Here is a 54,162-nt window from a genome sequence, read left to right as displayed (position 1 = left end):
CTGGTCGGGCGACAGCGAGGTCATCTTGTTGTAGGCGCCGCGCAGCTTGAACGAGAAGACGGGCTGGAGATCCTCGCGCTTGAGCAGCACCGGCCGCCCCAGCCGCTTGGTGAGGCGCGGCATCGGATGGAGCGGGCTCTCGATCGCCACGTCGTAGACGCGGGCGGAGAGGATTTTCTTCACGTAATCGGTCACGGTGCTGGCATCCGGCCGCTGACACGGGCGAGAGAGGATCTCCGGCCCTTCCGATCGCGCGACCGGGTCTGACGACGGAGGCCTCGGACGCTCGATGACGGGATCGGAGCCGGTTTAGACCGTCGCGCCGCAGGATGCGAGGGATGCGGGGTCGCCGGGTGGCTAAAGGCGGATGCCGGGATCGACCAGGGCCGGATCGAGGGCGGCGTCGAAGACCACGCCGATGCCTTCGGCGAAGCGGCGCACCACCCGTCCGGCAGTGGAGCCAAGGGTGACGCTCTCGCCGACCTCGATCGGCCGGGCGAGCGCCACGGCGGCGCCCGAGGCCGAGACGTTGACGAGGCGGCCCGGAACGGCACGGCCGTCGCCGAGGGTGACGAGCACGTCCCGGCGCCGCGGCGCGATCCGCCGATGGCGGCGGTCCCCCTCCAGCGGATGATCCTGCTCCCGGGCGAGCGCCCACATCGTCCGCGCGATCGCGGCGGCCCGCTCCCGCGGCACCGACAGGCGCACGCCGAACGTGTTGGGGCCGTTCGTCACGATCCGGGTCTCGACCGTGCCGACGAAGCGAATGCTGCAGGTCAGCGCAATGCCGATCTCCGGCACGATCGCGGAGCGGAAGCCGATGCCCTGCGCGGTGATGTCCGCGGTGACGGCATAGAAGTCCGAATGCTGCCTGCCCCAGCACAGGGCGGGGAGAATGACCGCGTGTCGGTCTGTGGGGAGGCTGTCGGTCATGGGCCCGTTCGTCGTCGTCCGGCGGAGCCTGGGGCTCGACCCTTGAACGGAAGACGGACCGGATGCGGGCAATTTTCCGAGAAATTTCCGCGTCATGAGAAGCAGGCCGCATATCGCGTCGTTCGCGCGGCGACCTCGCGAGACTCCGCGAAGCACCCGGGTTCAGAGGGTGCAGGACGCAGCCATGACGGTCGTTCTCACAATGTTGCGGCGAAGTTCCGAAGAAACTTCTCTTCCTGCGACGTCCTTCGTCTCGCCCGGCGGAGCGCGCGATGTGGTTCGGCTCCTTTCGGCTCGCTTCGTCTTTACTGCGCGAGGGCGCATCGGCTCGCAGGCTTGCGTCCACTGCATGGAATGCCTGCCTGACACGAATGGCATTGCGGCACCGGCCTAGATCGGCTCAGGGCTCAGAATCGAAGTCGATATCTTCACCGAAGACGCGCCGGAACACCCTCCGGCCGTCGAACCCGGATCCGGAGGCATGCAATCCACGACGGGCGTCGACCGCACGCCCCGGCGGTGCATCGCGGGTGGCTTCCGGGTTTCGCTACGCGGCTTCGAAATGACGATGCCGAGATTCGGACCCGGTGCGACGGCACCGTGAACCCGAGTTCGGAGCCTCGGAGATCGGCTCCCGAGACTTGTCAGTCCTCGGTCGCGGCGGGCATGGTCCGCGGATGAGCGACATGCCGTCCGAGACCCACCGCCTCGCGCGCCTCGAAATCCGCATCACCGAGCAGGAAGCGGTGATCGAGGATCTGAACGCGGCCATCACGGAGCAGTGGACCGTGATCGACCGGCTCAAGCGACAGCTGGCTCGGCTTCAGGAGCAGGTCGAGGACTCCGCCTTCCGCACTGCGAGCGGCGCCCCGGAACCGCCGCCTCCGCATTATTGAGGGCCGTTCAGCCGGCTATCCCGGACGAACACCCGTCCGCTACAATGCGGCCAGCGAGCCGAGGGGAATCTCGACCATGAAGCGATCGGTGCGGCGGGCCATCGTCGGCCTATGCCTCGTGTCGGCGCCGGGCACGGCGCTCGGGCTGGAGCGGGCGCCGTTGCCGTCCGAGGCGCCGATGGAGGCTTGTCCCGAGCAGGGCGCGGGCTTCGCGCGCATCCCCGGCACCTCGTCCTGCCTGCGCGTGTCGGGGCGGGTGTCGGCCGGGATCGATGCGGGCAGCCATGGCGGCGCGGTGCCGGTGCGCGGGCGGTTCTCGGTCGATACGCGCTCCGCCACCGATCTCGGGCCGGTGCGCTCGTTCCTGAGGCTCGACGCCAGCCATCGCTAGGGCATCGGCCGGAAAGGTGGAAACCGGCTTTCGGAACAGCCGACGCGACACAAGAAGCGGTACCCGGCGCGGCCTCAATCGTCGCGGTAGACCCGCTCGCGGCGCTCGTGGCGCTCCTGCGCTTCGAGCGACAGGGTGGCGATCGGGCGGGCGTCGAGGCGCTTGAGGGAGATCGGCTCGCCGGTCTCCTCGCAGAAGCCGTAGGAGCCGTCTTCCAGGCGGGCCAGGGCGGAGTCGATCTTGCTGGTCAGCTTGCGCTGGCGGTCTCGGGCCCGGAGTTCGATGGCGCGGTCGGTTTCCGAGGAGGCGCGATCGGCGAGATCCGGATGGTTCTCGTTCTCGCTCTGAAGCGCCGTGAGGGTGTCCTGCGCCTCGCGCAGGATCTCGCTCTTCCAACTGAGCAGCTTGCGCCGGAAATATTCCCGCTGCCGCTCGTTCATGAAGGGCTCGTCGTCGGAGGGCCGATAGCCGTCCTCGATCGTGACCTTCGCCATTCTTACGCCCTCGCGCTCCCTGCCGGTCAGCGGCGATCTCGGGCAGGGCTATAATCGAGCACGGCAGGCTCCACAACGCGCGGATGCCGCTGGGCACGCCGGGATGTGAATTGCCCGCGGCGATGCGGCAAACACGTCACGGTTCGGAAGCGTGCGGGGCGCGCGAGCGCAGACCATTCAGGGTTGCCGCGATGTCGTCGGCCAGCGGCCGGGCGAGGCCGTGGCGGTAGTGGGTGCGGTCGAAGAATAGGGTGGGGTCGTGCAGGGCCGGCCGGTCCTGCCGCCCGTCGACGACCGCGCTCCGGGGGTGGCGCGCGAGCGCCGCGCGCATCGCGTCGCGGCAGGCGGTCTCGGCCCGCGCCCTCGGCGTGCCCACCCGGGCCGCGCCGGCAGCGTAGACCGGGGGAAACACCATCACGACCGGGGTCTCGGGCGGCAGGGCGGCCATCACGGCGCCGAGCCGTTCGGCCGCGGGAAATCCGGGACCGGCCTTGCCGCGATCGGCCGCATCGGGGGCCGGGGTCTCGCGGGCGACGCGGAAGCGCTCGCCGTCGAGGTCGCCGAGGCGGATGTAGTCGGGCTCGTAATCCCAGAAGCCGTCGGCCCGCGCGGTCTTGCGCCGCGCGCCGAGAAGCCAGCCGATCCGCCCGAAGACCTCCTGGGCGACCGGCCAGCGCAGCAGGCCGCGCAGGTAGGACAGGGTGTCCGGCCCGTAGAGCCAGAACGGGAACGGCTTGTCGTTGGGCAGCGCCGGGTCGTCGGTGCACCAGAGGTCGTCGATCGACAGGACCAGAGCGTCGGGTCGCGGATGATGGCGCAGGAACCAGCCGATCAGGGCGAGTTGCTCGCCCGGCCCGGTCGCCGGCACCGACAACTGCACGAAGGGGATGCCGGTCGCCGCGCTGAGGCGGGCGGGCTCGATCAACTGGATGTGCGAGTTGCCGATGACGGCTCCCGAGAAGGCGGGATCGCGGCCCCGCAGGGCGGCGGCCGTGCGCGGGCCCTGCTGGCGCACGGCGCCCGCCGAGAGCAGGGTGGAGCGCCCGCTGTCGTAGGGATCGACGATGAAGGCGAGCGCCAGGTATCCGAGGAAAAGGCCTGCAGCGACGGCGAGGAACAGCCGCGCGAAACCCGCCCAGTCCCCTTCCGTGCCGCTGCCGGAGATGCGCGCCATCATGATCAGAACTGGAAGTAGATGAATTCGTAGTTCGCATCGTCCCCGATCTTGAGCAGGACGATCACGAACAGGACGGCGAAGGCCGCGGCGAGCCAACGGTTCGGCGGCAGGCGGTGGATCGCGGCCCAGGCGCTCGGACCGACGATCGCGACCGCGGCGGCGAACAGGATCGTGCGCCACTTAAAGCCGGAGCCGGGCTCCGCGAGGCCGAGCAGCCCCTTGTAGATCGCGAGCGCCGCCTCGAACGAGGTCGCGCGGAACAGCACCCAGGTCAGGACCACGAAGAGCGCGGTCAGCGTCCAGCCGAGGAACGTCGGCATCCGCGCGCCGGCCCGGCGCCACAGCACGCCCGCGCCGAGGCCGAGCCCGTGGGCGGCGCCCCAGGCGACGAAGGTCAGCCCCGCCCCGTGCCACAGGCCGCCGAGGGTCATGGTTGCGAACAGGGCGCCGACCTGCATCGCCACACCCCGCCGGTTCCCGCCGAACGGGATGTAGAGATAGTCGCGCAGGAAGCGTGACAGCGTCATGTGCCATCGCCGCCAGAAGTCGCGCAGCGAGGTGGCGCGGTAGGGCACGTCGAAGTTCTGCGGCAGCACGATGCCGAACAGCAGCGCGATGCCGAGCGCCATGTCGGTGTAGCCGGAGAAGTCGAAGTAGATCTGGAACGTGAAACCGAGCGTCGCCTGCCACGCCTCGGCCGTCGTCACCGCATGGCCCGCGGCGGCTGCCTGGAACACCGGGTTGACGGTGGCCGCCAGCGGATCGCCCAAGAAGACTTTCTTGGACAGGCCGACGACGAGCAGCATCAGTCCGCGCCCGATCCGCTCGGCGGCGTCGGGCCTCCGATAGGGACGCTCGTCGAACTGATGGACGATCTCGCTCCAGCGCACGAGCGGGCCGGCGAGAACCTGCGGGAAGAAGGCGATGTAGAGGGCGTACTTCGTGGGCCCCAGGGCCGGGGCGCGGCCCGCCCGCAGGTCGGTCAGGTACATGATGTGGTGGAAGGTGAAGAACGAGATGCCGAGCGGCAGCACGAGGTCGACGTGCGGCAGGCCCATGCCCGGGATCAGGTTGGCGAGGTCGGCGAGGAAGCCGAGATACTTGAAGGCCGCCAGCACCGCGAGGTTGCCGGCGAGCGCGGCCGGAAACAGCCAGCCGTCGGCCCGGCGCGGCAGGGCTCGTGCGATCCACCCGTTGACCCCGATCGAGGCGACGAGCAGCGGCAGGAAGCGCCAGTCCCACCAGCCGTAGAACACGAGGGAGAGGCCCACGAGCAGCGGCAGGCGGGCGTCCGGCCGAAAGCGCTCGGCCGCCGCGTGCAGCACGAGCGCGGCGGGCAGGAAGGCCAGCAGGAAGACGAAGGAGTTGAACAGCATCGCGGGCGGGCGGACGACCTTCCAGGCGTTGGGGGCGCCTGCGCTCACCCCGGGGCGCCTTGTCGGGGATCGGGGCGGGGGCGTCAACGCCGGGAAAAGGCGTGCGGGAGGCGGACGGGATCGTAACGGTGCCGTTCACGTTGATCGCCGTAACCCTTGCTTGAGGGCCGGCCGTCCCGGTCCGAACGGAAAGGAGATCGTACGATGATGCACGCGAAGGCGTTTACCTTGACTGCGGTTGTCGCCGGCAGCCTCGGCTTCATGGGCAGCGCCCAGGCCGCTCCCCTCAGCCCCGCTCCCCTCGCCACCGGAACCGACGGCGCACTGATCGAGCGCACCGCAGGCTATTGCGGCCCCGGCTTCCATCCCAATTGGAGGGGCGTCTGCGTGATGAACCAGATCGGTCCCGACGGCTCCTACAGGAGGCGGGGCGGTCCCTACGGCTACGGTGGGGGCTACGGCCGCCCGAGGCCCTACGGCTACTATCGTCCGCGCCCCGACTATTACTGAGCCGTTCCGCGGCGACCGGCGTCAGGCGGTCCGCGCCGCATCGAGCTTGGCGAGTTCCACCGCCGCCCGCAGTTCGATCTCGGCGACGAGCCCGTCGAGGCGCGGGTCGCCGCTCTCCGGCATGCGCTCGGCGAGGCGCCCGGCGATGGCGCGCAGGTCCGCATGGGCCACCCGCCCGCCGATCAGGGCGGCCTTCAGGCGGTCGAGACCGTCGAGAAGGTCGTGCCCGCGCTGCACCGAGCGGCGGCGGCGCTCCTGCGGCGTGTCCGCCCCCTCCTGCCCCTGCAGGGTGAGGATCGCGTCGAGGCCGGCGAGCATGCCGGTCTGCGCGGTCCCTGCCGTGCTCGCGCGCTGCGGTTCCGTCCCCTCCGGCGCGAAGGCGCCCGGAGCGGCGGCCCGGCGCGGGCCCGAGGCGGCCCCCGCGGCGGCGGCGGCAAAGCGTGTGTCGACGCGCATGATCCGGCCCGTTCGAAGAGAGCCGCGAGAATCGGCACGCAGGGTTAAGCGCGGGTAAACGCCCCGGCAGATCCTGCCGCCCCGGCAGGAAACGGCCCGGCGGGCGGCGCGGGCGGACGCGCACCAGCTCTCGATAAATCCAATATCGTCAGAGGCTTGCACGAAACGCCCGGCTGGCACGGCCCTGGCAGGTGGACCCGGCATGATGCCGAACCCGGTCCCGAGACACCCGATGCCGCTCCCGCAGCGCCTTCGCCCGTTCCGCCTGAAGGCGGTCCTCGCCAGCCTCATGGCCGCAATCTTCATGGCCGCGATGCCGGGTCCCGCCGCCGCCCTGTCGCGGGTCAAGGACCTCGCCTCGATCGAGGGCGTGCGCTCGAACCAGCTCGTCGGCTACGGCATCGTGGTCGGCCTCAACGGCACCGGCGACACCCTCAACAACATCCCGTTCACCAAGCAGTCGCTCCAGGCGATGCTGGAGCGGCTCGGGGTCAACACGCGGGGTGCCACGATGCGCACCCAGAACCTCGCCGCCGTGATGGTGACGGCCAACCTCCCGCCCTTCGCCACGCAGGGCACCCATATCGACGTGACGGTGTCCTCGCTCGGCGACGCCAAGTCGCTCCAGGGCGGCACGCTGCTGGTGACGCCGCTGCTCGGCGCCGACGGCGAGGTCTACGCCCTGGCCCAGGGCTCCGTCGCCATCGCGGGCTTCGCCGCGGAGGGGGAGGCCGCCAAGATCACCCGCGGCGTGCCGACCAACGGGCGCATCTCCAACGGCGCGCTGATCGAGCGCGAGATGGCGTTCAAGCTCAACGAGGCGCGCTCGCTCCGCCTGTCGCTGCGCAACCCCGATTTCACCACCTCGAAGCGCATCGCGGCGGCGATCAACGACTTCATGGGCGCCGACACCGCGGAGCCCATCGACCCGGCCACCATCACGCTCCAGATCCCGTCGAAGTACCGGGGCAACATGATCCGCCTCATCACCGAGGTGGAGCAGTTGAAGGTCGAGCCCGACCAGACCGCCCGCGTCGTCGTGGACGAGCGCTCCGGCATCATCGTGATGGGCCGCGACGTGCGCGTCTCCACGGTGGCGATCGCGCAGGGCAACCTCACGGTGACGATCACCGAGCAGCCGATGGTGAGCCAGCCGGGCCCGCTCTCGAACGGCCAGACCGCGATCGTGCCGCGCACCGGCGTCAAGGTCGACACGCAGGACGGCAACAAGCTCGCTCTCGTGAAGGAGGGCGTGACGCTCCGCGAACTGGTCGACGGCCTCAACGCGCTGGGTGTCGGCCCGCGCGACCTGATTTCGATCCTGCAAGCGATCAAGACGGCCGGCGCGCTCCAGGCCGACATCGAGCTGATGTGATTTTCGAGGATAGGGGACCGAAGCCATGCTGCCTCTCGCGACCTTCGCGGCCTCCGCCGCCGCCGGCGTCGGCAAGAACCTGCTGCAATCGCTGTCGAAGACCGACACGAACACGATGGACACCGCCCAGGCGGCGACCCAAGCCTCGGCCAAGGCGCGCAAGACGGCGAACGAGTTCGAGAAGATGTTCCTAGAGGACAGCCTGGAGCGGATGACCCAGAGCGAGGGCACCGAGGGGCCGCTGGGCGAGAACGGCAACGGCGGCGGCGTCTGGCGCTCGATGCTGACCAAGGAATACGCCAACGCCATCGTGAAGAGCGGCGGCGTCGGCATCAGCAACCAAGTCTATTCCGAGATGATGCGGATGCAGGAGGCCGGCCGTGGCGGTCGCTGACACCCAGCCTGGTCCCCCTTTGCGCCTCACCGACCGCGCCGGGTCGCTGACCTTCCTGAAGGGTCTGCTCGCCGTGATGCGCGATCTCGAAGCGGCGCTCGTCCGCGAGAGCGAGGGCGTGCGGGCCGGCCGCATCGCCGAGGCGATGACGGGAGCTCCCGCCAAGGCGCAATTCGCCGCCGCCTACACGACCGGGCTGGAGGCGGCGAAGGCCAACGCGATCGCGCTCGCCCGTTTCGCGCCCGAGGAGCTCGAAACGCTGAAGCTGGCCCAGAAGCGCTTCGCCGCCGTGGTGGAGACCAACCAGCAGGTGCTCGCCACCGCCCGCGCCGTCTCGGAAGGCCTGATCAAGGCCCTGGCCGAGGAGGTGGGCAGGACGCGCACGCCCACCGTCTACGGCCGCCCGTCGCACAGCCCGTCTCCCTATGGACGGGGCGGGGCGAACAGCGGGCCGCTGGTCTTCTCGCGCAGCCTGTGACGGGGCGCCGGCGTTGCCTCGCCGGGTGCGACAAACAAGCCGGGACCGCGATCGCTCACGCTTGCTCTCACACAGAGCGCGCAAGCGAAATCTGATCTTTTCGCGGAGCGCGGCAACACTCAAGCTCGCGGAACTTTCGCGGGCGCCGCCGTTTCCCCCGGAACACAATCATCGGAGGTAACGGCCATGTCGAACGACGTGCTGATTCCGCTGCTGGCCGTCGTCACGATCGTGGCGGTCGCAGCCTTCGCCATCTGGCAGCGGGGCCGGGTGGCGCAAGCGAAGAAAGACCCGCAGCGGTCGAGCTTCACCCAGGCCCACGGCGAGGCACCGCGCCCGAACCGGCCCGGCACCGATCACTGACGGCGCGTCGATCCGCGCTCAGGCGAGACGCGTCGGCTCGACCCACCAGTCCGGCCGTGCCGACCGTATCGCGCCGGCGGCCGCCCCGGCGGCCGCCGCATCCGAAAACAACGCGAACACCGTCGCGCCCGAGCCCGACATCCGGGCGAGGCGGCAGCCATCCTGCGCCCGCAACAGCGCCAGTGCCTCCCCGATGACCGGTGCCACGGTGAGGGCCGGCGGTTCGAGATCGTTGCGGGCCGGGATGATCGCGGCGAGCACGCCGTCGGCGTCCAGCCCGGCCGCGATGACCGGATGCTCGGCGCCGTCGAGCGTCTGCCCGACCGCGAGGCCGAGCGCCTTGAACACCGGCGCGGTCGAGACCGGCACGCCGGGATTGACCAGCACAGCCGGCACGCCTTCGAACCCGAGGGCCGGACCGACCGCCTCGCCCGCGCCGCGCATCATCCGGCCGCGCGGATCGAGGCAGACCGGCACGTCGGCCCCCGTGGCCCGCGCCGCCGCGACGACGGCCGGGTGATCGGGGGACAGCGCGTTCAGTTCGGCGAGCAGGCGGAGTGCGGCCGCGGCATCCGACGAACCGCCGCCGATCCCGGCCGCGACCGGTAATTCCTTGTGGAGATGGAAGGCGCCGAGCCTCAAGCCCGGCACGCCCGCGGCGAGATGGCGGGCGGCGCGCAGCACGAGGTTGTCGTCGAGGGGCCCCGCCGGGCCGGCCGTCGGGCCTGCGACGGCGAGCGTGAGGTCGGGACCGGGATCGAGCGTCAGCCCGTCGGCGACCTCGGCGAAAGCCACGAGGCTCTCCAGCACGTGGTAGCCGTCCTCGGGGCGGCGCCCGAGCACGTGCAGGGTCAGGTTGATCTTGGCCGGAGCGCGGGTGGTGAGACGGGACACGGGCTCTCGGGCAGACGGGACGGGATGGCGCCTGCCATAGGAGGGCGGAGCGCCGCGGGCAAGCCGCCCGAAAATGGCGCCGGTGCGGACGCTCGCCCGCACCGACGCCGATCGATCACCAGCGGTGATGCCAGCCGCCGCGCCAGCCACCGTGGCCGCCGCGCCATCCGACATGGCGATAGCCCCACGGGCGACCCCAGCCGCCGACGTGACGGTAACCCCAGGGACGGTTCCAGCCGGCATGACGATAGCCCCAGGGGCGGCGCCAGCCGTAGCCGTAGACGACGGGACGGGCGTAGTAGACCGGGCGATAGGCGTAGGGCCGCCAGTTCGGCTTGCACCAGCCCGACCAGCCACGGTGGAATCCGGGGCCGCATCCGTCACGGGCCTCGGCCGTCCCCGCCGTCCCGGCGATGGTCCCGAGGGTCAGCAGCGTTGCAGCAACGAGCTTCAATCGCATGGTTGTCCTCCTTCGGTCTTGAGTGACGCCGGGGAACGACCGCGACATCGCCATCGTTGCCGCATTACGAAAGTTTAATATTCCTTTGGAGACAGTAAGTTAGACCCATGTCTGGCCAAGACGACTTGTTTCCGGATTGTCTCTGTGCCGAACGCTTCCCGTCAAAAGCCCGTGAGGGAGCGAGGACCCATTGCCCGCCCCTATCCTGAGGTGCCGCACAGCGACCTCGAAGGATGGCCCCGGTCGCGTCGCGTGTTCCCTCGAGCCCTCCCTTGAGGCCCGCTGGCATGGGCATCTCAGGATAAGGGGGATGGGTAGAAGGTGCCGAGCCTGAGGCTCGAGCGCATTACGGCCTGATCTCGATCGGGGTGCCGGTATCGACGCGAGCATAGATCTCCCGCATCTCGGCGTTGGTCACGCCGACGCAGCCCTGCGTCCAGTCCATCATCCGGTGCAGCCGGCCGGCCCACGAAAATCCGTTCATCAGACCGTGGATCATGATGTCGCCGCCCGGCGACTCGCCGCGCGCCTGCGCCGCCGACGCGTCGGCGGGGGAGGGGTAGGAGACCTTGAGCGAGAGATGGGCGACGCTTCTGGGGTTGCGATACGCAATCGCGTAGGTGCCCTCCGGGGTGCGCCCGTCGCCCTCGCGGGTCTTGTGCCCGGTCGGCGTGAAGCCCAGCGAGATCGGATAGGTGGCGAGCACGGTCTCGCCCCGCAGCAGCGTCAGGCGGCGGGCCGCCTTCTCCACGAGGATGCGGTCGGCCCGCTCCGGCTCGGGCACCAGAAGCGGCTCGGTGCGGCCGATCTGGAGGGCGTCGGCGGCCACGACGCCGCTCGCGCCGAGCCCGGCGAGGGCGAACACGGCAAGGAGGCGGCGGCGGGCCACGGCGTCACCCGACCTTGGCCAGCGCCTGCTCGATGTCGGCGATCAGGTCCTCGGGATCTTCGAGGCCGATCGAGAGGCGCACCGTCTCCGGCCCGACGCAGGCCGCCGCGCGCTCCTCGGGGCGCAGCTGCCGGTGGGTGGTGGTGGCCGGGTGGATCGCGAGCGTCTTGATCTCGCCGATGTTGACGAGGTGTGAGACGAGTTCGAGGGCGGCGATGAATCTCAGCGCCGCCGGCTCGCCGCCCTTCAGGGCGAAGGTGAAGATCGAGCCCGGCCCCTGCGGGCAGTAGCGGTGGGCGAGCGCCTCGCCCGATTGGCCGGGAAGCGCCGGGTAGCTCACCCAATCCACCGCCGGATGGTCCTTGAGGAAGGCCGCGATCTGCTTGGCATTCGCGCAGTGGCGGGCCATGCGCAACGGCAGGGTCTCGATGCCGGTCAGCGTCAGGAACGCGTTCATCGGCGAGAGGCCGGGCCCGAGGTCGCGCAGGCCGAACAGGCGGCAGGCGACCGCGAAGGAGATCTCCGGGAAGCGCTGGCTGACGATCAAGTCATCGTAATCGGGCCAGGGATCGTTGATGAGGTTGTAGCGCGAGCCCTTGGACGCCCAATCGAAGGTGCCGGCGTCGCAGATCATGCCGCCGATCACCTGCCCCGAGCCGCCGAGGAACTTCGAGGTCGAGTGGACGACGATGTCGGCGCCGTACTCGATCGGGCGGATGAGGGCCGGGGAGGCCAGGGTGTTGTCGATGACGAGCGGCAGGCCGTGCTTCTTCGCGACCGCGGCGATGCCCTCGATGTCCATCACCGTGGCGCAGGGATTGACGATCGACTCGCAGATGATCGCCTTGGTGTCCGGCGTGATCGCGGCCTCGAACGCCTTCGGCGTCAGGTCGGCGGCGAAGTGGGGCGTGAGGTCGTAGCGGCCCTCCAGCCGGCGCATCAGGCCGAGCGAGCCGCCGAACAGGCGCGGCGAGGCGACGTAGGCGTCGCCCGACTGCATCAGCGTCATCATCACGAGGAGCACGGCCGACTGGCCGGACGAGACCGCCACCGCGGCCTTGGCGCCCTCCAGGGCGGCGATCCGCCGCTCCAGCGCGGCGACCGTGGGATTCGAGCCGCGCGAGTAGGAGAAGCCGGTCTTGCGCATGGCGAAGATGTCGGCGGCTTGCTCCGTCGAATCGAACACGAAGCCGTTGGTGAAGTAGATCGGCTGCGCCCGCGCGCCCGTGGCGGGATCGGGGGCGGCCCCGGCATGGACCGCCTGCGTGGCGAGGCGGTAGGGCTTGGGCTCCGGGCTCATGGTTCGACCTGACAATCGCGCTGTGGCCGGTCTTCTGCCGCGAAACGCGGTTCGGTGAAACCCCGCGTGGTGCGCAGACAGGGCTGCGGCGACGGCCGGCGCCGCATCCACGCGCCCTTCGATTCACCGCACCGTCATTCCGGGGCGCCGCAGGCGAACCCGGAATCCACGACTGGCCGCGACGGTTCGACTCCAGCCGGGCACCGCGCATCACGGGTGGATTCCGGGTTCCGCTTCGCGGCCCCGGAATGACGGCCGTGGATTTGCGGGAATCAGGCCGCGCGCTTGAGGCAGGCCTTGAGGGTCCGTACCAGCATAGTCGGCGCGTAGGGTTTTGGGATGAACCTCGCGCCCTCCGGCATGTCGCCGGGGCCGGGGGTGCCCATGCCGGAGACGATCAGCACCGGAATCTCGGGCCAGCGGTGGGCGACGACGCGGGCGAGGGCGAAACCGTCCATCGAGCCCATCGGCATGTCGACATCGGTCATCAGGATCTCGACGTCGGGCCGGTCCCTGAGCATGGCGAGCGCCCGATCGGCGTGGGGGGCTTCGAGGACGTCGAAGCCGGCCTCGGACAGGGTGTCGGAGGCCTCCATCAGCAACAGGCCGTCGTCTTCGACGAGGAGAACGACGGGCGGCGCTGTGGATTCTTCTGTCATCGGGGATGCAAACGATCTCGTGCCGGGGCTGGTTGCGGCCTAATTCGCACCTGCAGCGAGGTCAAGGAAGCCCTGCCGCCATCCCTGGGCGAAAGCGCCGCGCCGGTGCGCCCGTCAGGCGTGCGCCGGCACCGGTTCGGGGGCCGCGACGGAGGCCGGCCGCATCCGGTCGAGCGCCTCGGGGCGGGGGCCGCCGGTCGCCCAATCGAGCAGTTCGACGGTGTGGACGATGGGGATGTCCGTGCCCTTCCCGATCTGCGTCGCGCAGCCGATATTGCCGGTGGCGATCAGATCGGGCCGCATCCGCTCGATATTGGCGACCTTGCGCTCGCGCAGCCGCCCGGCGATCTCCGGCTGGAGGATGTTGTAGGTGCCCGCAGAGCCGCAGCAGATGTGGCCCTCCGGCACGTCCTTCACGGTGAAGCCCGCCTTCTTGAGCAACGTCTTCGGCTCGGTGCGGATGGCCTGCCCGTGCTGCATCGAGCAGGCGGAGTGGTAGGCCACCACGAGGTCGGTGTCCTCCACCGGCGGCAGCAGGCCGATCCCGGCCATGTACTCCGTCACGTCCTTGGCGATGGCCGACACCCGCTTAGCCTTCTCGGCATAGGCGGGGTCGTCGCGGAACATGAAGCCGTAATCCTTGATGGTCGTGCCGCAGCCGGAGGCCGTGACGACGATCGCGTCGAGGCCCTCCCCGTCCATCTCGGCGATCCAGGCGTCGATCGTGCGCTTGGCGTGGCCGTGGCTCGAGTCTTCCTTGCCCATGTGATGGGTCAGCGCCCCGCAGCAGCCTTCGCCCTTCGGCTGCACCACCTCGACGCCGTGGCGGTTCAGCAGGCGGATCGCCGCCTCGTTGAAATCCGGCCGCAGCACGCTCTGAGCGCATCCCCGCAGCAGTGCGACCCGGCCGCGGCGTTTCCCCGGCCCGGCATCGCGGCCGGTCTGGAACAGGTCGCTCACCTCCTGCGCCGAGGTATCGGCGGGGAAGACGCCCGGCCGGTCGGTCGGGTTGCGGTTGGGCAGCTCGGCGGGGGCGAGGTCGAGCATCGCCGCGAGCCGGTTGCCGACACGGGGCACCTTCGCCACGAGCGGGCGCAGCGGCGCGCCGATCTTGGCCCCGAGCAGGGCGAGGCGGAAGCGGTTCGGATAGGGCAGCACGAACGCGAGCACCGAGCGCAGCAGCCGGTCGCTGAGCGGGCGCTTGTAGGTCTTCTCGATATGGGTGCGGGCGTGATCGACGAGGTGCATGTAATGCACGCCCGACGGGCAGGTCGTCATGCAGGACAGGCACGAGAGGCAGCGGTCGACGTGCTTGACCACCTCGCGGCTCGCCGCCTTGCCGCCCTCCAGCATGTCCTTGATGAGGTAGATTCGTCCGCGCGGGGAATCGAGTTCGTCACCCAGGAGAAGGTAGGTCGGGCAGGTGGCGGTGCAGAAGCCGCAATGCACGCAGGTGCGCAGGATCTTTTCCGAGGCCGCCATGGCGGGATCGGCGAGCTGCTCGGGGGAGAAGCTGGTCTGCACGGCGCGTCCTCGGTCTGATTTTTCTTTGAGGCTGGCGACTTGGATCGACACTCGGGTCGAGCCGCTTTCTTAGAACCGTACCAGATCGCCGCGCAATCGGTTCCGCGTCGCAGGCGCGGCCACACCCTGCGACGCCGTCATTCCGGGGCCGCGCAGCGGAACCCGGAACCCACCCGTGATGCAACGCCGTACGATGCGTCGAGGCCAGTCGTGGATTCCGGGTTCGCCTACGGCGCCCCGGAATGACGGCGGCGAGGATAGAGGCTCAGCGCTCCCGCGAGCTGGAGAGCAGTCGCGCGATGAACCAGATCGGCACCACGATCGCCGCGCCCGCCAGCACCCAGCGGCCGAAATCGTGGAAGGTCTCGAAGCCGAGATCGATCAGGTTCCGCGACAGGTCGTAGAGATGCCAGAACAGCAGGCCCGGCGTCAGCCCGAGCATCGCCATCACGGCGCCGACCAGCACCGACAGGAACAGCAGCTTCACCGCCACCGCCATCGGCGAGCCGCCGAGGAAGCGGTTGAGGGCCGAACGGTGGCGCGGCGCGCTGGTGCGCGGGTCGGCGTAGCCGCCTTGACCCGGGGGCAAGCCGCGCCGCGTATCGTGATCGCCGATCATGCCGTTCCGGTCCTTGCATCCCGCCCGCCGGCCCGTCGCGGCGTTGCTCCGCCGCCACAGCCGTGTGAAACCGCGCGCCCACACCCGTCGTTGGACGCATTCGCGGCTCCTGCCAGATGGCACCGCGGCCCGTTCCGCTCAAGATGGCGGGCTGCTGCCGACGTCAAACCCGAGAAAGGCCCATGATCGACCACGCCCTGTTCGACCCGGCGACGATCGATCCGGAGACCAAGGCGCTCAACGCCGAGATCGTGGCCGCTCACGCCGCGCAGCCCGACCCGTGGTCGCTGCCGATCGCCGAGGTGCGCGCCCGCCGCCGCGAGGGCACCAAGGCCTCCCCGGCCATGCCGCGCAGCGCCCGGGCCGAGACCCTGACCATCGACGGCCCCGGCGGCCCGCTGGCGCTGCGCGTCATCCGACCGAAGGGTAAGGCGCGCGGCGCCTATCTCCACATCCACCGGGGCGGCTGGGTCTGGGGCGCGGCCGACGAGCAGGACCCGTGGCTCGAGCGCATCGCCGACGCCTGCGGCTTCGTCTGCCTCTCGGTCGAGTACCGCCTCGCGCCCGAGCATCCCTATCCGGCCGCGTTGGAGGATTGCGAGGCCGCCGCGCTGTGGCTCGCCGGGCCCGGCCGCACTGAGCTCGGCGTCACTGCGCTCACCATCGGCGGCGAATCGGTCGGCGCGCATCTCGCCGTGATGGTGCTGCTGCGCCTGCGCGACCGGCACGGCCTCACCCGCGCCTTTCGCGGCGCCAACCTCAATGCCGGCTTCTACGATCTCGGCCTGACCCCGAGCGTGCGGCTCTGGGGGAGTGAGCGCCTCGTCATCAACGGCACCGACCTCAAGCGCTTCGCCGACGACTACGTCCGCGAGGGCATCGACCGGCGCCGTCCCGACGTGTCGCCGCTCTACGCCGAGCTGAAGGGCCTGCCGCCCGCGCTCTTCACCGTCGGCACCAGCGATCCGCTCCTCGACGACACGCTCTACATGTCGGCCCGCTGGGCGGCGGCCGGCAACGGCGGCCACACTGCGGTCTATGCCGGCGGCTGCCATGTGTTCGTGCGCTATCCGGGACAACTCACCGAGCGGGCCTTGGAACTCATCGACCGGTTCCTGATGGCGCTGGCGTGACGCGGGTGACGGGCCGGACACGGCGCCTTACCTGAGCGGCGTGTCCCCCTCCGATCTCCCGCCGCGCTTCTCCGCATGGTTCACCGAGCGCGGCTGGCAGCCGCGTCCGCATCAGCTCGAATTGTTGGCGACGGTGCGGGCCGGGCGCTCGGCGCTGCTCGTGGCGCCGACCGGGGCCGGCAAGACGCTGGCCGGCTTCCTGCCGAGCCTCGTCGAGCTGTCCGAGGCGGGGCGGGGCAAGCGGGGCCTACACACCCTCTACGTCTCGCCGCTCAAGGCGCTCGCCGTCGACATCGCCCGCAACCTCGACGCGCCGATCGCCGGCATGAGCCTGCCGGTCACGGTCGAGACCCGCACCGGCGACACCCCGGCCCACAAGCGCACCCGGCAGATCGCCCGCCCACCGGATATCTTGTTGACCACGCCGGAGCAGCTCTCGCTGCTGCTGGCGCACCGTGAGGCGGAAGCGCTGTTCGCGGGGTTGCGGACGGTGGTGCTGGATGAGCTTCACGCGCTCGTCACGTCGAAGCGGGGGGATCTGTTGGCATTGGCGCTGGCCCGGCTGCGACGGCTGGCGCCGGGGCTGCGGGCCATCGGGCTGTCGGCCACCGTGCGCGAGCCGGACGAGCTCCGGAAATACTTGGTGGCGCAAACCCAAAAAAGCCCTCCCCCCTCTGCGGGGGAGGGTGGCCGCGGAGCGGCCGGGAGAGGGGAACCACCTCTCCGCTTGGCCGCCATCGACGCGAAATCTTCGGAAGCGTCGCTCCCCTCTCCCGACCCCCTCCGGGGGCCACCCTCCCCCGCGGAGGGGGGAGGGGTTGGAGCCCCTGCGATGGCCGACCTCGTCGTCGCCACCGGCGGCGCCAAGGCCGATCTGCACATGCTCGACATCGGCCGCACGCTCCCGCTCGCCGGCCACACCGCCAAGCACGCCTTGCCGGCGATCTACGACCTGATCCGCACCCACCGCACGGTCCTCGTCTTCGTCAACACACGGCTCCAGGCCGAGTACACCTTCCAGGAACTCTGGCACCTCAACGACGACACGCTGCCGATCGCCCTGCACCACGGTTCGCTGGACGCCTCGCAGCGCCGCAGGGTCGAGGCCGCGATGGCGGCAGGGCAGCTGCGGGCGATCGTCTGCACAGCGACGCTCGATCTCGGCATCGACTGGGGCGACGTCGATCTCGTGGTCAATGTCGGCGCGCCGAAGGGGGCGAGCCGGATCATGCAGCGGATCGGCCGGGCCAACCACCGCATGGACGAGCCGTCCAAGGCCTATCTCGTGCCGGGCAACCGCTTCGAGATGCTGGAATGCCGTGCCGCCCTCGACGCCGTCGAGGAGGCCGCGCAGGACACGCCGGACGCGCGGCTCGGCGCCCCCGACGTGCTGGCCCAACACGTGCTGGGCATGGCCTGCGCCGACGCGTTCGACCCGCTCGACCTCTACGACGAGATCGTCTCCGCCGCCCCCTATGCCGGCCTGTCCTGGGAGGAGTTCGAGGCGGTGGTCGATTACGTCGCGACCGGCGGCTACGCGCTGCGCGCCTACGAGCGCTTCGCCAAGATTCTGAAGGGACCCGATGGGAAGTGGCGGGTGCGCGACGCCAGGGTGGCGCAGCAATACCGCATGAATGTCGGCACCATCGTCGAGTCCACGCATGTAAAAGTCCGGCTCGCGCGGCATCTGCGCGGAAAACCCGGCACCGTGCTGCCGAAGACCGGCCGGGTGCTCGGCGAGATCGAGGAGGACTTCTGCGAGACGCTGACGCCGGGCGACACCTTCCTGTTCGCCGGCGAGGTGCTGCGCTTCGAGGGGCTGGCCGAGGACGAGTGCATGGCCACCCGCGCCGGCCCCGGCACCGATCCGGCGATTCCGTCTTACGCCGGCTCGAAATTCCCGCTCTCGACGTTTTTGGCCGCGCGGGTGCGGGCGATCATCGCCGACCCGTTCGAGTGGGACCGGCTGCCGCCCCAACTCGCGACTTACCTCGCGCAGCAGCGCCGCCACTCGGTGCTACCGGGTGAGCGCGACCTTCTGGTCGAAACGTTTCCGCGCACGGGCCGCTTCTACCTCACCGCCTTCCCGTTCGAGGGGCGGCTCGCGCACCAGACGCTCGGCATGCTGCTGACCCGCCGCCTGGAGCGCGCGGGGCTGCGCCCGCTGGGCTTCGCCGCCAACGATTACGGCATCGCGATCTGGATGACGAAGGACGTGAGCGAGCGCATCGCCCTCTCGCCCGGTTTCATGGAAGCCCTGTTCGACGAGGACATGCTCGGCGACGACTTGGAGGCGTGGCTCGACGAATCCGCCATGATGAAGCGCACCTTCCGCCAATGCGCGGTGATCGCCGGGCTGATCGAGCGGCGGTTTCCGGGCCAGAAGAAGACCGGGCGTCAGGTGACGATCTCGACCGACCTGATCTACGACGTGCTGCGCCGCCACCAGCCCGACCACCTGCTCTTACGCGCCGCGCGGCAGGATGCGGCAACCGGACTCCTCGACGTGACCCGCCTCGGCATGATGCTGAGGCGCATCCGGGGGCGAATCATTCACCGATCCCTCGACCGGGTCTCGCCGCTCTCCGTCTCCGTCATGCTCGAAATCGGGCGCGAGCGGGTCTACGGAGAGGGGGCCGACGACATCCTGGCCGAGGCCGAAGCCGCGTTGCTTGAGGAAGCGCTCGGCTGAAGTCGTCGCCCCTCCAGACCCGTTTGAGGATGCGACCTTGGCCCAGAGCCAACGACTCGAGAAGACCGTGAAGGGCACCGACCTGTCGCTGGCGGGGCAAGCCGTGAGCCTCGATCGCAGCGGCGCCCTGTGGCTGGCCGAGCACCGCACGCTCGTCGTCTCCGATCTCCATCTGGAGAAGGGCTCGGCCTATGCGTCCCGCTCCGGCCAATTCCTGCCGCCCTACGACACGCGGGAGACGCTGGTGCAACTGCACGAGGTGGTGCAGCGGCTCGACCCGGCCTGCGTCGTGGCGCTGGGCGATTCCTTCCACGATGACCGCGGCCCCGAGCGGATGGAGCCGGGCGACCGGGCGATGGTCGCCGCGTTGCAGGAGGGGCGCGACTGGGTCTGGATCGCCGGCAACCACGACGCCGCGGTGAGCGAGGGCGTCGGCGGGCGCTACTGCGAGACGCTTGCGATCGGCGGCCTGACCCTGCGCCACGAGCCGCTGGCCGGCGCGGAAGCCGGGGAGGTGGCGGGCCACCTTCATCCCTGCGGCAAGGTCTCGATGCGCGGGCGCTCGGTGCGCCGCCGCTGCTTCATCAGCGATGGGCACCGCCTCGTCATGCCGGCCTTCGGTGCTTATGCGGGTGGGCTCAACGTGCGCGACGCCGCCTTCGAGCCGCTGTTCCCCAAGGGCTTCACCGCCTACCTGCTCGGCGACGGGCGGGTCTTCGCGATCGGCCGATCGATGCTCGGGCGGGATTGATCAGGCGCTGCCGATGTCGTCCGGGCTCGGGCTGCCGTCGTCGAGGCGCGCGATCAGGTCGCGGAACCGGTCGGGCACCGGCTGTTCGAGGACGGAATCGTAGAGGGCGCGCAGTTGATGGCCGATGCGCTGCTGGGTCTGATCGCTCAGCCCGCCGCGCGCGGCACAGGGCCGGTCGCCGGGAAGCGCGCCGGCCGGCTCGTCCTCTGTCATCCTCGGTCGATCCCCTCAGGCCGCAGCGACTCGCCGCGATTGTCTTGCGGCTTGACATGAGTCATGGCTGCAGCAGCAACGCTGACACCCGGCTTCGGTTCCGCAGCGTATCAGGAACGGACGTGGCGCCGCCGCGTTAGCGGCGCATCGATAACGACGAAGAGCGCAGAGGCTCAGGGGAATCCATGTCGACAGCACAACTGGTCGTGCAGCACCTGCCTTATCTGCGCCGCTACGCCCGCGCGCTCACCGGCAGCCAGGTGGCGGGTGATGCCTACGTCGCGGCCACGCTGGAGACGCTGGTCAACGAGCCGGAGACCCTGGGCCGCTCGACCAACGTCAAGGCCGACCTGTTCCGCGTCTTTACCCGGATCTGGAATTCGCTCTCGGTCAACGGCCACAGCGAGCACGTGCAGCACGATCTCCCCGCCGAAGTGCGCCTCGGCCAGATCACACCGCTGCCGCGTCAGGCCTTTCTGCTCTCCTGCCTCGAAGGCTTCTCCGAGGAGGATGCCGGCGTGATCCTCGACGTGGATGTGGCCAAGGTGCGCGACCTCGTCGACGAGGCCGGCCGGGAGCTCGCCGCCGACATGGCGACCGAGATTCTCATCATCGAGGACGAGCCGCTGATCGCGATGGACCTCGAGGCCCTGGTCGAGGGGCTCGGTCACAACGTCATCGGTGTCGCCCGCACCCGCACCGAGGCGATCAAGATCGCCTCCGAGAGCAAGCGCCCCGGCCTGATCCTCGCCGACATCCAGCTCGCCGACGGCTCGTCCGGCCTCGACGCGGTCAACGACCTGCTCAAGACCTTCGAGGTGCCGGTGATCTTCATCACCGCCTACCCCGAGCGCTTCCTCACCGGCGAGCGCCCGGAGCCGGCCTTCCTCATCGCCAAGCCGTTCCAGCCGGCCAACGTCTCGGCGGTCATCAGCCAAGCGCTGTTCTTCCAGCAGAGCGCCCGCCGCCGCGAGGCGCGCTCGGCCTGACTTTTTAATCCGGCGGTTTGAACGAAGGGCGCCGCTCCGGGGAGCGGCGCCCTTCGTGCGTTTTCAGCATCTCTCAAGGCGCAAACAACACCTCGGCCGTCATTCCGGGGCCGCGGAGCGGAACCCGGAATCCACGACTGGCCGCGGCGGCTCAGCTCAAGCCGGGCTCCGCGCATCGCGGGTGGATTCCGGGCTCGCCTTCGGCGCCCCGGAATGACGTCGGTGGATGATGACAGAAAGCGGGTGCCGAGCCGCCCGTCCGCCCACGAAAAAACGGGCCGGACTGCTGTCCGACCCGTTGAGAAGGTTCCGGCCGATGCACAAGGGGAATGCGGGGAGGACCAGATGGCCGGGTTGCCTGTCCAACGGTTCGCCGGGGGGAGGGTTCCGGTAAGGGGCCTGATCGCGCGCTTTTTTCGCTCGCGCGGCATTTTCGCAACGCTCCGGCGGACTTTGGCCGGCCCCGCGCCCCGCGAATCGCCGATCGGTTAACGTGCGAAATACTGTTCTGCATCGAAGCGGGACAATGAAGGAACCGGTGAACGCGCAGCCGCGTTGTGCCGACATCCTGTCAAGCTCCCCTTCGGAGATCGCAAAGATGCTTCGGCCCGGCTTCGTTCTCGGCGTGACTGGTCCTGCTGCGATCCTGACCCTTCTGGCGCTGCCGATGGTGCGCCACGGCGCCGACGCGCTGGCCGCTCCGGCCACCGCGCCGCGGGTCTCCCTGGAGGCGCCGGTTGCCGCGCCGCTGCCGGGCCTGCGCCCCTACGACACCGCCATCAGCCCGATCCACCTCGCCACTGCGCCGCGCCCGCTCGATCGCGTCAAGCCCGCCGCGCCGACCCGCGAAGTGCAGGAGATGCCGGCGAAGCCCAAGCGCCTGACCCGCGAGGGCTGCGAGACGCCGATCAGCTCGCTCGCCGGCCCCGAGGCGCGCCGCATGGTGCCCGGCCGCTGCATGGCCTGAGGCATCGGCCCGAAAGGTGGGAACCGGCTTGTCGGAGAAAGCCGATGCGGCTCTGAAACTCATGCCGACACCTTCTCGACATCCGCCGTCGGTCCGACCGGCCCCATCCGCTCGCGAGCGACCAGCCGGTCGCCTGGGCCGAACGCGCCGAGCGGCACGTCCCGGTCCGGCAGCACCACCGTCGTCGCCGGGCCGACATGGACGAGGACGTAGCGGCGCAACGGCAGCGAGGCCGCCGCCCAGCGCCTGAGCTGGTCGTGGTAGGGCGCCCGCTTCCAGGCGTTGGCCTGCCCGGGATCGACCTGCACGTTCATGAACCGGGTCACGGGGTCGAGGCTCAGCACCATCTTGGCCCGGTCGGGGCGCCATTCCGGCCCTATCCAGCTCTCGGTCATCCAGAGGCAGTGGAACGCCCGACAATGGTCCGGCCGGCTCGCGTGGATGCCGCAGCCGGCACCGGGCTTGAGGTGCCGGCACCAGCGCCCGGCCGGGCTCTCGACGGCCGGCACGTCGTAGACCTTGCAGCACAGGGTGCAGGGGCCGCATTCCCGGCCCGGGGCGGGCGTGGCGACGATGGCGGCGGGGTCGAGCATCGGCGAAACTTATCCGGGCGGCGTGCGCGGGTGCGGCGCCTTCCTGAGCGGCATTGCCGCCGTTAGTGTGGCGGGCGTGCCGGCCGTTCCCGTCGGCGAAGCCGCCGGTCCGCCGCCATGCTGTCGAACATCGCCGCCCGCGACGTCGAGACCCTGATCCATCCCTACACCAACCTCTCCACCTTCAGGGAGACCGGCTCGCTGGTACTGGAGCGCGGGCATGGGGTCTGGGTCTACGATTCGGACGGGCGCCCCTATCTCGAAGGCATGTCCGGGCTGTGGTGCACCGCGCTCGGCTACAGCAACGAGGAACTGGTCGAGGCCGCCGCCGAGCAGATGGGGCGGCTCCCCTTCGCCCACCTGTTCTCGGGCCGCAGCCACGATCCGGCGATCGAACTCGCCGAGACGCTCAAGGAGCTGATGCCGGTTCCGACCTCGAAAATCTTCTTCACCTCGTCGGGCTCCGAGGCCAACGACGCGCAGATCAAGCTGCTCTGGTACATGAACAATGCGCTCGGGCGCCCGCGCAAGAAGAAGATCATCGGCCGCCGCAAGGGCTATCACGGCGTCACGGTGGCGACCGCCTCGCTCACCGGCCTGCCGGCCAACCACACCGACTGGGACCTACCGATCCCCGGCTTCCTCCACGCCGCCTGCCCGCACCATTACCGCGGCGCCGAGGCCGGCGAGAGCGAGGAGGCGTTCTCCCAGCGTCTCGCGGACGAACTCGAAGCGCAGATCATCGCCGAGGACCCGGAGACGGTGGCGGCCTTCTTCGTCGAGCCGGTGATGGGGGCGGGCGGGGCCATCGTGCCGCCCGCGGGCTACTTCGCGGCGATCCAGCCGGTGCTGGAGCGCTACGACGTGCGCCTCGTTGCCGACGAGGTGATCTGCGGCTTCGGCCGGCTCGGCACGTGGTTCGGTTCCGAGGCGCTCGGCATCCGCCCCCACACCCTGTCGTTCGCCAAGGCGTTGACCTCCGGCTACCTGCCGCTCGGCGGCATCAGCATCGACGAGCCGCTCTACCGGGCCATGCTCGACGAGAGCGCCAAGCTCGGCGGCTTTGGCCACGGCACCACCTATTCCGGCCATCCGGTCGCCTGCGCGGTCGCCAACCGCGCGCTGCACATCTACCGGCGCGACCGCATCGTCGAGCGCGCCGCCGAGAAGGCGCCGCATTTCCAGGCCCGGCTGTCGTCGCTCGCCGACCATCCGCTGGTCGGCGAGGCCCGCGGCATCGGCATGATCGGCGGCATCGAACTCGTCGCCGACAAGGGCGACAAGCGCCAATACCCGCCCAAGGCCGGGGTCGCGGCCCGCTGCGTGGCGTTTGCCCAGGACGAAGGGCTGATCGTCCGCTTCCTGATGGGCGACCGCATCGCGGTCTGCCCGCCGCTCGTCATCGAGACCGACGAGATCGACACCCTGTTCGAGCGCCTGCGCCGGGCACTCGACCGCACCGCCACCTGGATCGTCCAGGAGGGGCTGGAGCCGATGCCGGCGGCCTGATTCTTTTCGGCATCCCGGCCGTCATTCCGGGGCCGCGCAGCGGAACCCGGAATTTAGCCGTGATGCGCGGCCCTACATCCGTTGCGGCCAGTCGTGGATTCCGGATTCGCCTGCGGCGCTCCGGAATGACGGCCGAGAGATTTGATTTGGCTTCTGCTGTCGGCGGCATCGCCGGCCGCAATCGAATTTTGAATGCGTTGCGTCACCCGCGACACGGCCAAAGCAGCGCCTTCATCCGGTAAAATTCTGCTGAGTGCGTTGCAAGATCGCCGTTGTTGCAAAGCAGTATCAGGCCAGGACAAAGGCGCCGCCGCGAGCCTGCTCATTTCCTCGGCCTGCCAGAAAATCAGCCTCCGCCGAAACCTTAAGCTTCCGTTCAGGTGACCGGATCAATCACTGTGTCGCCGACTTCGCAATCTCGCCAAAAACGGATTGTTCAGTGGGGCCACGCCCGGCACCGAGGCCGGGTGGATCTCGAGTCGAACCGGCCGACCCCGGCCGTCCCGCCATCGAACCAGGACAGGACTCATGTACGCCCCCAGCCGCACCTCGTCGTTCGCGATGCATTCGGGCTCCGCCGCCCGCGTGTCTGTGACCGAGGATCGCGAGAGCTTCCGCCCCGTGGCCCTGCCGGCGCTCGCCGCCGCCGTGCACGTCAACGCCGCCGCCGTGAAGGCGGCCCGCGCGAAGGCCGGAACCGGGAAAGCGTTTCGGATCGTCCACGAGGACGAGCCCGTAGAGTAAGAAGCGAGGCTTGACGCAGCCGCCGGGCCGGTGGCTCTGGCGGCATGCTGATCCTCCCGACACGACGGCAGGTGCTGACGGGCCTGGGCGCTTCCGCGCTCGGCCTCGGCACATCGACCGGCGCCTACGCCTTCGTGATCGAGCCGCGCTTCCGGCTCGCCGTCACGCCCTACGCGCTGACGCCGCCGGGCTGGACGCCTGGGCTCGCCTTGCGGGTCGCGATCATCGCCGACATCCATGTCTGCGAGCCGTGGATGCCGCTCGACCGCGCCGCCGAGATCGTGGACGCGGTGAACGCGTTGGCGCCTGACCTCGTCCTGCTGCTCGGCGACTACCCGGCCTCCCGCACCGTCACGTGGAAGCGGGTGCCGCTACCCGATCTCGTCCGGCTGTTCGAAGGTCTGCGTTCGCCGCTCGGCACCTACGCGGTGCTCGGCAACCACGATTGGTGGGACGACCGCGCGGCGATGGAGGCGCGGCGCGGGCCGGTCGAATCGCACCGCCTGCTGGAGGCGCGCGGCATCCCGGTTCTGGAGAACGATGCGCTCCGCCTCATCAAGAACGGGCGCCCGTTCTGGCTCGCGGGACTGGCCGACCAGGAGCCGTTCCTGCCGATGGGCGACCGCCGCAGCCTCGCCGACATCCCGGCGACCCTTGCACAGATCACCGACGACGCGCCCGTCCTGCTGATGGCGCACGAGCCCGACATCTTTCCCAAAGTGCCGAAGCGGGTGTCGCTGACGCTGTCCGGGCACACCCACGGCGGGCAGATCCGCCTGTTCGGCGTCTCGCCGGTGCTCGCGGGCTCGCCCCGCGAGCGCTACGCCTACGGCCACGTCGTCGAGGACGGGCGCCACCTCGTCGTCTCGGGCGGGCTCGGCGTCAGCAAGGTCGCCGTCCGGTTCGGCGTGCCGCCGGAAATCGTGCTGCTGAATCTCGGGCAGGCCGCGCCGGCGGCGTGAGTTCTTTCAGGGCTCCAGGGCGTCGAGGTCGCGCAGGCCCGCCCAGGTCTTCCAGTCGCCCCAGGCCTCGGTGAGGGCCGCGACCGCGCTCGGCCGGTCCTCGGCGACGCCGCCGCGGCGGAACGGCAGGCCGCCGATGTCGAGGTTCATACCCCAGGACCATTGTTCCGTGCCGGGCGCGGCGCTGATGCAGTCGATGCGCCCGACGATGAGCGCGCCGCTGGTGGCGAAGTAGGTCTCCCGCGGGTGGTCCTGTAGCCGGGTGAAGACGAGGACCGCCACGCGGAGGGGCTCAGCGCCGCCCGGTCGGCGGGACGTGCAGGAAGCTGCGCTCGCCGGTCGCCGCCTCGGCGACGTGCTGGATCGTGTCGAGGAGCTGCGCGATCGGCCGCGGGTTCTCCGCGGGACCGAGAAGCTGGGGAGCGACGCGGCGGCCGGCGGTGCGGCCGGCGACGATCTGCGCCTCGCTGAGGACGTCGAAACTACGGCCGGCTCGTCGGGTCATGGCTCCTCCTGCGCTCGGCAGAATGTGCCCTGGCATGGTAAACGGGGCGTTAACCGCGGCCGTTCCCGAAAAGCCGCGAGAGCGCGCCATCCCGGCTAAGTCGTTGAACAATATCAGGTCGGCGGAGTTGCCGCGCCGCGGCGGTCCGCGTCCTCCGCCCACAGGTGGAGCGCGGCGTAGGCCCGCCACGGCCGCCACGCCTCGGCCCGCGCCAGAAGACCGGCGCGACTCGGGCGGCCGGTGCCGGAATCGAGGGCGCGCATCAGGCCGACATCGCCCGGTGGGAAGGCATCGGGTTGCCCCAGCGCCCGCATGGCGACGTAATGTGCCGTCCACGGGCCGATGCCGGGCAATGCCGTCAGCCGCGCCACGCTTGTCTCCAGATCGGGCTCCGGCGCGAACAGGCCGGGCGCGTCGAGGATGGCGGCGGCGAGCCCCTGGATCGCCCGGCCGCGGGCGCGCGGCATGTTGAGGACGAGCGACACGTCCGCCTCGACCAGTTGGGCCGGCTCGGGGAAGGCGTGGGTGAGGCCGGGGGCGGTCGCCTCCGCGGGAAGCTTCGTGCCGAAGGCGGAGACGAGGCGCCCGGCGAGCCGCGTCGCCGCCGCGACCGAGACCTGCTGCCCGAGGATCGCCCGCACCGTCAGCTCGAACGGATCGAACGCGCCGGGCATCCGCAGGCCCGGCCGCCGCCGCACGAGGTCGGACATCGACGGATCGCCGCTCAAACCGCGGGCGATCGATTCCGGATCGGCATCGATGTCGAGCATGGCCCGGAGCCGCGCCAGCACCGTGCCGCGCGCTGCATCATCGAGGCTCGGCGCCTGGAAGCGCACGCACATCCTCGGCGCGTCCGGGGCCGGGGCGACGCGCAGGGTGCCGAACCCGTCGGCGAACCGGAACGTGCGGGCGTAGACGCCGTCTGTGACCGCCTCGACGCCGGGGCTCGCATGGTCGGCCAGGAAGGCCGCGAGCCGGGGCCAGTCGTAGGGCGGGCGGTAGGGGAGGGCGTGCTCCGTCATCGGCAGAGGACGGACTTCGCAGACGGACTCAGACGAGCGGCACCGGCTCCGTCGCCTCGAATTCGGCGGTGTCGCCGACGAGGTCGGTGATCGAGATCGCGACCGTGCGCCCGTTCTTGAGGGTCAGCACCGAATCCGGCACCAGCCAGATCGGGCGCAGGCCCGCGTAGGTGCCGGTGAGCGTCCCGTGCGCCGTCACCGAGCCGGAGCGGCGCTCGATGACCAGCTTGTAGCGCACCTTGGCCGTCGCCACGCCCTCGGCCGAGACGGTGCCGCGTCCGCTTGCGACCTGCAGGACTTCGTTCGGCTCGAACATGGGCGCGCGCCGCTACGCAGAACGGGATCAAGAGGCAAACAAGATTGCCTGTTGATCCCGAGGTACGGCATCGGGTCAGCCCCGCCAAGGGGGCAAGGGGCCGCCGCACGGCTTTTCGGTGAATGTCTCGCGCGGCTGACCCGCGGAAGGCCGGACGCCCAGCGCATCGTGCTGGATCTCGTATCCATAACGATGCGCTCGATTCTTGTGCCGCCTCGGCTTTTTCCGACCAGCCGAATTCCACCTTCGGGCCGATGCTCTACGCTTCCGGCACGTCCCGGACGACGACGCGGCCGCGCTCGACCGAGAGCGCCATGCGCCCGGCCTTGAGCGCCAGAGCCTTCTCGCCGAACAGGCCGCGGCGCCAGCCCTGGAGCACCGGCAGGTCGTCGGTCCCGTCCTCGGCCAGGGCCTCCAGATCATCGACGGTGGCAATGATCTTGGGCGCGACGCCCTCGGCCTCGGCCACCGCCTTCAGCAGCACCTTCAGGAGATCGACCAGGGCGCCGTTGTTGCCGCCCCGCGTCCGCGCCCGCTCCGGCAGGGCGATCTGCGAGGGGTCGCGGGCAAAGCCCCGCTCGACCGCGGCCAGGATCTCGCCGCCGGTGCGCGAGCGCTCGAAGCCAGCCGGGATCGTGCGCAGACGCCCCAGCGCCTCGACGCTGCGGGGGCCGGCGGTGGCGATGTCGATCACCGCCTCGTCCTTGAGGATGCGCCCGCGCGGCACGTTTCGGCTCTGCGCCTCGGCCTCGCGCCAGGCCGCCACCTCCATCAGCACCGCGATCTCCCGCGGCTTGCGCATCCGGCCCGACAGCCGCTTCCAGGCGAAGGCCGGATCGGCCCGGTAGGTCTCCGGCGAGGTCAGCACCGCCATCTCCTCGTCGAGCCACAGGCCGCGGTCGGTGCTCAAGAGTTCGGCGGCGAGCACCTGGTAGATCGTGACGAGGTGGGTGACGTCGGACAGCGCGTAGGCGAGCTGCGCCTCCGAGAGCGGGCGGCGCGACCAATCGGTGAAGCGCGACGACTTGTCGATGCGCGCCTTGGCGACGTCGTTGACGAGCTGCTCGTAGGAGACGGAATCGCCGTAGCCGCACACCATCGCGGCGACCTGCGTGTCGAAGAACGGGTGCGGCAGCAGCCCGCCCATCAGCCAGACGATCTCGAGATCCTGGCGGGCCGAGTGGAACACCTTCACCACGCCCTCGTCCGCCATCAGGTCGAGGAAGGGTTTCAGGTCGATGCCAGGCGCCAGCGGATCGACGAGGCAGGCCGTGCCGTCCGGCCCCGCCATCTGGATCAGGCAGAGTTTCGGATAATAGGTCGTCTCCCGCATGAACTCCGTATCGACCGTGACGAACGGCTGAGCGGCGAGGCGGGTGCAGGTCTCGGCGAGGGCCTGGGTGGTGGCGATCAGTTCCATCGCACGGCTATACCGAACCTCCGTCCCGCCTGCGAGACGACGTTAGGCCGATTTTCCGGCCTTGAGCCGCCCGGCGGGCGCCGCGGGGATGGTTCGCGCGCCGCCGCGCCTCGGCCTGCGCCGGCAGCCTGTCGACGAATCCGGCATCGGCGCGTAGGCCCCGGTGGAGCCCGTGCGCCCGGTCGGTGCCGCCGAGAAGCCTGCGGCCGGGGCCGAGCTTGCGTTCGCGCGCGTTCAGCGTCCGGGTCGTCCAAGTTGCGCGGCCGTCCTGGTAGCCGACCTCTTGGATGACCTCTTGGACGACCTCGAAGGTGCCGGCGAGCGGCACGATCCGCCACGGGTCGGCCGCCGCCGCGAGTTCCGCCGGGCTTCAAGGAAAGCTGTGGAAATCCATGAGCTTCATATCGGATCGGGCGGTTCCCGGAACGAGCGCGACGACGGGCAGGGACACGCGGGATCCGCGGGGGAGGCGCGCGCTTTTGCGCTTCGAAAACGTCACCGAACCAAGTTAAGGTCACGCTTGTTTTCACTCAGGGCGCGTCCTTCGCGAAAGGGGCGGGCGCCCGGCGAGAGGCGATCATGTTGAGGCGATGGTTCCGGACGGCGCTCCTCGCGGTTCCGGCGATGCTGGCCCTGGCCTTCGGTTCGGGCCCGGCCGACGCCCAGAGCTTCCAGACGGCGGCCCCGCACGCGATCCTGGTCGATGCCGAATCCGGCTCGGTGCTGTTCGAGAAGGGCGCCGACGAGCTGTTCTCCCCGGCGAGCATGGCCAAGCTGATGACGGCGGAGATCGTGTTCGGCGCCCTCAAGGAGGGCCGGCTCACCATGGACACCGAGTTCACGGTGACCGAGGACGCGTGGCGCCGCGGCGGCGCGGGCGGCGGCGGCTCGTCGATGTTCGCCCAGGTCAACAGCCGCATCAAGCTGTCGGATCTGCTGCGCGGCCTGATCATCCAGTCGGGCAACGACGCGGCGATCACCATCGCCGAGAACATGGCTGGCACCGAGGAAGCCTTCGCCGGCATGATGAACCGCCGTGCCAAGGACATCGGCATGACGCGCTCGACCTTCCGCAATGCCACCGGCTACTCGGCGCCCGACCAGAAGGTCACCGCGCGCGACATGGCCAAGATCGCCCAGCACATCATCGACACCTATCCGGAGTATTACAAAATCTACTCCGAGCGCGAGTTCACCTGGAACAAGATCAAGCAGCAGAACCGCAACCCGCTGCTGACGCTCGACATCGGCGCCGACGGCCTCAAGACCGGCTACCTGGAGGAATCCGGCTACGCGCTGACCGGCTCGGCGGTGCAGAACGGCCAGCGCCTGATCATGGTGGTCTCCGGCCTCAAGACCGCCCGCGACCGCGCCGCCGAGACCCGCAAGCTGATGGAATGGGGTTTTCGCGCCTTCGAGCCGCGGCAGGTCTTTTCGCAGGGCGAGACGGTGGCGGACGTCTCGGTGTTCGGCGGCGAAAAGGGCTCGGTGCCGGTCGTCGCCAAGAAGCCGGTGCGGCTGCTGCTGCCGCGGGGCTCGTCGGAAAAGGTCTCGGCCCGCGTCGTCTATCAGGGCCCGCTCGCCGCGCCGGTGGAGCAGGGCCGCGAGGTCGCCCGCCTGCGGGTCACCCGCGGCGACACGCTGGCCCTGGAACAGCCCCTCTACGCGGGCGAGACGGTGGCCGAGGGAACGCTGACCCAGCGGGCGCTGGATGCCGCGATGGAGGTCGGCAACGACCTGATCCGCCGCGCCTTCGAGAAGGCGAAGGGCGGTTCGCAGACGAGCGCGCCGAGCGGGAATTCCTGAGTTCGCCCAAGCCCTCACCCCGCCTGCGGGGCGAGGGAATGCGCGGGCGGGCGACGTGCGTTTCTGCAGGCCGTCGGCGAGGACGCCGGACCCTCACGGTGCCGAACCCGGCGCGTAGGCCCTGATCCCGAGCGGCAGGTCCGAGCCCGGCCGGCGGAAGCGGGCGGCGGTGCCGTCCGCCGCGCGGGCCAGGATCGCCGGGCCGACATTCACCGCATCCCACGGGCCCGACAGCTCGAACGAGGCGGCGTGGCGCGGCGTGCCCTCGGAAGCGGCCGCGCGCGGCGCCACGTCGGCCCGCGCCTCGACGCGGCGGCCGGCGAGGTCGAGGCGGCCGCTGAGCGAGGCGATCAGGGCATTCGACGCGAAGCTGCCTTCGACCACCTCGCCGACGCCGTCGGAGAACAGCAGCGACAGCGCGGCGTGTTCGTAGGGCGTGCGGCCGTTGCGGCGGGCGAGGGTGCCCGGGGCGGCGGCGCCGCTGCGCTGTAGCACGTCGGCGAGATCGAGGCCCGCGATCACGCCGTCCTCGCTGCGGAGCGCGATGCGGCCCGCGACGCTGCCGGCGAGCGTGCCCGCGTCGGGCCCCGAGCCCTCCAGCACGAGGCTGCCGCGGGTGGCGCCCTGGACCCAGGCGGTGCCGCCGAGGTCGCTCATCAGGGCGCCGAGATCGATGCCGTCGACATGCCCCTGCGCCTTGACGCGGGTCAGGGCGCGGTCGCCCGCATCGGAGGCGAGCACGATCCGGCCCTTCACGGTGCCGCCGCGCAGGCCCGCCCGGCCGAGGGAGGCCTCGATCCCGCTCTCGCGCACCATCACGCCGCAGGCGAGATCGGTGATCGGGACCGGGCCGATCCGGGCGCTGCCCGCGGAGATGCGCAGGTCGAGGTCGCCGCTGGTGAGGGGGGCCAGCGCGAGGGATCGCCCTCGCCATCCCTGGGAATCCCCGCCGTCGAAGCCGGTGAGACGCAGCATTCCGGCGAGCAGGGGAGAGAGGTTGAGGCTCTCGGCGGCGAGGGTCGCCTGGACGGCGTTGCGGCCCGGTCCGAACCCGGCCGAGCCCGCGCCTTCGAGGACGTTGCCGCCGGTCGTCACCCTGACGTTCGGAAACTGGACCTCGCGGGAGGCGGCCTCGAAGGCGCCTTCCACGGAGAGGTCTTCGGCCAGCGGCGCGAGGGCGACGTCGCCGCCGGTCCAGGCCAGGGTCTCACTCAGCGAGCGGATGCGCAGGCTGCCGGTGCCGGTCGCCTTGACGCCGTCGTCGGTGATGCTGCCGCTGCCCTCGGCGGCGAGCGAGCCGGCGGGCCATGCGAGGCTCGCCGCGAACGGGCTCGTCTCCCCGGCCAGGAGGGCGCGCGGCTGAAGCTCCGCGACGGCGAACTGCGTCCGCGCGCCGTTCCACGTGAGGCTGCCCGCGAGCGCGAGGCTCGCGCGCCACGCCACCGTCAGTTCGACATCGCGGGCGGTCTGCGGGCTGCCGTCGCGAGGATCCTGCCCGATCACGGTGGCGCGGGTGAGGACGAGCCGGCGTGGATGGGCGCCGTTCTCGGCCAGCCCGCCCGCCAGCCGCTCGGCGGCGTTGCGCCAGCGGGTGTCGTCGGGGCTCTCGGGCAGCCGGATCTCGGCGCCGTCGAGGGTCAGCGACTCGACCGCGACGCGCCCGGTCAGGAGCGCGGCGGTGTCGAGCTGGAGCGAGAGCCGCCCGCCGGACGCGAGAACGGCGCCGTCCGCATCGCCCTCGGTCAGGCGCACGCGCGCGAAGGTCACGCGGGGGAGGGGAAGCAGGACGATCTCGGTCGCGCCGTTCGCGCTCAGCGAGACGCCCCAGCTCCGTTCAAGGCCGCGACCGACGAAGCGGGCCACGCCCGGCGCTTCGACGGTCCACGGCAGGCAGGCCGCGACCAGCCCGGCGACGAGGACCCCGAGTCCGACGGCGGAGAGGGTACGGCGCGGCGACATGATACTCCGAGAACAGGGGCGACGAATCGCGAGCGGTCGGATCGGTGGAGACGGGCCGTGCGCGCTCCGAAGACGTCTCGCGAAAGGTGCCGCCAGTCGATGCGGAGAAATCCCCAATGGCAACAGTCCTAGCGGCTCGCCGACGGCTTGTCCCACGACAGGCGGCGGCGAGAGCCGGATATGCAGCGTTTCGTCGGCAGAGCGTCCTGGCACCTCTCCGGGCGCCCCCGGCGCCGTTCCTTGCCGGCAATTGCGTCGCCGGTTTGACGAACGCTCTGTTGCAGTGCACATCCCCGGCATGCACCGACCGAGGGGGCAACCCGCCGCGCAGACATGACCGCGGCGGTGCCGCCGGGACGATGACGGAAGGACGGTTTCGATGAAGAAGGTACATCCGGACCCGAAGGCGGCGCTCAGCGGCCTGCTGCGCGACGACATGACGGTCATGTGCGGCGGCTTCGGCCTGTGCGGCATCCCGGACGAGCTGATCGAGGCGATCCGCGAATCGGGCGTGAAGGGCCTGACCGTCGTCTCCAACAATGCCGGCATCGACGGCGTGGGCCTCGGCAAGCTGCTCGAGACCCGTCAGGTCAGGAAGATGATCTCGTCCTATGTCGGCGAGAACAAGGAGTTCGCCCGCCAGTATCTCGGTGGCGAGCTGGAGATCGAGTTCAACCCGCAGGGCACCTTGGCCGAGCGCATCCGCGCGGGCGGGGCGGGCATCCCGGCCTTCTTCACCAAGACCGGCGTCGGCACCAAGGTCGCCGAGGGCAAGGAGGTGCGCGAGTTCGACGGCGAGCACTACGTGATGGAGCGCGGCCTGTTCGCGGATCTCGCCATCGTCCACGCCTGGAAGGGCGATACCGAGGGCAACCTCGCCTACCGGAAGACCGCGCGCAACTTCAATCCGATGATGGCCACCGCCGCCGAGGTGACGGTCGCGCAGGTCGAGCACCTCGTCCAGCCGGGCGAGATCGACCCCGACCACATCCACACGCCGGGCATCTTCATCGGCCGCATCATCCACGTGCCGACCCGCGAGAAGCGCATCGAGCAGCGCACCGTGCGCAAGCGCAAGGAGCCGGAAGCGGCGGCGGCCGCAGGCGGCGGCCAGATCTGATTCTTCTTCGAGACTCGGCCGCGAGGCCTTTTCGCGTGACGCAAGCCCCCTGATGTCCGGGCGCGTCGCCCCGATGGTGCCAACGAGGAAAGACCGCAACAATGGCCTGGACCCGCGAGCAGATGGCGGAGCGCGCCGCCAAGGAGCTGGAGGACGGCTTCTACGTCAATCTCGGCATCGGCATCCCGACGCTGGTGTCGAACTACATCCCCGACGGCATGTCGGTGCAGCTCCAGTCCGAGAACGGCATGCTCGGCATGGGTCCGTTCCCCTACGAGGGCGAGGAGGACCCCGACCTCATCAACGCCGGCAAGCAGACCATCACGGCGCTGCCGACCACGAGCTACTTCTCCTCGGCCGATTCGTTCGGGATGATCCGCGGCGGGCACATCGACCTGTCGATCCTCGGCGCCATGCAGGTCGCGCAGAACGGGGATCTGGCCAACTGGATGATCCCCGGCAAGATGGTGAAGGGCATGGGCGGCGCCATGGACCTCGTCGCCGGCGTCAAGAAGGTCGTCGTGGTGATGGAGCACGTCGCCAGGAACAAGGACGGCACGGAGGCCCCCAAGCTCCTGAAGTCCTGCGACCTGCCGCTCACCGGCACCCAGGTGGTCGACATGGTCATCACCGATCTCGGCGTCTTCACCATCGACAAGAAGGGCGAGGGCGGGATGACGCTGGTCGAGCTCGCCGACGGCGTCACCGAGGACGAGATCCGTTCCAAGACCGAGGGCGCCTTCACCGTCGCCCTCCGGTAGCCCGCTCTCGTTTCGGGACGCTTCCGGCGACCCTCCGGGTCGCGATGGCTAAGCTGGCATTAAGCCGTTTCGTCGAATGCTGCGCACCGGCCGGCAGGGCGCCTCAGAGCGCTGCGGCCGGGGGCTTGTGGCGACACGAGAGGCTTTCTGCGTATGCGTAGCGTTGCGGGTTCGGACAACGTCATTCCTTTCCGCCGTCCGGCGCCGATGCGAGCGACGGGCCTGGGCGGGTTCGAGGGCGAGGCAGGGCCGCGTAGCCGCTCGCGGGCCGACCAGCGCAGCCTGATGGACGCGGTCTACGCCACCGGCAGCCTGCGGGTGCCGGCCGGCGACCGCGAGACCAAGCTGATCGCCTCCCGCCTCCAGGTCTACGGCTTCCTGACCATCGAGGAGATGGACGAGGACGGCGGTCTGCGCCGCCTGCGCCCTTCCGAGGCGATCCGCGCCCGCGCCGAGCGTCCCTGGCGCCTGTCCAAGGCGAGTTACGGCGCGAGCCTCGCCGTGACGATTCCGTCCGTGGACGATTTTTTGTTCGAGCCGGCTGGGATGCCGGTCTGACGGGGGCGCCGTCTTCTCGCTGAACCGTTCGTTGCGCGGCTGTCGGCCGGTGCCTCAAGGTGCCGGGCGGCGGCCGCGTCGGCGTTTCGTGCCGGGTGCATTAAGGATGTGGTCTCGCGCGCAACCGCGCCTCTACACGTCTCGCGGGCGTCGGCTGAGGCATTTTCTTCCCCCCTTATGGGAAGAGGCCCACGCTCAGGTAGCCAGGCGGCCTCGAACGGGTTCAGTCCCCCGTCCCGGTCGCCCGCATCTCCGGTGCCCCGATCCGGGCCGCGAGCGCCACCAGCGTCTCGGCGAGCAGCGCCGGCAGCGCCGTCGCGTCGCCCATTGCGTCGCCGGCCCGGGCCGAGGCCTCGATCGCGCCGGCGGTGTCCTTCATCCGCGCCGCGCCGATATTGGCGCTCATCGACTTGAGGCTGTGGGCGGCGCGGGCCGCGGCCGGGGCGTCGCCGCTCGCCAGCGCCGCTTCGAGGTCGGTGAGGGCGCCGGGGGCTTGGCGGGCGTAGAGGCGCAGGACGTGGGCGACGAAATCGCCGTCGCCGAGTTCGTCGAGATTGGCGAGCGTCTGCTCGTCGAGCAGCGCGCCGACGGGGACCGCCCGCTCCGGCTCGGGTTCGGGCGGCGCGGCCTGCTCCGCGAATTCCTGCTCGGCGACATGGCGCGCGAGTAATGCGGCGAGTTGGGCGAGCGTGAAGGGCTTGGCCAGCATCCCGTCCATGCCGGCCGCCTGCCACGCGAGCGCGCCGTCGCCGACGACATGGGCGGTGAGCGCCACGATCGGCACCCGTGCGGCGCCGGTCTCCGCCTCCCGCGCGCGGATCGCGGCGGCGGCGGCGAAGCCGTCCAGGACCGGCATGCTGCCGTCCATCAGGATCAGGTCGAAGGTTTCCGACGCGCTCGACGCGACGGCCGCCGCGCCGTCCTCGACGCAGGTCACGGCGGTGACGCCGAGCCGCGACAGGGCCTCGGTGGCGACCTCGCGGTTGACCGCGCTGTCGTCGGCCACGAGCACCCGCGCGCCGGCGAAGGAGGGGAGGGCGGCGGAGCGGTCGCTTGCCTCTTGGGCGGGCGCCGCCGGCGTGGCGAAGGGGGCGCCGCTGGCGAGCGCCGCCAGCACGGGGCGCCACTCGGACTGGACGAGCGGCCAGCGCATCAGTTCGTCGGCGAGGCCGCGCTCCAGAAGGTCCGGCCCGGCCGGATCGCCGATCGGCACCAGGGCGACGATGCGGGCGATCTGATCCGGGCGCCGGCCGAGCGCAGCGAGTTCGGAGGCCAGCGCGATGCGGTGGGCCCCCGCACCGCAGTCCAGCCGGAAGCCCGCGGCCAGGAGATCGGCCTCGATCACGGCGCGGGTCGCGCCGCCGATTGCGCCGAGCCTGATCCCGTCGGGCAGGCCCGCGCCGATACGGGCCGGCGGCTCGGCCGGCACGGCGCCCTCGATGGGGATGCGCGCCCAGAAGGTCGAGCCCTCGCCGATCCGGCTCTCGACGCCGACGCTGCCGCCCATCGCCGCGATCAGCCGCTCGGCGATTGAGAGGCCCAAGCCCGTGCCGCCGTAGCGCCGAGTGGTCGATTGGTCGGCCTGGGAGAAGGCGGAAAAAATCTGCCCGAGCTTGTCCTGCGGGATGCCGATGCCGGTATCCGAGACGGCGATCAGCAGGACGTCGCCCTCCCGCTCCATCCGCACGAGGACGTGGCCCGCGCCCGTGAACTTGAGGGCGTTCGAGACGAAGTTGCCGAGCACCTGACCGAGGCGCACGGGGTCGCCGAGCAGGCTCGCGGGCACGTCGGGCGCGACCTTCGCGGCGAGGTCGAGGCCCGCGGAGCGGGCGCGCTCGCCGAACAGGGTCACGACGGTGTCGGCCACGTCGCGGGGATTGACGGGGATGCGCTCGACCTCGAGCTTGCCCGCCTCGACCTTGGCGAAGTCGAGGATGTCGTTGATGATCGCCAGCAGCGACTGGCCCGAGCGGGCGATGACCTTGGCGTAGCGCTGCTGGCGCGGCGGAAGCTCGGCGTTCGCCAGGAGTTCGGCCATCACCAGCATGCCGTTCATCGGCGTGCGGATCTCGTGGCTCATGGTGGCCAGGAAGGTGGATTTGGCGGCGTTGGCCGCATCCGCCGCCTGCTTGGCCTCGATCAGGTCGACGGTGCGGGCGGCGACCTCGCGCTCCAGGCCGGCGCCGTGCTCGGCGATGGCCCGGTCGCGCTCGTTGACCGCGCCGAGCAGCGCGTTGAAGGTCTTGGCCAATCCCTCGACCTCGTCGCCGCCGTGGATGTCGGCGCGCCGGGTGTAATCGTGATGCAGGCGCACGCCGTCCATGGTGCGGGCGAGCGCCGCGAGCGGGCGCGTGACCGAGCGCTGCAGCCGCAGTGACACGGCGAGCCCGAGGCCGAGGGCCACGAGGCCGGCGAGCAGAGCGGTCCCGGCCACCTCGCCAATGCGGGCGGCAAGGTCGCGCGAATCGGAGACGATCACGACGCGCCCGACCTCGCGGGCAGTCTCGATCACCGGAACCGAGACGCGCAGGGTGCGGGTCGTCATCAGGTCGAGGGGCGAGACCCGGCCCTGGTCGAGGTCGATGTCCTCGGAGAGGCGCAGGCCAATGCCCTGCTCGGCGAGGATGCCGCCCTGGCCCTCGATCGCCGCGTAGACCACCGCGCCGTCGCCCGCGACCGCGCGGAGCGTCGCGAGCGCCGCGGCCTCGTCGCCCCGCGCCGTCGCTCCGGCGGCGGCGGCGGCGATGACCTGGGCGGTCATGCGCAGGGCCTCGCGCTTGTCGGCGGCGTAGCGCTCGACCTCGCGCCACGCCGACAGGCCGGTGGCCAGCAGCAGCGCCCCCGCCACGGCCCCCGCGACGATCAAGGCGAGCCGGCCGGCCAGGGAGCGCAGCGGGTTGAGGGAGGCGGCGCGCATGGAGCGGAACGTCCGGTTCAGGCCGCGAAGGCGTGGCACTGCGTCCGCACGTCGTCCCAGCCGGCCAGGAAGGCGGCGACGCAGGCCGGATCGAAATGGGTGCCGGCATTCTCCTGGAGGAAGGCGGCGGCGGCGTCCGGTGTCCACGGCTTCTTGTAGGGCCGCTCCGAGACGAGGGCGTCGAACACGTCGGCCACCGCGACGATGCGCCCGCCCAGCGGGATCGCCTCGCCCTTCAGGCCGGAGGGATAGCCGGTGCCGTCCCAGCGCTCGTGATGGCTGGCGGCGATCTCGGCAGCGAGCTGCACCACCTCGGACGAGCTGCCCTGGAGGATGCGCCGGCCGCGGTCGGCGTGCTTCTGCATCTCGCTCCGCTCCTCCGCCGAGAGCGGTCCGTTCTTGAGAAGGATAGAATCCGACAGGCCGATCTTGCCGACATCGTGCATGGTGGAGGCCAGCCCGATGCGGGCGACCTCGGAGTCCGGAAGGCCGAGATTGCGCGCGATCACCGTGGCGTAGGCGGCCACGCGGGCGATGTGGTCGCCGGTATCGGTGTCGCGGTGCTCGGCGGCCCGCATCAGGAGTGCGATGATCTCGCGCTCGCGCGCCTCGCAGACGGCGACCGCGGCGGCGACCTCGCGGGCGAGGATGGCGGAGCGCTCCTGCTCGCGGCGGTGGGCGCGGGACAGGTGCAGGAGGTTGGTCACCCGCGCCCGGATCTCGACCGGGTCGGTCGGCTTGCCCAGGAAATCGGTGGCGCCGCGCTGCAGCGCCTCCCGGCGCAGGCTCTGCTGGTCGAGGCTCGTCACCATCACCACCGGCACGTGGGCGAAGCCCGGCACGTTGCGGGCGGCGGCGATGAATTCGAGGCCCGTCATGCCCGGCATGTCGTAATCGGTGATGACGATGCCGATCTGTGCGACGTTCGCCACGAGGAACGCCAGCGCGTCCTCGGGCCGGGTGAAGTCGACCGCGCGGCAGCCCGCGATCGGGGCGAGGGCGCGGGCGAGCAGCAGGTTGTTCATCTCCGAATCGTCGAGGATGAGGGCGAGCAGCGTCTCGTCCCCGCCGGGAGCGGACCCGACCTGGGGCGCCGACGGCGGGACGGCCGCGAGCGGAAATGCGTGGCTGTTCATGATCGCCTCCGGTCGATGCGGTCCGTCCTCGATCCCGGTCATTGGCTGAGCAGGAGCCGTCCGGAGACCGGGCCGACGCCCTTGGGCACCGGCACGCTGGTGCCGGAGTAGTTGGCGTTGAGATACAGGTTCGGCCCTTCGTAAAGGTTGATCTGGCGGGCCACGACCACGGTGTAGGCCGACAAATCGGCGACCGGCTTCGAGGAGTCGATCACGAGGCGCCCGTGCGGCAGATGGATGGTGCCGAGGATGGTGCGGGCGTTGTCGCTGATGATGCGGTAGATCCGCATCGGCTGGGTCGGCGTCACCAGCGGCGGCGGCGTCGGCGTGATGACGTCGCCGAGCAGGGTGTCCACGAGAGCGACCGGATCGATCGGCAGAACGACGGAGGAATCCTCCGACATCAGCAGCCCGGCCATCGGGCCCGTGGTCGGGGCGGCGAGGCTGATGGTGGTCTTCTTGTCGAACAGCAGGCCGGCATTGTTGCCAGTGAAGAAGAAGGCGACGTCGTTGCCGGTCAGCGTCGCCTCCTTGTCGACGATCAGCGGGCCGTCCTTGATCACGTAGATGCCGGGCTTGAGCGTGACCACGGCCTTCTTGGTGATCTTCAGCCCGCCGCAATAGGTGCCCGGCTCAAGCGTCACGTTGCTGGCGATGACGTTGACGCCCTTGCTCGGGCCGGTGGCGACGTCGAGGAGTCTCAGGATCGCCGCGAGCAGCGTGCATTGCCCGATCTGCGGGGTCGGGCGGTCGCGCAGCGGATCGGAGATCACCGGGCAGCCGGTCTGCGGGTTGGGCGTGAAGTTGGCGCTCTGGTTCTCGAAGCCGCCGGCCGAGCAGATCGTCTGGGCGCGGGCCATCGAGGCGTTGCGGCCGACCATGCCGGACTTGTCCGACGAGTTGGAATAGAGCGCGCAATCGTAGGCGGTGACCTGCGCCTTCTGCTGCACGGAGAAGGCGCCCGCGGCCGACGGATCGAGGGAGAGCATGCACAGGCGCATCTTGCCGACGACGCTCGCCTTGGCCTGCGCCGAGATCGCCATCGTGCCCATGCCGACGAAGGGACCGAAGATGAGCCGTACGGTCTGTTCCGCCCGCGCGGCGACGCTGGTCTTGTCGGCGGCGACGCTGACTTGGACGGAGACCGGCGAGGCCGGGCTCGCGTTCGCTTCGGTCTGGATGGTCTGCGTGGTCAGGCCGATGATGGAATCGGTGTTCGAGACGACGAGCTTGAGGGCGTTGCCGCCGGCCATGACGCCGGCATCGACCGCGTTCTGGAGATTGCTCCGCTGCGAAACGAGCCGGGCGTAGTCGACCGCCCCGCCGACCATGCCGACGAGGGCGGTGGCCGAGAGGCCGAAGATCACGGCGACCGAACCCTGGTTCGCCCGGCGCAGGCGCAGGGCCTGCGCGACCGCGCGGAGGCGCAGCGAGGCGCCGTCGGACAGGATGCTCCGGGCCACCCGCCACCAAGCATGCCGTGGGCCGTCGTCGTGTTTCGTCCGAGCCGCCATCGCGACCGCTAGCTCCGCAGATCCGTCGGCCCGAGGCTACGGGCCGACGCTTAACGGGCTGCGATTGCGACCCCCTGTGTTTCGCGCCTTTCCGCCTTCCATTCCGGCATGGTGAAGAGTGTATGAAGGCGGTGCCGGCCGACGCCGCCCGAAGACGATCCGCATCGGCATCCCCGTCGCCGGAGCGCGCTCAGCGCGGGCAGGGCTGCCCGCCGGGCAGCACGATCTCGGCCTGCCCGTTGTAGGATTGGCCCTCGCGCACGGGCCACACGGTCTTGCCGGTGAAGGTCAATCCGTTGAGGACGGGAAAGAATGAGAACAGCGGCCGGTAGGTCAGCCGCGTCTCCGCCATGACGAAGCGGTCGCCCTTGGAGGCGGTGCCGGAGGGCGGCGCCCCGATGACCGACCCGATCTCGCGGGCGGCGTCGCGCTGCTGCACGCTGGAGCACACCTTCGCGACGAAGCTGCTGCCCGACTGGTAGACACCGCCGGCGGTCAGCACGATCCCGACGCCAGCGAGGTTGTAGGGCGCGGCCACGACCTGGGCGGCGGCGAACACGTCGTCGATGCGGGTCTGGTCCTGGCGTGAGATGAGGTCCGCCATGGCGGTGGTGGCCTGAGCGAGGCGGTTCTGCGTCGCGACCGCCCGCGGGATCTCGATCGCGGCCATGAACAGCAGCATCAGGAGCGGCGTCACGAAGGCGAACTCGACCGCCGTCGCCCCGCCCTCGGACCGCGCCATCCGCGCGACCGGGCCCCACCCTGGTGGCCGATGCGCTAGCACGACCGGTCCTCGAAGCCCTCGGTGCGGAACACCATGGTCGAGGTCAGGAGCTGGCGTCCGCCGGGCATCGCCTGCCCGGTGAAGTCGAGGAAGCGGAACGGGCGCAGGACCGGGACGGCGACCCGGAGGCTCACCACGCTGTTGCCCGCCGGACAATCGAAGCGCGCGCCGAAACCCGCCGACCAGTCGAAGGTCTTGGGATCGTAGGGCGCGGCGATCTGCGAGGGGACGAAGCTCTCGGTGCGGGTGAGGTCGATCCGCATGTCGGCGCAGCGGAACATGTTGAAGCCCCCGCCGCACATTGCCGTGCGCAGCCGAGCGACCGGATCGTCGCCGGTGGCGCCGGCCTGGAACGTGCCCGTGCGCAGAAGCCTCGCGGCGCGTTCCGTCGACACGTCGAGGCGGTGCTGGGCGAAGACGATCAGCGAGGCTTCGAGGATCACGGCGATGAGGGCGAAGAGCGGCAGGGCGACGAGCGAGAATTCCACCACGGCGACCCCATGCACATCGGAGCCGAAGGGCGCCCGACGAGGCGCGCTCCCGGAGATCGCCCGCATGGCGAATGCGATGAGCCTGCCGTCTCCCACGCTGTCCGGTCTTCGTCGTGTGTCGCTGCCGCCGGTCGACGGTCGACGTGAGTGTTTCGCCTACCGTGACCGTGCGGCACCCTAGCCGCGACCGTCTTTACGCTCCGTGAAATCGATCGGGTGGAATCCGCACGGATCGGCGGATGGATCGGTAAGGACCGTCCTGCGGCCGGGCACGGAACGAGGAGGATGGCGCGCCACATCGACCCGGCGTTGCACCCCGGACCCGGATCGGCTATCGCTCGCGCCGATTTCCTTTTCGGCAACGTCAGGATCGCCGGTGCCCTCAGCGCATCCCGGTCCCACTCTCGTTCCCGGCGGGGATGTCGGCCCTCGGCCATCGCTTGTTTCAGCATGCGTCGGCCCTCCGCGAGGAGGTTGGCCCGACCGGATCGTTCCATCCGGCGGCCGGCGGTGACGGGGGTCCATGCCACACTTGCCGTCGGCGCGGCCTCCCGTGGGGGGCCCTTAGGAGAGAGAATGTCCGCTGGTCTGAACGTTTCCCAGCCGAGCCGCGAGGATTTCGCGAGCCTGCTCGAGGAAAGCTTCCTCAATCACGAGATCACCGAGGGTTCGGTCGTCAAGGGTCGCGTCGTCGCGATCGAGAAGGACGTCGCCGTCATCGACATCGGCGCCAAGACCGAAGGCCGCGTCGCCCTCAAGGAATTCAACGGCCCCGGCCGTGACGGCGACCTCGCCGTCGGCGACGAGGTCGAGGTCTATGTCGACCGCATCGAGAACGCGCTCGGCGAGGCCGTCATCTCGCGCGACAAGGCGCGGCGCGAGGAGAGCTGGGTCAAGCTCGAGAAGGCGTTCGAGGCCAACGAGCGCGTCACCGGCACGATCTTCAACCAGGTCAAGGGCGGCTACACCGTCGATCTCGACGGCGCCGTGGCGTTCCTGCCGCGCTCCCAGGTGGACATCCGCCCGGTGCGCGACGTGACCCCGCTGCTCGGCACGCCCCAGCCGTTCCAGATCCTCAAGATGGATCGCCGCCGCGGCAACATCGTCGTGTCGCGCCGCACCGTGCTCGAAGAGAGCCGCGCCGAGCAGCGCTCGGAGCTGGTGGCCAACCTCGAAGAGGGTCAGGTCATCGACGGCGTCGTCAAGAACATCACCGAGTACGGCGCCTTCGTCGATCTCGGCGGCATCGACGGCCTGCTTCACGTCACCGACATGGCGTGGCGCCGCGTGAACCACCCGTCCGAGGTCGTGACCATCGGCCAGACGGTCAAGGTCAAGATCATCAAGATCAACCACGAGACGCACCGCATCTCGCTCGGCATCAAGCAGCTTCTGGCCGATCCGTGGGAGGGCATCGCCGCCCGCTACCCGGAGGGCGCCAAGCTCAAGGGCCGCGTGACCAACATCACCGATTACGGCGCCTTCGTGGAGCTGGAGCCGGGCATCGAGGGCCTGATCCACGTCTCCGAGATGAGCTGGACCAAGAAGAACGTCCATCCGGGCAAGATCGTCTCGACCTCCCAGGAGGTCGAGGTGCAGATCCTGGAGGTCGATTCGGTCAAGCGCCGCATCTCGCTCGGCCTCAAGCAGACCCTGCAGAACCCCTGGGACGGCTTCGCCGAGAAGCATCCCGTCGGCTCCGAGGTCGAGGGCGAGGTCAAGAACAAGACCGAGTTCGGCCTGTTCATCGGTCTCGAGGGCGACGTCGACGGCATGGTCCACCTGTCGGATCTCGACTGGAACCGTCCCGGCGAGCAGGTGATCGAGGAGTACAAGAAGGGCGACATCGTGCGCGCCCAGGTTCTCGACGTGGATGTCGAGAAGGAGCGTATCTCGCTCGGCGTGAAGCAGCTCGGCGGCGATCCCTTCGCGGAAGCCGGCGAGATCAAGAAGGGCCAGATCGTCACCTGCGAGATCGTCGAGGTGAAGGATTCGGGCTTGGAGGTGAAGCTCGTCGACACCGACATGCAGACCTTCATCCGCCGCGCCGAGCTCGCCCGCGACCGTGCCGACCAGCGCCCCGAGCGTTGGGCCGCCGGTGAGAAGGTCGATGCCCGCGTGGTGCAGTTCGACCGCAAGGCCCGCCGCGTGCAGGTCTCGATCAAGGCCCTCGAAGTGGCCGAGGAGAAGGAGGCGATGGCCCAGTTCGGCTCGGCCGATTCCGGCGCCTCGCTCGGCGACATCCTCGGCGCCGCCTTCAACAAGAAGAAGGGCGGCGACGACGAGTAAGACGAAGCGCCCCGAGGTTCTCACCTGGGGCCTTCCCTCTCCCGTCCGACGGCTCGAAGAGCGGAGACCCGCTTTTCGGGCCGTTTCTTTTTGCGTTACCCGCTGCAGGGACCAGAAGAGGGCGCTCTCCTCCCCCTTGCGGGGAGGAGGTAGGAAGTGGGGTGGTGCGGAGGGCACCGTCGCGCTCAATCCTGAACCACCCCCACCCCGAACCTCTCCCCACAAGGGGGAGGGGACCCAGCGCGGTAGCCCCGTGAGCCGGAGAGAGGATCGCGTGCCTGGACCGTCGAAGGATGACCGCCCGGTGACCGCGGCAGGAAAAAGCCTCGCCGCGCGGCTCGCCGGCTTGGTCCAACCGCGCCGCCGCGCCGACGCCCTCCCGGCCGATTTCGACGCGGACCTCTATCTCGATCTCAACGCCGACGTCGCCATGGCGGTGGAGGCCGGCCACATCGCCTCGGCGGCCGAGCACTGGGTTCATTTCGGTCGCCGCGAATCCCGCGCCTACCGCCTTCCGGCGCCGACGGGCGCGCTCGGCGGCGGCATCGTCGGGGCCTCGACCTTCCGCTATCCCTACCGGGCCGTCGGCGCCCTGCCGCCGATGGCATTCGCTGCCCCCGCCATCGGCCCCGACGACGAGGCCATCGCCGCCCGCCTGATCGCCGCGTGGCGCCATTCCGCCGCCGCCGCGCCCGAGGCCGCGGAGGAGGGGATGTGGGCGGCCCGCAGCACCGGCTTCTCGGCCTTCCACACGGCGCTCCGCGCGGGCGACGCGCGGGCGCTCGCCGCGCTGCTCGCACCCCTGTTCCAGTCGCACCTCGCCCACGGCATCGCCATGGGCCGTACCACCGCGACGCTCGCCCGCCACGCCCCCGAGATCTTCGCCGCCGCCTGGTGCGACCGGCTCCTGCGGCTCGCCGAGGCGCTCGGGGTCGAGCCGGTGCGCTGCCCCGAGCAGGGCGATTTCGCCCGTCCCCTGGAGCGCGTCGGAAAGATCGAGCGGATCGAGGCCGCTCTGGGCTTCCGTCTCGTCTTTCCCGATGTCGGGGCCCCCTACGGCGTGCGCTTGCGCGAAAAGATCCTCCCCGAGCACGCCTTCAGCCACGCCTACGCCGCCTGGCGCATCCGCGGGCTGAATCCCGGGCCCCGGCTCGCCGAGATCGGCGGCGGCTTCGGCGGCCTCGCGTGGTTCCTGCGAGATGAGGGCCGGAGCTACACCATCCTCGACCTGCCCTTCACCAACGTGCTCCAGGGCTGGTTCCTTCTGAAGGCCGGGCTGTCCGTCTCGCTCGCCGGCGAGCCGGAGGCGCGCTTGCGCGTCCTGCCGTGGTGGGAGATCCATCGCGACGCGCGCTACGACCTCGTCATCAATCAGGATTCGATCCCCGAGATGCCGCCGGACGCCGCCGCGATGTACGTGGCCCGCATCCGGGAGATCGCGCCGCTGTTCTACTCGGTGAATCAGGAGGCGGCCGCCGCCAACACCGAGGCGTTCCGTCAAGGGATCGTGCCCAACCTCGTCGCGCGCGACGGCGGCTACCGCCGCCTCGGCCGCAACCCGTTCTGGTTGCGCGACGGCTACGTCGAGGAGATCTACGCCCGCCGCGACACGGAACCGCCGGGCTGAGACCCGCCCGCGCCGGACAGCCCCTTGCCGCCCCTCGGTCGCCGGGTCTAAACACGGCCGCAGGGTCGAGCGGCCCGCCCGAATCCAGGCGCGTCAAGGACTTGGCCAAGAGTTGGCCGAGACGTCGTCCCCGGAGATCGGCGCGGATCGCCCGAATGGACAAGTGCGGTTCAGCGTTCCGTGGCGCAGTCTCACGGTCGGCGAATCGCGATACGGCCCGGATGAGGCCGAACGCCAGGGAGTGGACCGTCGGATGGCCGCAGACGCCGAGTTTCTGATCGACCGCCGTCGCCTGCGCCGCAAGCTCACCCTGTGGCGGGTGGTCGGCATCGGCGCCCTCGTCGTCGCCGTCGGCGCGGTCGGCTACCGCGCCCGGATCGGCGAGGGGCGCTTCTTCGCGGTCAATCAGGACCAGATCGCCCGGATCTCCATCGGCGGCTTCATCGCCGGCAGCGACGCGACCCGCAAGCTGATCGAACGCGTCGGCAAGTCCGATTCGGTCAAGGGCGTGGTGCTCTCGATCTCCTCGCCCGGCGGCACGACGACGGGCTCGGAGGAACTCTACCGCAACATCCGCGCGCTGGCCGACAAGAAGCCGGTGGTTGCCTTCGTCGACGGCACCGCGGCGTCGGGTGCCTACATCACGGCCATCGCCGCCGACCACATCGTCGCCCGCGAGACGGCGCTCGTCGGCTCCATCGGCGTGCTGTTCCAGTACCCCGAGGTGTCGGGCCTGCTCGACCGGGTCGGCGTGAAGGTCGAGACGGTGAAATCCTCGCCGCTCAAGGCCGAACCCTCGGGCTTCGCCCCGACCTCGCCGGAGGCGCGCGCCGCGCTCTCGGCCATCGTCATGGACACCTATGGCTGGTTCCGCGGGCTCGTGGCCCAGCGCCGCGGCATGAGCGACGAGCAGCTCAACGCGGTGGCCGACGGGCGCGTGTTCAGCGGGCGCCAGAGCGTGCCGCTCAAGCTCGTGGACGAACTCGGCGACGAGCGGAAGGCGGTGGCGTGGCTGGAGACGGAGCGGAAGATCCAGAAGGATCTGCCGGTGCGCGACTGGAAGCCGAAGGCCGAGGGCGGCCTCACGCTGTGGTCGTCGCTCGGCACCGCCGCGGACCTCGCCGGGTTCGATGGGCTCGCCGCGCGCCTGCGGGCTCTCGGTGCCGAGACGACCGCGATAGGGCAGGGCGGCCTGCTCGCCCTCTGGCGCCCGGCTCCCTGAGCCGGATCGCCGTGCCGCGCCCACTCCGCACCCGGAAGATTGCCGCATGATCAAATCCGAACTCGTGCTCAAGATCGCCGAGCAGAACCCGCATCTCTACCAGCGGGACGTCGAGACGCTCGTCAATGCCATCCTCGACACCATCGCCGATGCGCTGGCCCAGGGCGACCGGGTGGAACTGCGCGGCTTCGGCGCCTTCTCGGTGAAGCGGCGCGAGGCGCGGCGTGGGCGCAACCCCCGCACCGGCGAATCGGTGGCGGTGTCCGAGAAGGCGATCCCTGTCTTCAAGACCGGGAAGGAGATGCGGCTGCGCCTCAACCGCGCCGGGATCGGCGAGGAGCGGGCCGAGGCGTAAGCCTTCCGCGCCCGTCGCCCCGTGACGGCCGCGGTTGCGCGCCCTACCTCTCCCCGCGAACGCATCGGCCGGGATCGGTCGGGCGCGTAAACCCTTTGATCGCGCCGTCCGAGCCGTCGAGGCTCCCGCGGCGGCCCGGCCCGGCGCCTGACCGGATCGGGCCGGCCGGGCGGCGGGACCGATCCGTCGGAGACATGGTGGAATGATCCGTTTCCTCAAAGCCCTGGTGCTGGTGCCGGTCGCGGTCGTGGTGGTGTTGCTGGCGGTCGCCAACCGCGAGACCGTGACCCTGTCGTTCGATCCGTTCTCGCCCGAGCCGTTGTTCAGCGCCGTGTTGCCGCTCTACGCGGTGCTGTTCGGCGCGGTCGCGCTAGGCGTCGTGGTCGGCGGCATCGGCAGTTGGCTGAGCCAGAGCGGCACCCGCCAGCGGGCGCGCTACCACCGCCGCGAGGCCGACCGCCTCGCCAAGGAGGCCGCGACCCTCAAGACCTTCGGCACTCCTGCCGCCGAGCCGAGCTACGGCGTGGCCGGCACCCACGCCGCCTTGCCGGCACCCGCCGGCCGCTGAGGCCCGAAACACTCGCTCCCATGTCGAACGTGCGCGTCAAGATCTGCGGCCTCGGCACCGAGGCGACGCTCGACGCCGCGCTCGAGGCCGGAGCCGACCTCGTCGGCTTCGTGCATTTCCCAAGGAGCCCGCGCCATCTCGCCCTGGACGCGGCCGGGCGCCTCGCCCGCCGGGCACGGGGCCGGGCCGAGTGCGTGATCCTCCTCGTCGACCCAGACGACGCCCTCCTGGCGGCGGCGGCCGAGGCCGTCGATCCCGACCTGATCCAGTTGCACGGCCGCGAGAGCCCGGAGCGGGTCGCGGAGGTGCATCGCAGAACCGGACGCGCGGTGATGAAGGCCGTGGGGATCGCCACCGCCGACGATCTCGCGACACTGCCCGCCTACGCCGCGGTCGCCGACCGCCTGCTCCTCGACGCCAAGCCCCCGCCCGGCGCGACGCTCCCCGGCGGCAACGGCGTGTCGTTCGATTGGGACTTGCTGGCGCAGGCGAGCCTGCCCGCCGGCACGATGCTGTCGGGCGGACTCGACGCCGCCAACGTTGCCGAGGCACTCGCCCGCACGGGCCTGACGGCCGTCGATGTGTCCTCCGGCGTCGAGGTGCGGCCGGGTGAGAAGGACCCCGCCCGCATCGCCGCCTTCATCGCCGCGGCCCGCGGCCGGGTCTGAGAGAGCCGTCCGAGGGTGTAAAGCGTCGCCGCGCGAAGCACGGGACGCCGCATTGCGGCCGGCTTCCCATGGGTCTAGCACGCGGGCAGAGTATCGATGCCCGCCGAGGACCGTATCCCGTGACCGTGAACCCCGCACCCAACTCCTTCCGCACCGGGCCGGACGAGCGCGGCCGCTTCGGTATCTTCGGCGGTCGCTTCGTCGCCGAAACGCTGATGCCGCTGATCCTCGACCTCGAGAAGGCCTACGAGGCGGCCAAGGCCGATCCGTCCTTCAAGGCCGACATGGAGAGCTACGGCACCCACTATATCGGCCGCCCGAGCCCGCTCTACTACGCCGAGCGCCTGACCGAGCATTTTCGGAGTCAGGCGCCCAAGGGGAACGGCGCCAAGATCTACTTCAAGCGGGAGGAGCTGAACCACACCGGCTCGCACAAGGTGAACAACGTGCTCGGCCAGATCCTGCTCGCCCGGCGCATGGGCAAGCCGCGGATCATCGCCGAGACCGGCGCCGGCCAGCACGGCGTGGCCACCGCGACGCTCTGCGCCCGCTTCGGCCTGAAATGCGTCGTCTACATGGGCGCCGTCGATGTCGAGCGGCAGGCCCCGAACGTCTTCCGCATGAAGATGCTCGGCGCCGAGGTGGTGCCGGTCCAGTCGGGCACCCGGACCCTCAAGGACGCGATGAACGAGGCCCTGCGCGACTGGGTCACCAATGTCGCCGACACCTTCTACTGCATCGGCACGGTGGCGGGCCCGCACCCGTACCCGGCGATGGTGCGCGACTTCCAGTCGGTGATCGGCCACGAGACCAAGGCGCAAATGCTGGCGATGGAAGGGCGCCTGCCGGATTCGCTGATCGCCTGCATCGGCGGCGGCTCGAACGCCATGGGCCTGTTCCACCCCTTCCTCGACGACCGCGAGGTCGAGATTTTCGGTGTCGAGGCCGCAGGGCATGGTGTCTCCAGCGGCCTGCACGCGGCCTCCCTCACCGGCGGCAAGCCGGGCGTGCTGCACGGCAACCGCACCTACCTGTTGATGGACGCCGACGGACAGATCGCCGACGCGCACTCGATCTCGGCGGGCCTCGACTATCCGGGCATCGGCCCGGAGCATGCGTGGCTGCACGAGGCGGGCCGCGTCACCTATCTCTCGGCCACCGATTCCGAGACCCTGGAGGCGTTCAAGCTCTGCTCGTCCTTGGAGGGCATCATCCCGGCGCTGGAGCCGGCCCATGCCCTCTCCAAGGTCGCCGAACTCGCCCCGACGAAGCCCGCCGATCACCTGATGGTGCTCAACCTCTCGGGCCGCGGCGACAAGGACATTCCCCAGGTCGCCAAGATCTTCGGCCAGACGCTCTGATTCCCGGGGGCAAGGGGGTCCACGAAGAACCTGCGGCCGGAGCGCCGCAGGCCGTTGACACCCCCGCCGCCTTCTCCCTATATCGCCGCCCACCGGAGGACGCCGCACGCGCCCTTCGCGTCGGTGGCGGGGTAGCTCAGCTGGTTAGAGCAGAGGAATCATAATCCTTGTGTCGGGGGTTCAAATCCCTCCCTCGCTACCAATATCCTATAGCCTGCACAGGCACTTAGACCCGGAGCCCTGGACCCCACGTCCGGGGCTTTCTCGTTCTCGGGCGGATTTCGGGCGGACTTTTCTGCACGCTTGCCGGGCGGCCCGCCCGGATTCGAGCGCCGCGGCGGACCATCCGGCACCCTGCACTGGGTGGCGTATCCCGATCCAGGTCACGCCCTCGGCGCCGGTCCTGGCCATGTCCGGTTAACCGTCCGTTCCGCCGCCTGTGGCCGGTTAAGGTCCCGGCAAGTCGGGGGCCCGAGGTTGCGCGTGACGCAACCCACAGGGAGCCCACAGGATGCCCACCCGCTACGAGATCGCCGCCGCCGTCTTCGCGGCCCTGACCGACCGGGACCGCCAGCACCTCGCCGAGGCCATCGCGGCGGCCGCCCTCTCGGAGGACGGGGACGCCTCCGACGACTGGTACATCGACATGTCGAACGCTGGGGTCCCGATCCCCGGCACCGCCGGCGAGCCCGTCACCGAGCGGCAGCTGCGCCTGGCCTGCCGCCTCCTCGCGGACGCGAAGTCGGCCCCGCAGACCGACGCGATCGAGTGGGAGTGCCTGCTTCGAGGAGCGTTCGGGCACGAGCACGTTGCCCGGTTCGAGGCGCTCTACGCCGGGGTTCCCCTCGGCGAGGACGCCGCCGCGGCGTCCGAGCGCTAGGAGGCCGCCATGCACCCCGCCCCCTACGGCAGGCTCCGCGGCACCTACGACATCTACTACTGGCTGGCGCGTGCCGGCCGTCACGCCCCCGGGGTGAGCCCGGAGCGCGTCCGGGAGATCGCCGCCGACGCGGCCGAGCTGGCCGAGCGGTTCCGACTCGTGATGCCTTACGACACCGCGGCCGCGTTCTACCTCCGGGAGGACCTGGAGGCGCGGATCGCGGCCTTCGAGGCCGAGGGCATCGACTGGCGCGACGGGGTCGACTAGCCCTCGACCTCGATCAGCGGCGAGACGGGCTCCAGGGACCACGGCAGGAACGTCATCGGGCGGTTGAGCTCCCGCCTGAGTTCCTCTCGGACTTCCTCTCGGAGGCGCTCGGCCGCCTCAAGAGGGTAGTCGACGGGCGCCTCCTCGCCGTCGGCGCCGACCCGGAACGGCTCGTAGGCGATGCGCGCCGAGGCCTTCGCGACGGCGCAGACGCTGGTCCCCTCCGCGCCCATGTCATCGAGTAGCTGCCACATCGCGTCGGCGAGGGCCTGGACCTCCGCGGTGCGCCCGGTCGGAAGCACGCGCTCGATCAGGCGCACCTCCGCGAGTTCCGCCGGGCCGGAACGGTTCAGCTCCTCGGTCCCCATGAACCGCAGGTGTCCCACCGCGCCGTCTTCGAACCACACCTCGGCAAGCTGTGGGGTCCTGACCCATCGGTCGGCCCCTCGACGCGAACCCACCAGTTTTCGGTTCGGTACGTCATGCCACCACCCTCAGCTCGACCTCGACCACCTCAGGCTCCAGGCGTTCCGGGTAGAGCGTCGGATGGTAGGGCCGGAGCTGCGCCCAGCTCTGGCGCGCCTGCTGCGCCGTCGCCTCGGCCGCCTCGCGTTTGAGGTAGACCTGCGCCGTCGCCAGCCCGTCCCAGGACTTGCGGGCCGGGTGCATGGAGTGGTTGCAGAACAGGAGGCCCGACGCGGCGTCCCGGACCGCGAAGCGGGTGACCGGGGCGGAGGCATCCGTGGGGGACGGCGGGTAGGCCTCCACCGCACGCAGGGCCGCCACCGCGCAGGTGCGGCAACGCTGGAAGCGCTTCTCGCCGAGGGCGCGCTCCCGGCAGTCTCGACACCGGCCCGTGTAGAGGCCGGGGGACCAGCAGAACCGCGCGAGGTCGGCGTCGGTGTAGCCGTCGTGGACAGGCATGGGGATCGTCAGGTCCTTCACGGTCAGCCCTTCCGCGTCGGGGTGGTGGCGTCGCGCAGGCGCGCGAGTTCGTGGTCGGTGCGCTCCAGCGTGAAGAACACGCCCGTGAACAAAATGGCGGCCGAGAGGACGACGATCGCCCCGCAGCACACCCACAACGTCAGCTCGCCCATCATGCCGCCTCGCGCTGCAGGAGCCCGTAGCTCTCCAGGACGACCAGGATCCCGCCGGCTAGCTGCCCGTCGTCGAGCCCGTCGGCGCGCCCGCGGACGAGGGCCTCCCGCACCAGGGCGACTGGCCCCGGCGCGGTGAGCGCCTGCCCGAACAGGCCGACCTCGATCGCCGGGCGGCCGGCCTCGGGCAACGCGGCGAGCGCGGCCGCGACGTCGTCGTAGACCATGACGGGCGGGCGCATCGTGTTGGACACCCCGACCGCCGCAAAGGCGGCGAGTGCCTCGGGCTCCTCGCACCGAGCCTCGACGACCCGGCGCCGGAAGGCGACCTGGGCCGGCCTCGGGATCCCGTAGAAGGCCCACGCCGCCCGGTGCCGCTCTGCCTCGCTCTGCATCGCCCGTCCCTCCGCTGCCTCTCGGGCGAGGGTAGCACCGCGCGGCGATTCGCGACGGGACGGGGCCCGGCCACGGAGCCCAGGGATATCTTCACCACGCCCCCGATCGCCGGTTGCCTCGGGAGTCCCCGCCTGCCACGGTGCGAGCCTCACCGAAGGGATCGCCCCCGTGACCGTCGCTCGCTTCTTGAAACGGATAGCCGCCGCCGCCTGAGCCCCGAGCTCGGCGCCCGCCCGCGTGCCCCCGTTTCCAGCGAGTTCCCCGATGACCGATGACGTCCTTCGCCATGCGCGTCGCCGCGCCCGTATCGAGACCTACCGCGAGAGCGAGGCCCGCCACCGGCGCGCCATGGCGATCCCGCCGACCCGGACGGCCACGCTCGACGAGGTCCTGACCGGCGCGCAGCCGATCGACGCCAGCCCGATCGAGGACGCCAAGCTCTGGGCTCGCGAGGTCCTCCACTCCCCCGCCGCCCCGACGTTCCCTGATGGTCTCCACGTCGCGCTGAACATGTTCGGCCTGGAGCCGACGGCGGCCCGTGCCGTCGCGGTCGAGCGCCTCGCCCTTGCGCAGATCCAGGCGGTCTTCCCCGACCTGACGGCCGAGGACTCGTACGGCGAGGTCGCCGACCGAGCGACGCTCTACGCCGCCTTCCTAGGCGACCCGGAGGCCGCCGGGCGCGCCGTCGCGATCGTGCATGACCACATCTTCGCGCACCTCCACACCGGGCTGCCCGATCCCGTGCCGCTGCGCGAGACTTTCGTGACGCTCCTGCACGTCGCCTCGCTCTGCAGCCGCGATCTCCCGGTGCAGCCGATGGCGACCGACCTGCAGGCGGATTGGCGCATGGGGCGGGGATCGGCGCGTCAGCTTCTCGACACAATCGCGGACGTCGCCGCCCCGCCCGACGAGCTCCCCGCCGGCGCCGCCCCGGCCGCGCCGCAGGCCCCGGTGCCGACGGTGGCCGCGAGCGACGACGGCGACCTCGATCTCGACGGGATCCTTCAACGGGCGCACGCCCCCAGCCTTGTCGTGATCCCGGAGCCAGCCGGCAAGAAGAAGGTTCCGGGCCAGGCCGCCGCCATCGTCGGCCGCGCCCTGCCGCTGCGCCCGATGCCGAATCTGGAGGCACTCGGCCGGCACCTGGTCGAGCGCAGCCCCTGGGCCGCGCCGGGGATCGCCCGCCTGATCGGCCTGCTCCAGGGCCGGGTGCACGCGGCTTTCCCAAACGTGGTCTTCGTTGGCCCGCCCGGATCCGGGAAGAGCGAACTCGCCCGGGACTTCACCTGACCTGACCGGTATTTTGAACCGAGCCAATTGAGAGGTTACTGCATGGCGGTGGCCATGGGTAGCCGGAAGGCGAGATCCGGGTAGCTGACTGG

Annotated in this window: 59 protein-coding genes and 1 tRNA gene (1 of these 60 only partly in view); 30 read left to right on the top strand and 30 right to left on the bottom strand. The window is 70.6% G+C overall.

All coding sequences use genetic code 11. The features are described from left to right. Together ilvA and HNR00_RS22965 are read right to left on the bottom strand one after the other, a co-directional pair. Positions 1-234, bottom strand: partial view of a threonine ammonia-lyase, biosynthetic gene (gene ilvA / locus HNR00_RS22970; protein ID WP_183573485.1) — the beginning only. 1,347 nt of this gene lie to the left of the window's left edge; only the first 234 of its 1,581 coding nucleotides appear in the window; it begins with the start codon at positions 232-234; its stop codon lies beyond the left edge, outside the window. A gap of 123 nt (positions 235-357) precedes the next feature. Further along, positions 358-933, bottom strand: a complete 576-nt coding sequence (locus HNR00_RS22965) for a PilZ domain-containing protein (protein WP_183573471.1) — start codon at positions 931-933, stop codon at positions 358-360. A gap of 677 nt (positions 934-1,610) precedes the next feature. Here HNR00_RS22965 and HNR00_RS22960 point away from each other — a divergent pair. Next, the gene (locus tag HNR00_RS22960; protein WP_183573469.1) at positions 1,611-1,829 is read left to right on the top strand and encodes a SlyX family protein; all 219 of its coding nucleotides are present in this window, start codon (positions 1,611-1,613) and stop codon (positions 1,827-1,829) included. A 76-nt stretch (positions 1,830-1,905) separates the two neighbouring features. After that, entirely contained in the window at positions 1,906-2,220 is a 315-nt protein-coding gene (locus HNR00_RS22955) for a porin (RefSeq protein ID WP_183573467.1), read from the top strand. Positions 2,221-2,294: 74 nt separating this feature from the next. Here HNR00_RS22955 and dksA read toward each other — a convergent pair whose 3' ends face one another. From dksA to HNR00_RS22940, 3 genes are all read right to left on the bottom strand, one after another. Beyond that, positions 2,295-2,714, bottom strand: a complete 420-nt coding sequence (dksA, locus tag HNR00_RS22950; protein WP_183573465.1) for an RNA polymerase-binding protein DksA — start codon at positions 2,712-2,714, stop codon at positions 2,295-2,297. A gap of 136 nt (positions 2,715-2,850) precedes the next feature. Beyond that, the gene (locus tag HNR00_RS22945; protein WP_183573483.1) at positions 2,851-3,888 is read right to left on the bottom strand and encodes a hypothetical protein; all 1,038 of its coding nucleotides are present in this window, start codon (positions 3,886-3,888) and stop codon (positions 2,851-2,853) included. A gap of 5 nt (positions 3,889-3,893) precedes the next feature. Beyond that, positions 3,894-5,267, bottom strand: coding sequence for an MBOAT family O-acyltransferase (locus HNR00_RS22940; RefSeq protein WP_183573481.1), 1,374 nt, complete (start codon positions 5,265-5,267; stop codon positions 3,894-3,896). Between the two features lie 204 nt (positions 5,268-5,471). Between HNR00_RS22940 and HNR00_RS22935 the strand changes: the two genes are divergently transcribed. Next, positions 5,472-5,777 (top strand): GCG_CRPN prefix-to-repeats domain-containing protein, encoded by a 306-nt coding sequence (locus HNR00_RS22935; protein ID WP_183573463.1) that lies wholly within the window; start codon positions 5,472-5,474, stop codon positions 5,775-5,777. A gap of 21 nt (positions 5,778-5,798) precedes the next feature. On the opposite strand, the gene HNR00_RS22930 is transcribed toward HNR00_RS22935, so the two are convergent. Continuing rightward, positions 5,799-6,233 carry a flagellar assembly protein FliX gene (locus HNR00_RS22930; protein WP_183573461.1) on the bottom strand — a complete coding sequence of 145 codons (435 nt, stop codon included), beginning with the start codon at positions 6,231-6,233 and terminating at the stop codon, positions 5,799-5,801. 232 nt (positions 6,234-6,465) lie between these two features. On the opposite strand from HNR00_RS22930, the gene HNR00_RS22925 reads away from it, so the two are divergent. From HNR00_RS22925 to HNR00_RS22910, 4 genes are all read left to right on the top strand, one after another. Further along, the gene (locus HNR00_RS22925) at positions 6,466-7,608 is read left to right on the top strand and encodes a flagellar basal body P-ring protein FlgI (protein ID WP_183573459.1); all 1,143 of its coding nucleotides are present in this window, start codon (positions 6,466-6,468) and stop codon (positions 7,606-7,608) included. A gap of 25 nt (positions 7,609-7,633) precedes the next feature. Further along, on the top strand, positions 7,634-8,002 hold the full coding sequence (locus HNR00_RS22920; RefSeq protein ID WP_183573457.1) for a rod-binding protein: 369 nt from the start codon (positions 7,634-7,636) through the stop codon (positions 8,000-8,002). After that, on the top strand, positions 7,989-8,480 hold the full coding sequence (locus tag HNR00_RS22915) for a hypothetical protein (RefSeq protein WP_183573455.1): 492 nt from the start codon (positions 7,989-7,991) through the stop codon (positions 8,478-8,480). Before HNR00_RS22920 ends, HNR00_RS22915 begins: the two co-directional genes overlap by 14 nt. Positions 8,481-8,666: 186 nt before the next feature. Continuing rightward, positions 8,667-8,843: a hypothetical protein gene (locus tag HNR00_RS22910; protein ID WP_183573453.1), complete on the top strand. Its 177-nt coding sequence runs from the start codon at positions 8,667-8,669 to the stop codon at positions 8,841-8,843. A gap of 18 nt (positions 8,844-8,861) precedes the next feature. Here HNR00_RS22910 and HNR00_RS22905 read toward each other — a convergent pair whose 3' ends face one another. The 7 genes from HNR00_RS22905 to HNR00_RS22875 all read right to left on the bottom strand — a co-directional run bounded on the left by HNR00_RS22905 (position 8,862) and on the right by HNR00_RS22875 (position 15,188). Continuing rightward, positions 8,862-9,737, bottom strand: coding sequence for a 4-(cytidine 5'-diphospho)-2-C-methyl-D-erythritol kinase (locus tag HNR00_RS22905; RefSeq protein ID WP_183573451.1), 876 nt, complete (start codon positions 9,735-9,737; stop codon positions 8,862-8,864). Between the two features lie 115 nt (positions 9,738-9,852). Next, positions 9,853-10,197, bottom strand: coding sequence for a GCG_CRPN prefix-to-repeats domain-containing protein (locus HNR00_RS22900; RefSeq protein WP_183573449.1), 345 nt, complete (start codon positions 10,195-10,197; stop codon positions 9,853-9,855). 346 nt (positions 10,198-10,543) lie between these two features. Beyond that, positions 10,544-11,086 carry a L,D-transpeptidase family protein gene (locus HNR00_RS22895; protein WP_183573447.1) on the bottom strand — a complete coding sequence of 181 codons (543 nt, stop codon included), beginning with the start codon at positions 11,084-11,086 and terminating at the stop codon, positions 10,544-10,546. Positions 11,087-11,090: 4 nt separating this feature from the next. Beyond that, positions 11,091-12,386 carry an O-acetylhomoserine aminocarboxypropyltransferase/cysteine synthase family protein gene (locus HNR00_RS22890; RefSeq protein ID WP_183573445.1) on the bottom strand — a complete coding sequence of 432 codons (1,296 nt, stop codon included), beginning with the start codon at positions 12,384-12,386 and terminating at the stop codon, positions 11,091-11,093. A 272-nt stretch (positions 12,387-12,658) separates the two neighbouring features. Then, positions 12,659-13,045, bottom strand: coding sequence for a response regulator (locus HNR00_RS22885; RefSeq protein WP_183573443.1), 387 nt, complete (start codon positions 13,043-13,045; stop codon positions 12,659-12,661). 114 nt (positions 13,046-13,159) lie between these two features. Then, on the bottom strand, positions 13,160-14,569 hold the full coding sequence (locus HNR00_RS22880; protein WP_183573441.1) for a heterodisulfide reductase-related iron-sulfur binding cluster: 1,410 nt from the start codon (positions 14,567-14,569) through the stop codon (positions 13,160-13,162). 265 nt (positions 14,570-14,834) lie between these two features. Then, positions 14,835-15,188, bottom strand: coding sequence for a DUF6460 domain-containing protein (locus HNR00_RS22875; RefSeq protein WP_183573439.1), 354 nt, complete (start codon positions 15,186-15,188; stop codon positions 14,835-14,837). A 182-nt stretch (positions 15,189-15,370) separates the two neighbouring features. Between HNR00_RS22875 and HNR00_RS22870 the strand changes: the two genes are divergently transcribed. The 3 genes from HNR00_RS22870 to pdeM are packed head-to-tail and all read left to right on the top strand — an operon-like array spanning position 15,371 to position 19,764. After that, on the top strand, positions 15,371-16,321 hold the full coding sequence (locus tag HNR00_RS22870; protein ID WP_183573437.1) for an alpha/beta hydrolase: 951 nt from the start codon (positions 15,371-15,373) through the stop codon (positions 16,319-16,321). Between the two features lie 40 nt (positions 16,322-16,361). Beyond that, positions 16,362-19,013 carry a ligase-associated DNA damage response DEXH box helicase gene (locus HNR00_RS22865; RefSeq protein ID WP_183573435.1) on the top strand — a complete coding sequence of 884 codons (2,652 nt, stop codon included), beginning with the start codon at positions 16,362-16,364 and terminating at the stop codon, positions 19,011-19,013. A gap of 37 nt (positions 19,014-19,050) precedes the next feature. Beyond that, complete coding sequence (gene pdeM / locus HNR00_RS22860) at positions 19,051-19,764, top strand: ligase-associated DNA damage response endonuclease PdeM (protein WP_183573433.1); 714 nt, start codon at positions 19,051-19,053, stop codon at positions 19,762-19,764. Here pdeM and HNR00_RS22855 read toward each other — a convergent pair whose 3' ends face one another. Beyond that, positions 19,765-19,977: a NepR family anti-sigma factor gene (locus tag HNR00_RS22855; protein ID WP_183573431.1), complete on the bottom strand. Its 213-nt coding sequence runs from the start codon at positions 19,975-19,977 to the stop codon at positions 19,765-19,767. A gap of 185 nt (positions 19,978-20,162) precedes the next feature. Here HNR00_RS22855 and HNR00_RS22850 point away from each other — a divergent pair, with 185 nt between their 5' ends. Continuing rightward, complete coding sequence (locus HNR00_RS22850; protein ID WP_183573429.1) at positions 20,163-20,966, top strand: response regulator; 804 nt, start codon at positions 20,163-20,165, stop codon at positions 20,964-20,966. Between the two features lie 598 nt (positions 20,967-21,564). Then, positions 21,565-21,933, top strand: coding sequence for a hypothetical protein (locus HNR00_RS22845; RefSeq protein ID WP_183573427.1), 369 nt, complete (start codon positions 21,565-21,567; stop codon positions 21,931-21,933). 59 nt (positions 21,934-21,992) lie between these two features. On the opposite strand, the gene HNR00_RS22840 is transcribed toward HNR00_RS22845, so the two are convergent. Then, positions 21,993-22,526: a CxxCxxCC domain-containing protein gene (locus tag HNR00_RS22840; RefSeq protein WP_183573425.1), complete on the bottom strand. Its 534-nt coding sequence runs from the start codon at positions 22,524-22,526 to the stop codon at positions 21,993-21,995. A 117-nt stretch (positions 22,527-22,643) separates the two neighbouring features. On the opposite strand from HNR00_RS22840, the gene HNR00_RS22835 reads away from it, so the two are divergent. The 3 genes from HNR00_RS22835 to HNR00_RS22825 all read left to right on the top strand — a co-directional run bounded on the left by HNR00_RS22835 (position 22,644) and on the right by HNR00_RS22825 (position 25,741). Then, positions 22,644-24,035 (top strand): aminotransferase, encoded by a 1,392-nt coding sequence (locus tag HNR00_RS22835; protein WP_183573422.1) that lies wholly within the window; start codon positions 22,644-22,646, stop codon positions 24,033-24,035. 528 nt (positions 24,036-24,563) lie between these two features. Next, positions 24,564-24,779 (top strand): hypothetical protein, encoded by a 216-nt coding sequence (locus HNR00_RS22830; RefSeq protein WP_183573421.1) that lies wholly within the window; start codon positions 24,564-24,566, stop codon positions 24,777-24,779. A gap of 44 nt (positions 24,780-24,823) precedes the next feature. Then, positions 24,824-25,741, top strand: coding sequence for a metallophosphoesterase (locus HNR00_RS22825; protein WP_183573419.1), 918 nt, complete (start codon positions 24,824-24,826; stop codon positions 25,739-25,741). A 6-nt stretch (positions 25,742-25,747) separates the two neighbouring features. On the opposite strand, the gene HNR00_RS22820 is transcribed toward HNR00_RS22825, so the two are convergent. The 5 genes from HNR00_RS22820 to rnd all read right to left on the bottom strand — a co-directional run bounded on the left by HNR00_RS22820 (position 25,748) and on the right by rnd (position 29,004). Beyond that, complete coding sequence (locus HNR00_RS22820) at positions 25,748-26,023, bottom strand: hypothetical protein (protein WP_183573416.1); 276 nt, start codon at positions 26,021-26,023, stop codon at positions 25,748-25,750. Positions 26,024-26,033: 10 nt separating this feature from the next. Then, complete coding sequence (locus tag HNR00_RS22815) at positions 26,034-26,246, bottom strand: hypothetical protein (RefSeq protein WP_183573413.1); 213 nt, start codon at positions 26,244-26,246, stop codon at positions 26,034-26,036. A gap of 113 nt (positions 26,247-26,359) precedes the next feature. Continuing rightward, complete coding sequence (locus HNR00_RS22810; protein ID WP_183573411.1) at positions 26,360-27,268, bottom strand: DNA-3-methyladenine glycosylase family protein; 909 nt, start codon at positions 27,266-27,268, stop codon at positions 26,360-26,362. A gap of 28 nt (positions 27,269-27,296) precedes the next feature. Then, positions 27,297-27,584 carry a hypothetical protein gene (locus HNR00_RS22805; RefSeq protein WP_183573409.1) on the bottom strand — a complete coding sequence of 96 codons (288 nt, stop codon included), beginning with the start codon at positions 27,582-27,584 and terminating at the stop codon, positions 27,297-27,299. Positions 27,585-27,843: 259 nt separating this feature from the next. Then, the gene (gene rnd / locus HNR00_RS22800; RefSeq protein ID WP_183573407.1) at positions 27,844-29,004 is read right to left on the bottom strand and encodes a ribonuclease D; all 1,161 of its coding nucleotides are present in this window, start codon (positions 29,002-29,004) and stop codon (positions 27,844-27,846) included. Between the two features lie 579 nt (positions 29,005-29,583). On the opposite strand from rnd, the gene HNR00_RS22795 reads away from it, so the two are divergent. Beyond that, positions 29,584-30,810, top strand: a complete 1,227-nt coding sequence (locus tag HNR00_RS22795; RefSeq protein WP_183573405.1) for a D-alanyl-D-alanine carboxypeptidase family protein — start codon at positions 29,584-29,586, stop codon at positions 30,808-30,810. Positions 30,811-30,903: 93 nt separating this feature from the next. Here the strand turns inward: HNR00_RS22795 and HNR00_RS22790 are convergent, their stop codons facing one another. Beyond that, on the bottom strand, positions 30,904-32,769 hold the full coding sequence (locus HNR00_RS22790) for an AsmA family protein (RefSeq protein WP_183573403.1): 1,866 nt from the start codon (positions 32,767-32,769) through the stop codon (positions 30,904-30,906). Positions 32,770-33,148: 379 nt separating this feature from the next. Between HNR00_RS22790 and HNR00_RS22785 the strand changes: the two genes are divergently transcribed. From HNR00_RS22785 to HNR00_RS22775, 3 genes are all read left to right on the top strand, one after another. Beyond that, the gene (locus tag HNR00_RS22785; protein WP_183573402.1) at positions 33,149-33,889 is read left to right on the top strand and encodes a CoA transferase subunit A; all 741 of its coding nucleotides are present in this window, start codon (positions 33,149-33,151) and stop codon (positions 33,887-33,889) included. Positions 33,890-33,990: 101 nt separating this feature from the next. Beyond that, the gene (locus HNR00_RS22780; RefSeq protein ID WP_183573400.1) at positions 33,991-34,650 is read left to right on the top strand and encodes a 3-oxoacid CoA-transferase subunit B; all 660 of its coding nucleotides are present in this window, start codon (positions 33,991-33,993) and stop codon (positions 34,648-34,650) included. A gap of 153 nt (positions 34,651-34,803) precedes the next feature. After that, complete coding sequence (locus HNR00_RS22775) at positions 34,804-35,208, top strand: hypothetical protein (RefSeq protein ID WP_183573398.1); 405 nt, start codon at positions 34,804-34,806, stop codon at positions 35,206-35,208. A gap of 223 nt (positions 35,209-35,431) precedes the next feature. On the opposite strand, the gene HNR00_RS22770 is transcribed toward HNR00_RS22775, so the two are convergent. The 5 genes from HNR00_RS22770 to HNR00_RS22750 form a co-directional block, all read right to left on the bottom strand. Beyond that, positions 35,432-38,125, bottom strand: coding sequence for a hybrid sensor histidine kinase/response regulator (locus HNR00_RS22770; RefSeq protein ID WP_183573396.1), 2,694 nt, complete (start codon positions 38,123-38,125; stop codon positions 35,432-35,434). Between the two features lie 17 nt (positions 38,126-38,142). Next, complete coding sequence (locus tag HNR00_RS22765; protein WP_183573479.1) at positions 38,143-39,180, bottom strand: HD domain-containing phosphohydrolase; 1,038 nt, start codon at positions 39,178-39,180, stop codon at positions 38,143-38,145. A gap of 119 nt (positions 39,181-39,299) precedes the next feature. After that, complete coding sequence (locus HNR00_RS22760; RefSeq protein ID WP_376770409.1) at positions 39,300-40,691, bottom strand: pilus assembly protein TadG-related protein; 1,392 nt, start codon at positions 40,689-40,691, stop codon at positions 39,300-39,302. Positions 40,692-40,965: 274 nt separating this feature from the next. Next, positions 40,966-41,517 carry a TadE/TadG family type IV pilus assembly protein gene (locus HNR00_RS22755; RefSeq protein WP_183573392.1) on the bottom strand — a complete coding sequence of 184 codons (552 nt, stop codon included), beginning with the start codon at positions 41,515-41,517 and terminating at the stop codon, positions 40,966-40,968. A gap of 35 nt (positions 41,518-41,552) precedes the next feature. Beyond that, on the bottom strand, positions 41,553-42,047 hold the full coding sequence (locus HNR00_RS22750; RefSeq protein WP_312886104.1) for a TadE/TadG family type IV pilus assembly protein: 495 nt from the start codon (positions 42,045-42,047) through the stop codon (positions 41,553-41,555). 579 nt (positions 42,048-42,626) lie between these two features. Between HNR00_RS22750 and rpsA the strand changes: the two genes are divergently transcribed. The 10 genes from rpsA (at position 42,627) to HNR00_RS22700 (ending at position 51,287) form a co-directional block, all read left to right on the top strand. Beyond that, positions 42,627-44,339, top strand: a complete 1,713-nt coding sequence (rpsA, locus tag HNR00_RS22745; RefSeq protein ID WP_183573388.1) for a 30S ribosomal protein S1 — start codon at positions 42,627-42,629, stop codon at positions 44,337-44,339. A gap of 304 nt (positions 44,340-44,643) precedes the next feature. Continuing rightward, positions 44,644-45,966 (top strand): class I SAM-dependent methyltransferase, encoded by a 1,323-nt coding sequence (locus HNR00_RS22740; protein ID WP_183573386.1) that lies wholly within the window; start codon positions 44,644-44,646, stop codon positions 45,964-45,966. Between the two features lie 253 nt (positions 45,967-46,219). Beyond that, positions 46,220-47,188 (top strand): signal peptide peptidase SppA, encoded by a 969-nt coding sequence (gene sppA / locus HNR00_RS22735; RefSeq protein ID WP_183573384.1) that lies wholly within the window; start codon positions 46,220-46,222, stop codon positions 47,186-47,188. Between the two features lie 46 nt (positions 47,189-47,234). Next, positions 47,235-47,543 (top strand): integration host factor subunit beta, encoded by a 309-nt coding sequence (gene ihfB / locus HNR00_RS22730; protein ID WP_056246699.1) that lies wholly within the window; start codon positions 47,235-47,237, stop codon positions 47,541-47,543. 202 nt (positions 47,544-47,745) lie between these two features. Next, complete coding sequence (locus tag HNR00_RS22725; RefSeq protein WP_183573382.1) at positions 47,746-48,111, top strand: LapA family protein; 366 nt, start codon at positions 47,746-47,748, stop codon at positions 48,109-48,111. 20 nt (positions 48,112-48,131) lie between these two features. Next, positions 48,132-48,779, top strand: coding sequence for a phosphoribosylanthranilate isomerase (locus HNR00_RS22720; RefSeq protein WP_183573380.1), 648 nt, complete (start codon positions 48,132-48,134; stop codon positions 48,777-48,779). A 119-nt stretch (positions 48,780-48,898) separates the two neighbouring features. Then, complete coding sequence (trpB, locus tag HNR00_RS22715) at positions 48,899-50,140, top strand: tryptophan synthase subunit beta (RefSeq protein WP_183573378.1); 1,242 nt, start codon at positions 48,899-48,901, stop codon at positions 50,138-50,140. A 125-nt stretch (positions 50,141-50,265) separates the two neighbouring features. Continuing rightward, positions 50,266-50,342: transfer RNA gene (locus HNR00_RS22710), tRNA-Met, on the top strand. A gap of 309 nt (positions 50,343-50,651) precedes the next feature. After that, complete coding sequence (locus HNR00_RS22705; RefSeq protein WP_183573376.1) at positions 50,652-51,020, top strand: hypothetical protein; 369 nt, start codon at positions 50,652-50,654, stop codon at positions 51,018-51,020. A gap of 9 nt (positions 51,021-51,029) precedes the next feature. Beyond that, positions 51,030-51,287: a hypothetical protein gene (locus HNR00_RS22700; RefSeq protein WP_183573374.1), complete on the top strand. Its 258-nt coding sequence runs from the start codon at positions 51,030-51,032 to the stop codon at positions 51,285-51,287. Here the strand turns inward: HNR00_RS22700 and HNR00_RS22695 are convergent. The 4 genes from HNR00_RS22695 to HNR00_RS22680 all read right to left on the bottom strand — a co-directional run bounded on the left by HNR00_RS22695 (position 51,284) and on the right by HNR00_RS22680 (position 52,779). Beyond that, complete coding sequence (locus HNR00_RS22695) at positions 51,284-51,673, bottom strand: hypothetical protein (protein WP_183573372.1); 390 nt, start codon at positions 51,671-51,673, stop codon at positions 51,284-51,286. The two genes, HNR00_RS22700 and HNR00_RS22695, sit on opposite strands and share 4 nt — an antisense overlap. Before the next feature lie 94 nt (positions 51,674-51,767). After that, positions 51,768-52,211, bottom strand: a complete 444-nt coding sequence (locus HNR00_RS22690; RefSeq protein ID WP_183573370.1) for a hypothetical protein — start codon at positions 52,209-52,211, stop codon at positions 51,768-51,770. A 23-nt stretch (positions 52,212-52,234) separates the two neighbouring features. Continuing rightward, positions 52,235-52,387: a hypothetical protein gene (locus HNR00_RS22685; RefSeq protein WP_183573368.1), complete on the bottom strand. Its 153-nt coding sequence runs from the start codon at positions 52,385-52,387 to the stop codon at positions 52,235-52,237. After that, positions 52,384-52,779 carry a hypothetical protein gene (locus HNR00_RS22680; protein WP_183573366.1) on the bottom strand — a complete coding sequence of 132 codons (396 nt, stop codon included), beginning with the start codon at positions 52,777-52,779 and terminating at the stop codon, positions 52,384-52,386. Before HNR00_RS22680 ends, HNR00_RS22685 begins: the two co-directional genes overlap by 4 nt. Positions 52,780-53,044: 265 nt before the next feature. Between HNR00_RS22680 and HNR00_RS22675 the strand changes: the two genes are divergently transcribed. Beyond that, positions 53,045-54,070 (top strand): P-loop NTPase family protein, encoded by a 1,026-nt coding sequence (locus HNR00_RS22675; protein ID WP_183573364.1) that lies wholly within the window; start codon positions 53,045-53,047, stop codon positions 54,068-54,070. Positions 54,071-54,162 lie beyond the last annotated feature (92 nt).

This window comes from Methylorubrum rhodinum (assembly GCF_014199935.1).
Lineage (GTDB): Bacteria > Pseudomonadota > Alphaproteobacteria > Rhizobiales > Beijerinckiaceae > Methylobacterium > Methylobacterium rhodinum.
The sequence above is the reverse complement of the archived record's forward strand: the minus strand, read 5'-3'. Positions and strand labels throughout refer to the sequence as shown.

Excerpts from the sequence above, each read along its gene's own strand:
- HNR00_RS22965 (WP_183573471.1), bottom strand. The coding sequence starts at position 933 with ATGACCGACAGCCTCCCCACAGACCGACACGCGGTCATTCTCCCCGCC.
- HNR00_RS22960 (WP_183573469.1), top strand. The coding sequence starts at position 1,611 with ATGAGCGACATGCCGTCCGAGACCCACCGCCTCGCGCGCCTCGAAATC.
- HNR00_RS22955 (WP_183573467.1), top strand. The coding sequence starts at position 1,906 with ATGAAGCGATCGGTGCGGCGGGCCATCGTCGGCCTATGCCTCGTGTCG.
- dksA (WP_183573465.1), bottom strand. The coding sequence starts at position 2,714 with ATGGCGAAGGTCACGATCGAGGACGGCTATCGGCCCTCCGACGACGAG.
- HNR00_RS22945 (WP_183573483.1), bottom strand. The coding sequence starts at position 3,888 with ATGGCGCGCATCTCCGGCAGCGGCACGGAAGGGGACTGGGCGGGTTTC.
- HNR00_RS22940 (WP_183573481.1), bottom strand. The coding sequence starts at position 5,267 with ATGCTGTTCAACTCCTTCGTCTTCCTGCTGGCCTTCCTGCCCGCCGCG.
- HNR00_RS22935 (WP_183573463.1), top strand. The coding sequence starts at position 5,472 with ATGATGCACGCGAAGGCGTTTACCTTGACTGCGGTTGTCGCCGGCAGC.
- HNR00_RS22930 (WP_183573461.1), bottom strand. The coding sequence starts at position 6,233 with ATGCGCGTCGACACACGCTTTGCCGCCGCCGCCGCGGGGGCCGCCTCG.
- HNR00_RS22925 (WP_183573459.1), top strand. The coding sequence starts at position 6,466 with ATGCCGCTCCCGCAGCGCCTTCGCCCGTTCCGCCTGAAGGCGGTCCTC.
- HNR00_RS22920 (WP_183573457.1), top strand. The coding sequence starts at position 7,634 with ATGCTGCCTCTCGCGACCTTCGCGGCCTCCGCCGCCGCCGGCGTCGGC.
- HNR00_RS22910 (WP_183573453.1), top strand. The coding sequence starts at position 8,667 with ATGTCGAACGACGTGCTGATTCCGCTGCTGGCCGTCGTCACGATCGTG.
- HNR00_RS22900 (WP_183573449.1), bottom strand. The coding sequence starts at position 10,197 with ATGCGATTGAAGCTCGTTGCTGCAACGCTGCTGACCCTCGGGACCATC.
- HNR00_RS22890 (WP_183573445.1), bottom strand. The coding sequence starts at position 12,386 with ATGAGCCCGGAGCCCAAGCCCTACCGCCTCGCCACGCAGGCGGTCCAT.
- HNR00_RS22885 (WP_183573443.1), bottom strand. The coding sequence starts at position 13,045 with ATGACAGAAGAATCCACAGCGCCGCCCGTCGTTCTCCTCGTCGAAGAC.
- HNR00_RS22875 (WP_183573439.1), bottom strand. The coding sequence starts at position 15,188 with ATGATCGGCGATCACGATACGCGGCGCGGCTTGCCCCCGGGTCAAGGC.
- HNR00_RS22870 (WP_183573437.1), top strand. The coding sequence starts at position 15,371 with ATGATCGACCACGCCCTGTTCGACCCGGCGACGATCGATCCGGAGACC.
- HNR00_RS22855 (WP_183573431.1), bottom strand. The coding sequence starts at position 19,977 with ATGACAGAGGACGAGCCGGCCGGCGCGCTTCCCGGCGACCGGCCCTGT.
- HNR00_RS22850 (WP_183573429.1), top strand. The coding sequence starts at position 20,163 with ATGTCGACAGCACAACTGGTCGTGCAGCACCTGCCTTATCTGCGCCGC.
- HNR00_RS22845 (WP_183573427.1), top strand. The coding sequence starts at position 21,565 with ATGCTTCGGCCCGGCTTCGTTCTCGGCGTGACTGGTCCTGCTGCGATC.
- HNR00_RS22840 (WP_183573425.1), bottom strand. The coding sequence starts at position 22,526 with ATGCTCGACCCCGCCGCCATCGTCGCCACGCCCGCCCCGGGCCGGGAA.
- HNR00_RS22835 (WP_183573422.1), top strand. The coding sequence starts at position 22,644 with ATGCTGTCGAACATCGCCGCCCGCGACGTCGAGACCCTGATCCATCCC.
- HNR00_RS22830 (WP_183573421.1), top strand. The coding sequence starts at position 24,564 with ATGTACGCCCCCAGCCGCACCTCGTCGTTCGCGATGCATTCGGGCTCC.
- HNR00_RS22825 (WP_183573419.1), top strand. The coding sequence starts at position 24,824 with ATGCTGATCCTCCCGACACGACGGCAGGTGCTGACGGGCCTGGGCGCT.
- HNR00_RS22815 (WP_183573413.1), bottom strand. The coding sequence starts at position 26,246 with ATGACCCGACGAGCCGGCCGTAGTTTCGACGTCCTCAGCGAGGCGCAG.
- HNR00_RS22810 (WP_183573411.1), bottom strand. The coding sequence starts at position 27,268 with ATGACGGAGCACGCCCTCCCCTACCGCCCGCCCTACGACTGGCCCCGG.
- HNR00_RS22805 (WP_183573409.1), bottom strand. The coding sequence starts at position 27,584 with ATGTTCGAGCCGAACGAAGTCCTGCAGGTCGCAAGCGGACGCGGCACC.
- rnd (WP_183573407.1), bottom strand. The coding sequence starts at position 29,004 with ATGGAACTGATCGCCACCACCCAGGCCCTCGCCGAGACCTGCACCCGC.
- HNR00_RS22795 (WP_183573405.1), top strand. The coding sequence starts at position 29,584 with ATGTTGAGGCGATGGTTCCGGACGGCGCTCCTCGCGGTTCCGGCGATG.
- HNR00_RS22790 (WP_183573403.1), bottom strand. The coding sequence starts at position 32,769 with ATGTCGCCGCGCCGTACCCTCTCCGCCGTCGGACTCGGGGTCCTCGTC.
- HNR00_RS22785 (WP_183573402.1), top strand. The coding sequence starts at position 33,149 with ATGAAGAAGGTACATCCGGACCCGAAGGCGGCGCTCAGCGGCCTGCTG.
- HNR00_RS22780 (WP_183573400.1), top strand. The coding sequence starts at position 33,991 with ATGGCCTGGACCCGCGAGCAGATGGCGGAGCGCGCCGCCAAGGAGCTG.
- HNR00_RS22775 (WP_183573398.1), top strand. The coding sequence starts at position 34,804 with ATGCGTAGCGTTGCGGGTTCGGACAACGTCATTCCTTTCCGCCGTCCG.
- HNR00_RS22770 (WP_183573396.1), bottom strand. The coding sequence starts at position 38,125 with ATGCGCGCCGCCTCCCTCAACCCGCTGCGCTCCCTGGCCGGCCGGCTC.
- HNR00_RS22755 (WP_183573392.1), bottom strand. The coding sequence starts at position 41,517 with ATGGCGCGGTCCGAGGGCGGGGCGACGGCGGTCGAGTTCGCCTTCGTG.
- rpsA (WP_183573388.1), top strand. The coding sequence starts at position 42,627 with ATGTCCGCTGGTCTGAACGTTTCCCAGCCGAGCCGCGAGGATTTCGCG.
- sppA (WP_183573384.1), top strand. The coding sequence starts at position 46,220 with ATGGCCGCAGACGCCGAGTTTCTGATCGACCGCCGTCGCCTGCGCCGC.
- ihfB (WP_056246699.1), top strand. The coding sequence starts at position 47,235 with ATGATCAAATCCGAACTCGTGCTCAAGATCGCCGAGCAGAACCCGCAT.
- HNR00_RS22725 (WP_183573382.1), top strand. The coding sequence starts at position 47,746 with ATGATCCGTTTCCTCAAAGCCCTGGTGCTGGTGCCGGTCGCGGTCGTG.
- HNR00_RS22720 (WP_183573380.1), top strand. The coding sequence starts at position 48,132 with ATGTCGAACGTGCGCGTCAAGATCTGCGGCCTCGGCACCGAGGCGACG.
- HNR00_RS22705 (WP_183573376.1), top strand. The coding sequence starts at position 50,652 with ATGCCCACCCGCTACGAGATCGCCGCCGCCGTCTTCGCGGCCCTGACC.
- HNR00_RS22700 (WP_183573374.1), top strand. The coding sequence starts at position 51,030 with ATGCACCCCGCCCCCTACGGCAGGCTCCGCGGCACCTACGACATCTAC.
- HNR00_RS22690 (WP_183573370.1), bottom strand. The coding sequence starts at position 52,211 with ATGCCTGTCCACGACGGCTACACCGACGCCGACCTCGCGCGGTTCTGC.
- HNR00_RS22685 (WP_183573368.1), bottom strand. The coding sequence starts at position 52,387 with ATGATGGGCGAGCTGACGTTGTGGGTGTGCTGCGGGGCGATCGTCGTC.
- HNR00_RS22680 (WP_183573366.1), bottom strand. The coding sequence starts at position 52,779 with ATGCAGAGCGAGGCAGAGCGGCACCGGGCGGCGTGGGCCTTCTACGGG.
- HNR00_RS22675 (WP_183573364.1), top strand. The coding sequence starts at position 53,045 with ATGACCGATGACGTCCTTCGCCATGCGCGTCGCCGCGCCCGTATCGAG.